Origin of the sequence: Streptomyces sp. NPDC047072 (assembly GCF_040643855.1) — a bacterium.
Lineage (GTDB): Bacteria > Actinomycetota > Actinomycetes > Streptomycetales > Streptomycetaceae > Streptomyces.
On the sequence record NZ_JBEYVC010000074.1, the window covers coordinates 1 to 45,912 of the forward strand.

At 68.4% G+C, this 45,912-nt stretch carries 42 protein-coding genes and 2 pseudogenes; 10 read left to right on the forward strand and 34 right to left on the reverse strand.

The genetic code is table 11. The features are described from left to right. Positions 1 to 46: 46 nt before the first annotated feature. The 7 genes from mobC to ABZ896_RS27905 form a co-directional block, all read right to left on the reverse strand. A complete protein-coding gene (gene mobC, locus ABZ896_RS27875; RefSeq protein ID WP_360934767.1) occupies positions 47 to 343 on the reverse strand; it encodes a plasmid mobilization relaxosome protein MobC in 297 nt (98 codons plus the stop codon). Between the two features lie 323 nt (positions 344 to 666). Next, the gene (locus ABZ896_RS27880) at positions 667 to 891 is read right to left on the reverse strand and encodes a hypothetical protein (protein WP_360934770.1); all 225 of its coding nucleotides are present in this window, start codon (positions 889 to 891) and stop codon (positions 667 to 669) included. Between the two features lie 92 nt (positions 892 to 983). Beyond that, positions 984 to 2,009, reverse strand: a complete 1,026-nt coding sequence (locus ABZ896_RS27885) for a DUF2637 domain-containing protein (protein ID WP_360934773.1) — start codon at positions 2,007 to 2,009, stop codon at positions 984 to 986. Further along, complete coding sequence (locus tag ABZ896_RS27890) at positions 2,006 to 2,611, reverse strand: WhiB family transcriptional regulator (RefSeq protein ID WP_360934775.1); 606 nt, start codon at positions 2,609 to 2,611, stop codon at positions 2,006 to 2,008. The genes ABZ896_RS27885 and ABZ896_RS27890 overlap by 4 nt, the downstream gene beginning before the upstream one ends. A gap of 85 nt (positions 2,612 to 2,696) precedes the next feature. Further along, on the reverse strand, positions 2,697 to 3,407 hold the full coding sequence (locus ABZ896_RS27895; RefSeq protein ID WP_360934778.1) for an ATP-binding protein: 711 nt from the start codon (positions 3,405 to 3,407) through the stop codon (positions 2,697 to 2,699). After that, a complete protein-coding gene (locus tag ABZ896_RS27900) occupies positions 3,407 to 4,348 on the reverse strand; it encodes a hypothetical protein (RefSeq protein WP_360934781.1) in 942 nt (313 codons plus the stop codon). Before ABZ896_RS27900 ends, ABZ896_RS27895 begins: the two co-directional genes overlap by 1 nt. 1 nt (position 4,349) lies before the next feature. After that, positions 4,350 to 4,709, reverse strand: a complete 360-nt coding sequence (locus tag ABZ896_RS27905; RefSeq protein ID WP_360934784.1) for a hypothetical protein — start codon at positions 4,707 to 4,709, stop codon at positions 4,350 to 4,352. Between the two features lie 950 nt (positions 4,710 to 5,659). On the opposite strand from ABZ896_RS27905, the gene ABZ896_RS27910 reads away from it, so the two are divergent. After that, positions 5,660 to 6,553: a helix-turn-helix transcriptional regulator gene (locus tag ABZ896_RS27910; protein WP_360934787.1), complete on the forward strand. Its 894-nt coding sequence runs from the start codon at positions 5,660 to 5,662 to the stop codon at positions 6,551 to 6,553. Positions 6,554 to 6,621: 68 nt separating this feature from the next. On the opposite strand, the gene ABZ896_RS27915 is transcribed toward ABZ896_RS27910, so the two are convergent. The 3 genes from ABZ896_RS27915 to ABZ896_RS27925 are packed head-to-tail and all read right to left on the reverse strand — an operon-like array spanning position 6,622 to position 9,488. Further along, positions 6,622 to 7,797: an amidohydrolase family protein gene (locus ABZ896_RS27915; protein ID WP_360934790.1), complete on the reverse strand. Its 1,176-nt coding sequence runs from the start codon at positions 7,795 to 7,797 to the stop codon at positions 6,622 to 6,624. A 29-nt stretch (positions 7,798 to 7,826) separates the two neighbouring features. Next, positions 7,827 to 8,942, reverse strand: a complete 1,116-nt coding sequence (locus tag ABZ896_RS27920; protein ID WP_360934793.1) for an MAB_1171c family putative transporter — start codon at positions 8,940 to 8,942, stop codon at positions 7,827 to 7,829. A 3-nt stretch (positions 8,943 to 8,945) separates the two neighbouring features. Further along, on the reverse strand, positions 8,946 to 9,488 hold the full coding sequence (locus tag ABZ896_RS27925) for a hypothetical protein (protein ID WP_360934796.1): 543 nt from the start codon (positions 9,486 to 9,488) through the stop codon (positions 8,946 to 8,948). A gap of 693 nt (positions 9,489 to 10,181) precedes the next feature. Here ABZ896_RS27925 and ABZ896_RS27930 point away from each other — a divergent pair. Continuing rightward, positions 10,182 to 10,622 carry a PPOX class F420-dependent oxidoreductase gene (locus tag ABZ896_RS27930; protein ID WP_360934799.1) on the forward strand — a complete coding sequence of 147 codons (441 nt, stop codon included), beginning with the start codon at positions 10,182 to 10,184 and terminating at the stop codon, positions 10,620 to 10,622. 165 nt (positions 10,623 to 10,787) lie between these two features. Beyond that, positions 10,788 to 11,423: a DUF6082 family protein gene (locus tag ABZ896_RS27935; RefSeq protein WP_360934802.1), complete on the forward strand. Its 636-nt coding sequence runs from the start codon at positions 10,788 to 10,790 to the stop codon at positions 11,421 to 11,423. A 28-nt stretch (positions 11,424 to 11,451) separates the two neighbouring features. Here ABZ896_RS27935 and ABZ896_RS27940 read toward each other — a convergent pair whose 3' ends face one another. Then, a complete protein-coding gene (locus ABZ896_RS27940) occupies positions 11,452 to 12,273 on the reverse strand; it encodes an NUDIX hydrolase (RefSeq protein WP_360934805.1) in 822 nt (273 codons plus the stop codon). Positions 12,274 to 12,483: 210 nt separating this feature from the next. Here ABZ896_RS27940 and ABZ896_RS27945 point away from each other — a divergent pair, with 210 nt between their 5' ends. The 3 genes from ABZ896_RS27945 (at position 12,484) to ABZ896_RS27955 (ending at position 15,695) form a co-directional block, all read left to right on the forward strand. After that, a complete protein-coding gene (locus tag ABZ896_RS27945) occupies positions 12,484 to 13,140 on the forward strand; it encodes a hypothetical protein (protein WP_360934808.1) in 657 nt (218 codons plus the stop codon). 174 nt (positions 13,141 to 13,314) lie between these two features. After that, complete coding sequence (locus ABZ896_RS27950) at positions 13,315 to 15,048, forward strand: hypothetical protein (protein ID WP_360934811.1); 1,734 nt, start codon at positions 13,315 to 13,317, stop codon at positions 15,046 to 15,048. Positions 15,049 to 15,182: 134 nt separating this feature from the next. Then, on the forward strand, positions 15,183 to 15,695 hold the full coding sequence (locus ABZ896_RS27955) for a hypothetical protein (RefSeq protein ID WP_360934814.1): 513 nt from the start codon (positions 15,183 to 15,185) through the stop codon (positions 15,693 to 15,695). 40 nt (positions 15,696 to 15,735) lie between these two features. On the opposite strand, the gene ABZ896_RS27960 is transcribed toward ABZ896_RS27955, so the two are convergent. The 5 genes from ABZ896_RS27960 to ABZ896_RS27980 all read right to left on the reverse strand — a co-directional run bounded on the left by ABZ896_RS27960 (position 15,736) and on the right by ABZ896_RS27980 (position 20,536). Continuing rightward, positions 15,736 to 16,392, reverse strand: coding sequence for a hypothetical protein (locus ABZ896_RS27960; protein WP_360934817.1), 657 nt, complete (start codon positions 16,390 to 16,392; stop codon positions 15,736 to 15,738). 242 nt (positions 16,393 to 16,634) lie between these two features. Then, positions 16,635 to 17,093: a 2'-5' RNA ligase family protein gene (locus tag ABZ896_RS27965; protein WP_360934820.1), complete on the reverse strand. Its 459-nt coding sequence runs from the start codon at positions 17,091 to 17,093 to the stop codon at positions 16,635 to 16,637. 411 nt (positions 17,094 to 17,504) lie between these two features. Continuing rightward, a complete protein-coding gene (locus tag ABZ896_RS27970) occupies positions 17,505 to 19,214 on the reverse strand; it encodes a M48 family metallopeptidase (protein WP_360934823.1) in 1,710 nt (569 codons plus the stop codon). An 80-nt stretch (positions 19,215 to 19,294) separates the two neighbouring features. Further along, the gene (locus ABZ896_RS27975) at positions 19,295 to 20,026 is read right to left on the reverse strand and encodes a sigma-70 family RNA polymerase sigma factor (RefSeq protein WP_360934826.1); all 732 of its coding nucleotides are present in this window, start codon (positions 20,024 to 20,026) and stop codon (positions 19,295 to 19,297) included. Positions 20,027 to 20,239: 213 nt separating this feature from the next. After that, complete coding sequence (locus tag ABZ896_RS27980; RefSeq protein WP_360934829.1) at positions 20,240 to 20,536, reverse strand: hypothetical protein; 297 nt, start codon at positions 20,534 to 20,536, stop codon at positions 20,240 to 20,242. 820 nt (positions 20,537 to 21,356) lie between these two features. Here ABZ896_RS27980 and ABZ896_RS27985 point away from each other — a divergent pair. After that, entirely contained in the window at positions 21,357 to 21,506 is a 150-nt protein-coding gene (locus tag ABZ896_RS27985) for a hypothetical protein (RefSeq protein ID WP_360934832.1), read from the forward strand. A 52-nt stretch (positions 21,507 to 21,558) separates the two neighbouring features. Here ABZ896_RS27985 and ABZ896_RS27990 read toward each other — a convergent pair. Beyond that, a pseudogene (locus ABZ896_RS27990) lies at positions 21,559 to 21,831 on the reverse strand (AraC family transcriptional regulator); the annotation flags it as partial. Positions 21,832 to 22,049: 218 nt separating this feature from the next. On the opposite strand from ABZ896_RS27990, the gene ABZ896_RS27995 reads away from it, so the two are divergent. Continuing rightward, positions 22,050 to 22,313 (forward strand): hypothetical protein, encoded by a 264-nt coding sequence (locus ABZ896_RS27995; RefSeq protein WP_360934835.1) that lies wholly within the window; start codon positions 22,050 to 22,052, stop codon positions 22,311 to 22,313. 35 nt (positions 22,314 to 22,348) lie between these two features. Further along, entirely contained in the window at positions 22,349 to 22,975 is a 627-nt protein-coding gene (locus tag ABZ896_RS28000; RefSeq protein ID WP_360934838.1) for a hypothetical protein, read from the forward strand. A 158-nt stretch (positions 22,976 to 23,133) separates the two neighbouring features. On the opposite strand, the gene ABZ896_RS28005 is transcribed toward ABZ896_RS28000, so the two are convergent. From ABZ896_RS28005 to ABZ896_RS28025, 5 genes are all read right to left on the reverse strand, one after another. Next, the gene (locus ABZ896_RS28005; protein WP_360934841.1) at positions 23,134 to 23,370 is read right to left on the reverse strand and encodes a hypothetical protein; all 237 of its coding nucleotides are present in this window, start codon (positions 23,368 to 23,370) and stop codon (positions 23,134 to 23,136) included. A 302-nt stretch (positions 23,371 to 23,672) separates the two neighbouring features. Further along, positions 23,673 to 25,661 carry a hypothetical protein gene (locus tag ABZ896_RS28010; RefSeq protein ID WP_360934844.1) on the reverse strand — a complete coding sequence of 663 codons (1,989 nt, stop codon included), beginning with the start codon at positions 25,659 to 25,661 and terminating at the stop codon, positions 23,673 to 23,675. 161 nt (positions 25,662 to 25,822) lie between these two features. Next, positions 25,823 to 26,140 carry a hypothetical protein gene (locus ABZ896_RS28015; protein ID WP_360934847.1) on the reverse strand — a complete coding sequence of 106 codons (318 nt, stop codon included), beginning with the start codon at positions 26,138 to 26,140 and terminating at the stop codon, positions 25,823 to 25,825. Further along, on the reverse strand, positions 26,137 to 27,627 hold the full coding sequence (locus tag ABZ896_RS28020) for a PrsW family glutamic-type intramembrane protease (protein ID WP_360934850.1): 1,491 nt from the start codon (positions 27,625 to 27,627) through the stop codon (positions 26,137 to 26,139). Before ABZ896_RS28020 ends, ABZ896_RS28015 begins: the two co-directional genes overlap by 4 nt. 441 nt (positions 27,628 to 28,068) lie before the next feature. After that, complete coding sequence (locus tag ABZ896_RS28025; RefSeq protein ID WP_360934853.1) at positions 28,069 to 28,620, reverse strand: DUF3558 family protein; 552 nt, start codon at positions 28,618 to 28,620, stop codon at positions 28,069 to 28,071. A 677-nt stretch (positions 28,621 to 29,297) separates the two neighbouring features. On the opposite strand from ABZ896_RS28025, the gene ABZ896_RS28030 reads away from it, so the two are divergent. Continuing rightward, a complete protein-coding gene (locus tag ABZ896_RS28030; RefSeq protein ID WP_360934856.1) occupies positions 29,298 to 30,227 on the forward strand; it encodes a helix-turn-helix domain-containing protein in 930 nt (309 codons plus the stop codon). A 198-nt stretch (positions 30,228 to 30,425) separates the two neighbouring features. On the opposite strand, the gene ABZ896_RS28035 is transcribed toward ABZ896_RS28030, so the two are convergent. The 12 genes and pseudogenes from ABZ896_RS28035 to ABZ896_RS28090 form a co-directional block, all read right to left on the reverse strand. Further along, positions 30,426 to 33,455 (reverse strand): LysR family transcriptional regulator, encoded by a 3,030-nt coding sequence (locus ABZ896_RS28035; RefSeq protein ID WP_360934859.1) that lies wholly within the window; start codon positions 33,453 to 33,455, stop codon positions 30,426 to 30,428. Next, positions 33,452 to 34,597 carry a TniB family NTP-binding protein gene (locus tag ABZ896_RS28040; RefSeq protein WP_360934862.1) on the reverse strand — a complete coding sequence of 382 codons (1,146 nt, stop codon included), beginning with the start codon at positions 34,595 to 34,597 and terminating at the stop codon, positions 33,452 to 33,454. The genes ABZ896_RS28035 and ABZ896_RS28040 overlap by 4 nt, the downstream gene beginning before the upstream one ends. Next, positions 34,597 to 37,629: a TnsA-like heteromeric transposase endonuclease subunit gene (locus ABZ896_RS28045; RefSeq protein WP_360934865.1), complete on the reverse strand. Its 3,033-nt coding sequence runs from the start codon at positions 37,627 to 37,629 to the stop codon at positions 34,597 to 34,599. The genes ABZ896_RS28040 and ABZ896_RS28045 overlap by 1 nt, the downstream gene beginning before the upstream one ends. Positions 37,630 to 38,106: 477 nt before the next feature. Continuing rightward, the gene (locus tag ABZ896_RS28050) at positions 38,107 to 38,757 is read right to left on the reverse strand and encodes a Sua5/YciO/YrdC/YwlC family protein (RefSeq protein WP_360934868.1); all 651 of its coding nucleotides are present in this window, start codon (positions 38,755 to 38,757) and stop codon (positions 38,107 to 38,109) included. A gap of 32 nt (positions 38,758 to 38,789) precedes the next feature. Further along, the gene (locus tag ABZ896_RS28055; RefSeq protein ID WP_360934871.1) at positions 38,790 to 39,557 is read right to left on the reverse strand and encodes a phytanoyl-CoA dioxygenase family protein; all 768 of its coding nucleotides are present in this window, start codon (positions 39,555 to 39,557) and stop codon (positions 38,790 to 38,792) included. Beyond that, a complete protein-coding gene (locus ABZ896_RS28060; protein ID WP_360934874.1) occupies positions 39,541 to 40,374 on the reverse strand; it encodes a creatininase family protein in 834 nt (277 codons plus the stop codon). The genes ABZ896_RS28055 and ABZ896_RS28060 overlap by 17 nt, the downstream gene beginning before the upstream one ends. After that, the gene (locus tag ABZ896_RS28065) at positions 40,371 to 41,165 is read right to left on the reverse strand and encodes a class I SAM-dependent methyltransferase (protein WP_360934877.1); all 795 of its coding nucleotides are present in this window, start codon (positions 41,163 to 41,165) and stop codon (positions 40,371 to 40,373) included. The genes ABZ896_RS28060 and ABZ896_RS28065 overlap by 4 nt, the downstream gene beginning before the upstream one ends. Continuing rightward, a complete protein-coding gene (locus ABZ896_RS28070; protein ID WP_360934880.1) occupies positions 41,162 to 41,830 on the reverse strand; it encodes an HAD family hydrolase in 669 nt (222 codons plus the stop codon). Before ABZ896_RS28070 ends, ABZ896_RS28065 begins: the two co-directional genes overlap by 4 nt. Further along, positions 41,827 to 42,231: a hypothetical protein gene (locus tag ABZ896_RS28075; protein ID WP_360934883.1), complete on the reverse strand. Its 405-nt coding sequence runs from the start codon at positions 42,229 to 42,231 to the stop codon at positions 41,827 to 41,829. Before ABZ896_RS28075 ends, ABZ896_RS28070 begins: the two co-directional genes overlap by 4 nt. Positions 42,232 to 42,251: 20 nt before the next feature. Continuing rightward, positions 42,252 to 43,322: an enolase C-terminal domain-like protein gene (locus tag ABZ896_RS28080; RefSeq protein ID WP_360934886.1), complete on the reverse strand. Its 1,071-nt coding sequence runs from the start codon at positions 43,320 to 43,322 to the stop codon at positions 42,252 to 42,254. Further along, on the reverse strand, positions 43,322 to 45,379 hold the full coding sequence (locus tag ABZ896_RS28085; protein WP_360934889.1) for a hypothetical protein: 2,058 nt from the start codon (positions 45,377 to 45,379) through the stop codon (positions 43,322 to 43,324). The genes ABZ896_RS28080 and ABZ896_RS28085 overlap by 1 nt, the downstream gene beginning before the upstream one ends. Continuing rightward, positions 45,376 to 45,912: pseudogene (locus ABZ896_RS28090) on the reverse strand (hypothetical protein); the annotation flags it as partial. The gene ABZ896_RS28085 and the pseudogene ABZ896_RS28090, both read right to left, overlap by 4 nt.

Below are 45,912 nucleotides of genomic sequence, written 5' to 3' on the forward strand. Positions count from 1 at the left end.
AGGAGTCCGTACGTGCGGCTGCCGGTGGAGATGTCGGGGACCACCGTCAGCGCCGCGCGATCTCGATCGCCGCGGCCTCGACCCGGTCAGCCACCCGCAGGACACGGGCGACCGCGGCGTCCACGTACTCCACCTGACCGCCGGAGTTGAGGATGCGGGCCACCTGGTTGAGGTTGCCGCCGACGCGGGCGAGTTGTGCGCTGGCGGCCATCAGTTCTTCGACCCGGCCACGTTGGTCCAACAGCCAGGGCTGGGGGCCTCCTTGGGCCTGGGCGACCGCTACCGCCGCGTCGGCGAGGAAGCCGGCGGTCTTCAGACCGACGGCTTCCGCCGCACGCTTCACCAGCGCGAGTTCGTCGGAGGTCAGGCGGACGCTGCGGACTTGGTCACGGTGGACACGCTGGCGCAGGCGAGGTCGCGTACGCGGTGCGGCGTGCGGGGTCGGTTCCCCTCCTGGCTGCGATCCGCCCTCGGTCGCAGCCTCCGGACCCGGCACCCCCTGGTGCCGGGCCTCCCTCGCCGCTCCCGGGGCGGGGGTAAGCCCTTCCGAAACTCCTCCGCAGCCCGTGGCGGCGGAGGAGTTTCGGAAGGTACAGCTTGCTCGGCTTCGTGCCGGGCAGTCACCTAGCCGCAGGTCAGAGGATGTTTCGGGCGACTCGGAGGGCGTCATCGGGGCGTCTGGGCCTTCGTACGGCGCATGTCGCGGAGGACCTCGGTGACGAAGTCGAGCGCGAGGACCGGGTGGTGCAGGGTGCGCGGCGTGCTGGCGGGGGTTCGCTGGACGGTCCAGGTGCCGTCCGGGCCGGGGTCGGCGCGGTGCAGGTGGCCGTATCGCAGGAGCACGGTGATCCAGGCGTCGGCTTCGGCGGGGGTGGCCGGGGTGGTGCGCATCGTGGTGTCTCCGGTGCGTGGAGGGAGTTGGTGGGGTGCGGGCGGGTGGCCCGGCCGTGGCCGTTGGCCGCCCGCCTGTCCGGGCCGGTCGGTCAGCCGGTCCTAGTGGCCGACTCTTGGCCGGTCTCGGCGCGGAGTTGTTGCATCAGGGCGGTCAGTCGGTCATTGGCCAGCGTTTTCCCCTGTCCGCGGATGGCGTCGGCGACGACCTCGCGGGTGACCTTGCCCGCGTCGGTGACCGCCTGGCGGGCGATCGGCAGGAGGGTGTCCGCCGAAGCGGCGGTGTCCGGGCCGCCGATGTCCGAGGTCTCCGTGGCGGTGTCCGAACCGGTCGCCGGCTCGGTGACCGAGGGGGTGGCGAGCCGCAGGCGGGTGACCGGGGCAGGTCTACTGACCGGCTGTCCGACCAGGTCAGCGGCCTCTCCGCCGTTCGCCGACTCCGTCTCCGAAGCGCTCGCCGGGTGTCCCGACGGCTCCTCCCGGTCAGCCGTTCGCGGCACGTCCGGGCCGGAGGTGACCGCCGGACGGCCACTCTCCGGCCGGGTGAGCGCGGCCGAGTGTCCGGAGGCGGCCGGGACCGGCCGGTGTCCGTCCGCCGCGAGCGGGGGCTCCGGCCGATCGGCGGTGATCCGGTCAGGGCGGACGGTAAAGGTGTCCGACTGTCCGTGGTGACCGGCTTCGGTGACCCGGCGGGCGATGAGGATGTACAGGTGGACGGCTCCGGCCAGAGCCAGCGGTGCGAGGGTGGACAGGATTCCGACGGTCAGGTCACCGAGTCGGAGGCCTCCGTCGGTCGACGGCTGCTGCTCGTTGAGGCGTACGGCGTGCAGGGCGTTGGCCCAGATGCTGGCGGCCGTCGCGGTGCCGAAGAGCATCCAGACGTAGCAGCGGGCGGCCAGCGGTGCGGTGCGCAGGACCAAGAGGGCGCGTACGCCGTAGGCGATGAAGCCGTCGATCACCAAGGGAAAGAGGAAGGTCAGGAATCCCCGGACGTGGATGGCGATGGCCATCTGCTGCAGGGCGTCGTACGACAGGGCGCATCCGGCACCGCCGAGGGCGACGATGGCCGCCCGGTCCCAGCCGGTGATCCGCGCCGGCTCCGGCGCATCGTGGTTCACGCGGCCGTCCCGAGGTCGTGGCGGTTGGGAGCACTCGCCGTGGGTTCCTTGAGCGGCTGGGTACCGCTCCCGGGTTCGGCCTCCTTCTTCGCGGTCTTCTTCTCCGCCCGCTTCTCCTGGTCGACCGCACGGTTGCGGATCTCCCGGCGGGTACGGCGGTAGAGCTTCTCGGCGTGCTCCTCGGTGACCTTGAGGAGCCAGGCGAGGCGTTCGGCGGGCACATCGGCCTGGTAGGCGGCTATGACGACGGCGTCGCGCTCGGCCTGGGTGAGGTGGATGTCGCGGCCGGCCAGCGCGGCGTTCACCCGGGCGTAGTCGAAGCGGCGGTGGAGGTCGCGGTGCAGGGGGTCGCGTTCCTCTTCGGTCATACCGCCCCGGATGCCGTCGCGGTCCCCGTTCTCCAGGGCGGCGTCGAGGCAGGTGGCTCGGACGGGGCACTGCGCGCACAGGGCCTTTGCCTCGCGGATGCGGTCCATCTCGTCCGGCTCGGGGAAGAAGATGTCCGGATCGACCTCGTGGTGGGTCGTCGATCGGCAGGCGGCGCTCTCGTGCCAGGTGAGGTCGCCGAGCGTGCGTGGCTGCTGGTTCTCGATGCGGTGCATAAGGGGGTCTCCGGTCACCCGGGGCGCGTTTTGGGCATACGCCGCCCAGGGGTTGGTGCGTGGTGGAGGCGGAAGCGGCGGGGAATCAGGCGGTTGCAGCGGCGCGTCGGCGCTCGGCTGCGAGGGCCCGTCTGCGGTCGGGGCCGTCGAGGATGACCTTGTCGCTCATCTCGGTCAGGCGGGAGGCGACGCGGTCGCCGATGTGGGCGCGCAGGTCGGCCATGCCGAGGTTGGTGGTGATCAGCGTCGGGAGCATCTCGTTGTAACGGCGGTTGATCAGCCGCATCGTGATCTCCTCGGTCCACTCGCTGTTCTTGGCGGCGCCGAGGTCGTCGATGATCAGCAGCGGGCAGCGGGCGAGGTCCATCAGTTCCCGCTCGCCGTCGTGTCCGGGGCGGGGTCGCAGCTCGGCGTACAGGTCGGCGGCCGTGGTCGCCTTCCAGCGCAGCCGGACTCCGGCGAGGAGCAGCGAGCGGATCGCGCCGTACGCCTGGTGTGTCTTGCCGGTGCCGGTGGTACCGACGATCAGCAGCGAGCGGCCCTGCGCGATGCCCGGCGCCCCCTCGGGTCCGGGGCGGCCGGCCTCGGCGATCGCGCGGACCCAGGCGGCGACCGCCGGGTGGTCGGCGACGGCGGCCTGGTAGCGGGCCGGGATGCGGGCCTGTGCCGCCTGGAGGGCGGGAATCGGCTCGACGGGGTCGGTGAGTTGGACGGCTGGGTCGATGCCCCGGGCGGTGAGGATGCCCGCCAGGCGGCGGGCGATGCCGCCGATGGGCTGGGCGTCACGGTCGCGCATCACAGCTCCTCGGCGTAGGCGGCGGCAGGGTCGGCGGGGTTGGCCCAGGCCCGGTGACCGGGCACGTTAGGCCGCGATTCCGTCCGCACCAAACCGGCGGGGGTGGCGTTCATGGCCTCGTGGACCAGGCTCGGCAGGGTGCTCGGGTGCAGCCCCTTCGCCCGGTGACGGGCCAGTCCGGCCCGGATGTGGTCCGGGTCGATGCCCTCCGCGAGGAGTTTGGCGGTCTCCCGTCCGAGGTGGCCGAGCACGCCGCTGGGCGGACGGTGAGCGCAGGCAGCCGCGTACTCGGCCATGAGCTGCTGGGTCGAGACGGTCTCCGGTGCGGGGGCGCCTGCGCTCCCCGAAGGAGAAGTAGTTCCTAGATCCAAGTTCCTAGGTCCTAGATCCGGACCGTGAGGGCTCGTCGAGGGCTCACTGAGTCCTCCTTGAGTGTTCCGTGAGGGCTCATGGGATGTGCTCTGAGCTGCGATTTTGCGAGGGTCGGGGACCTCGTGCGGGGTGCGTGAGCCCTCACTGAGTCCTCCGTGAGGGCTCACGGAGGACTCAGTGCCGTCTCCGTGAGTTCGTGGTGCGTCCGGCGCGGGCTGCTCGACGTCGTGGTGCGGGCAGGCGGGGAAGCGGACGCCGCTGGGCCGGTTGACCTTCTGATGCTGGCGCCAGGTGACGATGTGCAGGTACCGCTTGCCGTCATCGCCCGCGTAGCGGCAGATCAGGTGGGCGGCAGCGAGCTGGGTCAGGTCGTCCTCGACGTCCACGGGGCCGTGCTCCGGGCGCAGCGACCACAGCAGCCCGGTGATCACGGCGGGCTGGTCACGGAAGCGACCATGGTCGTCGGCCTGCGTGAGGAGGCCGAAGAAGGTCCGCTCCGCTGCGAGGGAGACCGCGGCGAGCGACTCGGACGCGAAGGCCTCGGGCTTGATCGTTCGGATCCGGGCCACGTCAGCGGCCCCCGTCCGAATGGGCACGGGCCCCGGCCGTGGGACGCAGGGTCCCAGTGGCGAGATCGAGGTCGTGCGCCTCGTCCCAGTTCGCCTCGGGGAAGGCTCGGATCACCCAGCGGGCGGCGGCCACGCGCTGGGTCCGGTTGAGAGGTACGGGCTGCCCCCGCTCGTCGTACGCGCGGGTGTAGGGGCTCGGCCAGGTCTGGCTGGGCTGATGCCGCGAGACGCGGACGATACGGGCATCGGGCACCATGTCCGCGAGGAGAACGGCAAGGCGGTGCTGGCGGGTGCCGGCGGTGGGGTCGTCGGTCTTGGCGGGCTGGGCGGCGAGCGCCCTTCCGGCCCAGGACTCGGTCATGCGACAATTCCTTACTCGTAGGTGGGGTGGGACGGCCGTTCTCGTCGAAAAGGTCAGCCGACTCGCCCCGGTTATGAATTCGCGCCCTCAGGGGTGGCGGGCCTGGCGCCCGGAAGCTGCTAACTTCTGGGCGCCGGTCTCATCTCCCGCTGAAGACCGCTTACTTGGCGTCTGATGTGGCTCTCTTTCCCCCTTGAGGAGATCCTGGTTCGGCGGTTTCGCCGAGGGACCAGCAACATATGCACACCGCTTCCAACACTCCAGTGGATTGCGGCCCGTGGTCTGATCCGACGCCAACTCGACATATATTGCTGAGGTGATGCGCCCCCGCCACTCCGGCAGGGAGCGTTCTACTTGGTGGCCGCGAAGCCGCTGCGAGGCCTTGAGGTGGAGACTCCTGGCGGCTTCCTCGCCGGCCGCCCTACCGAACTACGCTTCCGACTCCATGGCTCATCAGCTCCCGAGCATGGATGGGTTAGTTCGCGGCAGCCGCGTGAATCATGAACGCGCGATTCGATGCGCCTAACAGCACGGCGATACGGATTGAAGCTTCTCCATTGCCCACAAGCCCTGCCCGAACAGCCATACAGCCAGCCGCTGTTTGAAGCAGAGACATGCGAAACTCCTTGCCTATCAGCCACCTTGTAAGTACCGCGCGTGAACGCGAAGGAGCCGTGATGTGATCTCGGCGCCCTACCGAAAGGCAGGACCACGCCCGGCGATCGAGGTATAAGCCCCCTTCGCCGATTACACCTTGAGAGCGCTCCACACGCGGGACCGCACAGAGCCCTCCCGGGATCGATCCCCTCGGCTGCTGCACCGCTGGAGATCGACAGCGAAGACGGGCGGGCGTGCAGCGCCACCCGTTTTTCGCTAAGCTGAAGCTACATCCACTCGCACAAAAAATCAACGCACCGAAGTTACTTCGGATTGCAGAAAAAAGAGGTTCGATGCCCGCCCGCCACTTCGACAGAGGTCGAGTACGCGCCGTGCGACGCGCCGCCGAGGTCGCGCAGACCGACGTGGCGACGGCCGTCGGCGTAGCGGACTCGACGGTCGCCGGCTGGGAGACAGGGTTGGCAACGCCCGATCCGGAGAAGCTGCCCGCCCTGGCGAAGGCACTCCGGCGGGAACTGGACGATCTCTTCCCCCGCACGGGTCTCCCCGACCTGACCGATCTGCGTTGCGACGCCGGCTACTACCAGTACGAGACGGCGAAGCTGATCGGGACGAAGAGCGCGGGTCCCGTGGCAGGAGCCGAACGTGGCGAGCGGCGACTCAAGGACAAGTACGTCCCCGCCTTGGCAGCGGCCTACGGGGTGAGCGAGGAGGAGTTGCGGCGCGCGGAGGACCGCTCCATCGCCAAGGCGCAGGGTGGTAAAGCCGAATCGGAGGCCACCGGGACCGCACCCGTGACCGGGGGGCCGCCCGGCACGCTGGCGGAGAGAATCACCCTGATCCTGGAGCGCTCGTATCCGGGCGGGCAGGGTCCGCCGACGGACGAGGAGATCGCCGACGCGATCAACTCGCATGCCGGGGCGCGGGTCGTCTCCGCAGCGGGCGTTCTGGATCTGCGTACCGGCGCCGTGGAGACGGCAGCGCCTGTCGTCCTTGAGGGCCTGGCGGCGTTCCTCGGCGTCTCGCCGATGTACTTCCAGCCGGACGACGCCGTGGCCCGCCAGGTCTACGAGGGTCTCCAGCTCCTGTCGGCCTCACGGAAGGGGGCCGTGGGCCGGGTCAAGGGGCGCGGGATGGGCCCGCAGGGCCTGCCGACGAACGTCATGGAGTTCGTCAACGACCTGGTCACGGAGCTGGAAGAGAGAGAGCCGAACGACAGCGAGTAGCGCCTGCCCGAAGCCCGACCGGAGGCTTCGGACAGCGTGCGGGGCCGCTCCTGTTCTCGGGCCGCTCTCTACTGCTCGCGGTGTCGGCCGGCGGCGATCACGGCGCGGATCGTGCGCAGGGCGTCGAGGTCTTCGAGGGGGTCCCCCTCGATCACCAGCAGGTCGGCACGGAATCCCGGAGCGATCCGGCCCGTCGTCTCGCCCAGTCCCAGCGCGTCAGCCGCGTCCGCCGTGGCCATGTTGAGGATCTTGCTGTTCGGCAGGCCCAAGTGCGCGTAGAACGACAGAGCAGGCACCAGCCCGTCGAACCCGGCACGCTGGACTCCCGCGTCGGTTCCGGCGACGAGCTTGGCGCCTGCCTCCGCCATCTGACGGACCAGGTCGAACATGGCCGCCGCCCGTTCCTCGCCGAAGAAGCGCGGGAGCATCTGCCAGTGGGGGCTCACGGCCGGGCAGACGGCGATGCCTTCTTCGACGATCCGCTTCAGGACGTCCTGTCGGAGGTCGAAGCCGTCGGCTGTCATCCAGGTGCAGTGCTCGACCGTGTCCACGCCCGCTTCCACGGCGGCGGCGATGCCGTCCGCGCCGTGTGCGTGGGCGGCCACCGGGACGCCGGCCTTGTGCGCCTCGTCCACCAGGGCCCGCAACTCCTCCGGGGTGAACTGGCTCTGCCAGCTCTTCGGCCCGTCCTTGGTGAGGCCGCCGCCGGTCACCATGGCCTTGATCACGCCCGCTCCCGCGGCGAGGTTGCGCCGTACGAGATCGCGGACCTGGTCCACGCCGGAGACCTCGCCGCCCAGGAAGTGGCAGTGCCCGCCAGGAGGAGTGGCCGGTGTGCCCGAGGAGACGATGCGCGGGCCAGAGGTGCCGCCCCGGCTGATCTCCCCGTCCAAGCGGAGTGCCAGGCCGTTGCGGTCTCCCAGGTCCCGGACCGTCGTGACCCCGCTGGACAGGAGCTGCTCCGCACGTCGACGCATGTCCTCCAGCAGCTTCTCGTCGCTCGACTCGGCGAGGGTGGCCACCGGGTCGCCGCCGCCGTCGAACGCGAGATGCACGTGGGCGTCGATCAGTCCGGGCAGCACCGTCGCGTCGGGGAACGCCAGGTGCCTCTCGTCCGCACCGATGCGGTCGGCGAGCTGGGCGCGCGGCCCGACCGCGGCGATCGAGTCACCCTCGACGAGGACGGCACCGTCCTCCAGGTACGTCCCGGAGCCGGTCAGGACCCGGCTGGCGGTGATCAGCATCTCGTTAGGTCTCCCTCGTTCTTCCACGGTCACGCGGTCAGCCGGAGTGCTTCCGACACCGCGATCAACTGCCGGACGTCCGCCTCCCGGTCGTCCTCCTTCGGCACCGCGAGCGGCACTGCCTGTCCCGGCGCCGGCGAGCCCTGTCGGATCGTGTCGGCGGCACGCCGTAGTCGGCTCGCGAGTTCCGCCGGCTCCAGGCTGAGCAGGTCGGCGTCACCGTCCTCGTCGACCAGGTAGGGACTGATGTCGACCAGCCCGTCCCGGCATTCCACTATCCGCCGGTGGTAGCGACGGTGCACGCCACGCGCCCGCCACCGATCCCACAGGCGGCGGGAGGCAGGGCGAAGTTCGTTCTCCGGGTAGACGTCGGTCAGCAGCTGCCACAAGGGGCTCAGCCGACGGTGGTCGCGGCGCCGCCGCAGCCACAGCCGGATGGCGGTGATCCTGGAGCGACTCGCCGAATAGGTGATGCCCGCGACGAAGAGCAGGATCGACGCTACGAGCCAGAACGCCACGCCGGCCGTGAGCCGGTCCGGAACCGTTCCGCCGCTCCAGCGGACGGCGACGAAGACCGCGCGGACAGCGCAGGCCACCGCCATGGCGCCGAGGCCGATCGCCGTCATCCACAGCCCTGTGGCGTGCGGTCGGCTCGACATGCGGGCATAGCGTGCGGTCCACCGTCCGGCGGCGCCGAGCGCGTACATCAGGTACAGGCCCGCGCCGGCGTAGAAGAAGGCGATCTGCGGGATCGTCATGTCCGCCGTGCTGAACGAGCCGGCGAAGTCCTCGTGCGGCACGGTCACTGCCGCCAGGATGATCGCCACAGTGACCGCGGACACGACGGCGGCTTCCCACCGCGCGCGACGTCGCGCCGCCGGCGCGTCGGCCGAGTACAGGTAGAAGCACATCAGGAAGTAGACCGTCAGCAGCAACAGGACGTTCTGGATCAGCTTCGCCGTGCCGTGCCCGGCCACGGTGTCGATACCCGTGGTGCCGCCCGGCATGGCCACGGGGTACGAGAGGCCCGCGCTCAGCAGGCAGAGGGCGACCGACCTCGTGGGAGCGTCACGCGAGGCCCGGGACCAGAGGTAAAGCCTCCACACGACGGCAGCCGCGATGATCAGAAGGAGTATCCCGCTCACTGGTTACAGCCACCCTCGCCGGTCGCCCAGGGCCGACTGGACCCGACGTACCTCCGGGTCCTCCGACAGAGGGGGGAGCTCGTCGAGCACCGAGGACCACTCCAGGATGATCGTGGCCGCGAGCTCGACCGAGCACTCCTCCTTGTCCTCGTACGAACAGCGGCGGGCGACCCGCCGGATCAGCCTGGGATCGAGTACGGGAATGAGGGTCGCCCAACCCTCGACGAAGTCGTCCGGGGATTCCTCCGGCGCCCCCTCGGCCTGGTCCTCTTCCCACTCGGCGACGAGGATGTGGAGGATCTCGTGGAGGATGATCTGCCGCTGGTGCAGCCGGGTCGTCTCCTGCTGGTAGAGGATCACGTCCATCTGCGGCGTATCGACCCACAGCCCCGAGGGCCCCGGCTTCTCCAACGGGAAGGGCCGCAGGACGATCGGACGTCGGCGCCTCTCGCTGAGCGCCTTGACCAGCTCCTCCACGTCCAGAGGCGGGTGGATGCCGAGCTCGCGCAGCTCCTGCCGCAGTCGGCGGTGGAGGTCGCGCTCCACGGTCCGCCGCTCAGCCGTCCGCCAGCGCCCCAGCCTCCGGCGCCTCCCCCTCTCCTGCGCAGGCATCGGAGGTTGCGAAGCGTCGCGACGACTCTCTCCCAGAGACATTCGAGCTATCCCTTCGTACCGGCCGATCGGGCTCTTGCTCGGAGCCGGGCACCAGCCACCGCGGGTCAACGATGTTCGGGTCCCCGGACGGCGCACGGAGGCGATCACGAGCGCCGAGACCTGTGCCGACCAAAGGGCACATACGTATCTCAGCGATCGAGCCACGAGGACGCGCGAGAGTCTCTCCGAGCCCGCCAAGTCGCTAACGCGAATAGCCAAGCGATCCAGTGAAGCCTCTACGGGAACAGCTTCGGACCCTACGCGAGGTTCACGTGAGATCAAGGCCGGAAAGTGCCCCCCGAAGAGCTGTCGACCAGAGATCACCCGCCACAACAAAAGCCGACAAAACAGTCAATCCTTATTTCGATCATGGCCCTGAACTGCTGATTCATTTGTGTTCATATTGACCACTGGCGCGTCGCCGACGGGTGCATCCGTTACCCCTTTGAGATATTTAACGAGAGCACAAGCCGTATATTTAGTCGCAAAAGTATCGAATCGGCAGCAGTCAGGAGCGCAGAAAATTGTGTGCAAGGGGTCACTTCTGCGCCAATCTGTGCAGTCATCCGCGTTACGCTCCCGAGCATGCCTAGCGACATATTCAGCCAGACACCTGAGCACTCAGCGTTCTGGGGCGAATACCACCTGTGCACACTGACCACGCTTCGCGCGGACGGCACTCCCCACGTAGTGCCTGTAGGCGTGACGCTGGATGTCGAAACAGGAGTCGCCCGAGTTATCACACGCAAATCAAGCAGGAAGGTTGCCAATATTCAGGCATCCCGCCCCGGCGAAGCTCGCGCGGTTGTCTGCCAGGTCGACGGAGGCCGCTGGGCCACCCTGGAGGGCACGGCCGAAGTGCTGACCGACGTGGCGGCGGTCGACGACGCCGTGACCCGCTACGCCGACCGGTACGGCCGGACTCCGGCTCCGGACCCGGAGCGCGTGGTTATCGAGATCACGATCGACCGGGTCATGAGCCAGTTGAACGCCGCTCGGCCGAAGGCGGCGAGCACTGCGGCCTGACCGCGCGGGAGCCCCGGGAAGGGCAGAACCTGACATCTACGCCTATGCGCGGAGGCGTCGACATGACACCGCCCGCCTGTGGAACCCGTTCCCGGGACTGCCACCCGCGCAGCACTCGGCCTGCACGCACGGCCCTGGTACCGGTCGCGTGCAGCGACGCTGGCGTTGTCCGTACTCGCCGTTGTGTGCGCGATGGGTCTCGTCGTCGTTTCTCCCCTGGCGCTTCCCGCGCTGGACGGCAGCGGAGAGGACTGGGAGCGGATCGGCGACATCGCCCAGGCGTACGGCGCGGTGTCCGCGCTCCTGTCCGGTCTGGCCGTCGTCGGCGTGGCAGCCTCGCTGGTGCTCCAGGCACGGGAAGCGAAGGCTGCCCGGGTGCAGAACACCCGCTTGATGCACATGGAGTTCACCAGGCAGGCCATCGAGAACCCCGAGTACCTCGACTGCTGGGGTGGCCCCGACGCGTCCCGGACGGTTCTGCTCCGGCGACAGCACATGTACGTCAACCTGGTGGTTTCACACTGGGAGATGTGGTTCGAGCTCGGGGACCTCACGGAGCAGTGGCTGGCGTCCATGTGCGACGAGATCTTCGCCAGCGGGATCGGCCGCTCGTTCTGGGCACGGACCCGTGAAGCGCGTATCTCGACAGCGTCCACACGGCGGATGAAGCTCTTCAACCAGATCATCGACGCCCGGTACAAAGCGGCGCTCGGCACCCCACCGCGTACCGAGCCTGCGCTACCGGATCTCGGTGTGCCCGGAGTTGTGCCTCCGCGCGCGGCTGATCAAGACCGTCCCTGAACTCGCCGCGTGCACTTCGCTCTCCCGCTCAAGCAAGTGGTTGGGCAAGTGCGGAACACCGGTCTGCTGCCCGCGTCCACGCTGCCTCACCGTTCACGCCGTCGTACGACGCCTCCAACTCGGAGAGGATCGCCGCGCCTTCCGCATAGCGGCCGATCGCGAGGTCCAGCCACATCAGGCTCAGCCGCTCATCAGCGAGCGGGTCGCGCGCACCGGCCACGGTGTACGCCGCCCATGCGGCCCTCGGCAGATCGACGTCGACGGCCGGCACCTCTCCGCCGATCGCGCGCAAGAGGGCACCGGCACGATGTACTGCCGCGAGGGAGGCGGCGTCTCCGAGGGCGGTCGACATCGCGGCCTGTAGAGCCCCGATACTGGCTTCATCAACTTCCTGCCACAGTCGCCACTTCGTACGCACCGCCTCGCCGGCGTCCAGGGACGCAGCACCTGGAACGCAGCCGTGGGCGAGGAAGAGATGAACTCTTTCAGTGCTCACCGCACGGGCGGTGACGACCGTGCCCAATGAGTACAACCACGCCGCCTGCAGTCCGGTCTCTTCGGCGAGTTCGCGCCGGGCGGCGTCCGCCGGCTCCTCGTCCTCGTCAACCAGTCCTCCGGGCAGATCCGTGATCTCGACGTCATGGAGATAGTGGTGCTGCGTGACCATGGCCACCCGTCCGCGGTAGACGGCGAGAACGCGTACCGAATCCGGCGCGGCCACGTGGGGATAGGCGACGGCGGCGCCGTCGGGCCGTACAGCTTGGTCCACCATGAGGCGGATACGGTTGTGCGGTCCGCCGGTAAAGAGGATCTGGCTGTCCTGCTTGCGCCATCGGCCGTCGGTGTTCATGCACAGGAACCCTACTGTTCCTGATACACGTGCTGACGGGGCGGTGTGAGACTGCGGCAGGTTCGGCGAGGTCGCGCTGTGCTCGTCGGCGAAGGGACCGGATCTCCTCGTGCCGGTCGCCGGCTACGCCGCGTGGAGCGCGGCCGTGCTGGGCAGGCTCGAAGACGTCGGCCCGGACGTCGACGCGATTGGTTGGATGGAGTGCTTCGGATGCAGCAGTCAACATCACTGGCGGCCGACCGGGCGGGCCAGGTACTGGCACGGGTCGAGGCACGCCTCGTCGGCGGCGAGGACGGCGACGACGTGCTGGCGGTCGACCTGAGTCGCCATGACCCCGAGTCTCTGGCCGCGCCGGGCGCGCTGATGTTCAACAACTTCCAGGTCGCCTTCGAACCGGATCAGCACACGGATCAGCCGGGACTCCAGAAGACGTTCGTCCGCGGAGTGCAGACGTCAGTCGCGGTGGTGTCACGGGGGTGGACGGACGAGGCGCCCGACGCGGTCGTGGATCGCGTTTTCCGTACGCTGCCTGGGCTGAGCACGAATGTGGCGGCAGCGCTGGTGGATGATCACACATGCCGGGTGGGGTTGCGGCCCAGGAAGCAGCCGTTCGACCTGAACAACGAGGGGGTGCTGCTGACGATGACGTGCCAGGACCCCGACGCACCGGTGGAGCTCTTTCCTGCCCTGCTCTACAGCTGGGTCTCCTGGTGGTACCGCCGTGCCACTCGGTTGCACGGGCGGGAGATCGAAAACCGGGAGATCCCGTCGCCCCCCGAGCGTCTTGACCTGGTCGTACGCGGACGGCGCTTCCCCGTCCACCTACGGGACTTCACCCCCGCCTCGTGGTCGACATCGTCTTTCTGACCCGCTCAGCGGCAGGGGCTGATCGACCTCCCGCTGCTCCCTGCCGAAGCCGAGAGCTGCTGAGGCTGTCCGGCCGACGGGTACCCGTTGCCCTCGGGGTGCGCTCGCGGAAGGCTTCGGTGGCAGGATGCGGGGAGCGCCAAGCAGGCGTGTGACGGAGATCGAGGAGGAAGCGTGCCGAACCCCGGCCCGGCGGGGAGTACCGACGCGCGTACGCGGCTGGCGGCGATCACGCTGTCTCCGCCTGCTGTTCCGGTTCCCCGGCAGATCGGGCAGGACGGGGCGGCTCTCCCACCGGCTGAGGATCTGGCCCGGCTGGAGAAGGCTGCCGCAGGAGCCTCGGTCGTGGCGCTGGAGATGGCGGACCGGGAAGCTCGGCGCGCTCTGCTGGCCGACTGGGTGTCCCGCCACGCCCCTGAGTTCCCCGGCGGACAGCTGTACTTCGACATGGACGAGGTGCGCCGGGACTGGGCCGGGGACCCTTCCGTGATGCTGGCCCATTTCCTGCGCGCCCTGGGTGTGGTGGAGGAATTCATCCCGCCCCAGTTCGGCGACCGTTTCCGGGCATTGCAGCAGATCACCCAGGAACGCCGCGTCCTTATCGTTGTCGACGGTGCGGGCAGTGCGGCCGAAGCCATCGTTGCAAGATGCCCGCCGGGCTTGCTGCTCGTGTCCAGCCGCCGTCGGCTGGACACGCTGAACGCGCACGGTGAAACCGTCCATCTCAAGGTAGACAGCCCGCCGAGCACGGCTGACGACCCGGGCGCCCTCGTGGCGTCACTCCCTCGTCAGGCCCGCGCCGTGTATCGGCTACTGGGACACCTGCCCGCGCCGACCGTCAGCCCCGCCCTGCTCCACCACCTCGTCGGCGCCAGCTCTCAGACGGCAATCACCCAGCTCACGGCGGCCGGGCTCCTGGTATCGGCCAGCTCACCCGACCGGTTCCGCCTGCGCGACAGCGCCCGCGCCCCCGCTCAGGACCGGGCTCGCAACGAGTCGCCGGACGAACAACGGCGGGTTCGGCGGCAGCTCACTGATGCCATCCTGACGTTGGTCGAAGAGGCCGCCGCCATCTGCACCAGGTCCGATGCCGACGACACCGCGCGCCGGGCGGCCTTGGAGGTGCTGGACGCCGAGCAGCACACGGTGACCGGCATCATGCAGATGATCAACCGTGATCAGTGGCACCGCGAGGTGTGGCGGCTGGCCATGGCTCTGTGCCCCCTGTACGACGCCCGGGTCTACGAGTCCTACTGGCGCGACAGTCACACCCTCGGGGTCGAGGCGGCCATGTGGGACGGGGCGATCGACGTGCAAGCCGAACTCCGTACCCGGCTCGCCCGACTTGAGCTCCTGTGCGGCCAATGGGACCATCCCGAGCGGGCGGGCAAGGAGATCAACCGGGCCCAGGAGATGCTGTCCTTGGTCAGCAACGACCGGCTGCGCGGGTTGATCTGGCGAACTCGCGCCGAGGTTGAAGAGGACCAGGGCCGCGATCCGGTCCCCGCCTGGCGGGAGGCCCTGCGCTTCTACACCGAGGCCGGCGATCCGGTCGGCGCCGCGGCGTCCGTCGCCCGGCTCGGGCAAGCCCTGGTCGCGGCCGGTCATGCCGAGGAGGCGTTGTCCCTCTTGGCCGGCGGCGCCTCTCCGTCCGGCGCGGACGCCGACCTGGCGCGGGCGGCGGCCCACCGCGCGCTCGGGCAACACGAGTTGGCCCTGACCACGGCGGTGAACGCCGCACAACACGCTGCCGAACACGCCCAGTACCAGCTCTACGCCTCGGCGCTCACCCTCCTCGCCGACACCGCCGCAGACCTCCAGGACGAAGAGCTGCTCCAGATGTGCCGGTCCAAAGAGAGGCAGTTGGCGCAGGTAGCCGGGCTCACTCCTGTCCGTCCGGCCGACTGAGACAACGCCCACCAGCCCCTCACGTCCGCGACGTCCGCCCCACAGTTCCGGCAGGTCAGGCGGGTACGCCCGCCAACTGCGAGAGCTGCTGACCGGCCTGTTGAGGCGTCGGCCGAACCGATACCGTGTCAACCATGGATTCGAGTCTGCGTACGGCGGTGGAAGAGGTTTCAGCAGTCGGCGAGGACGAGCCCGGGTGGAACACGGCCGTTGCCCGGGCCGCGCGGCTTGTCGAGCCGCAGTGGCTGACGGTCAAGGGGTGGGAGTACCGGCGGATCCATGGTCTGCAAAGCCTGGCGCTGCTCCTGTACGCGCTCGACCGTGACGAACTGCTCGACGACCGGGCGGTGTTGACGGCGCTCGCACCGTACGTGCAGGTCCGCACCCCCGACGTCTGGGGATACACACGAGACGGCTGGCTTTTCGCCACAGGGAAAGCGACAGCGGCCACGCAGGCCCTGCTCGCCGAGCACCTCCCCACCGACAGCCAGCCACTCAACCTGCTGATGACCTCCCTGACGACGCCCGAGGAGGTCTGGACGACGATGGAACTGCCGTCGATGGACACCCCCGACTTCCGCGAGCCGCTGGCACCCGCGCTGGAGTGGCTCCACCGCGCTCTCCCGCCAACGCCCCAGGCGGCCTAGCAGAGAAGAGCCCTCAGGCACGGGTGCAGCGCCAGGGGCTTCAGCGGTACTCCGGGCCGTCCGGGTCAGGCGGCTCGACGGCCACGGGCGCGTCGGCCGGGGTGATGGTGAGACGGTAGGTGTCGGAGAGCACCGTGGCATCCATCCGGCCCGGCGGACGGGGCTGCATCAGGCCGAAGCGAAATCCCAGGGGAAAGGTGACTCCCTGGTCGGCGAAACGGGCCAGCTGCTGCTCACCCCACCATCTGATCCAGCCGTAGATCACCGACGGGTACAGGCCCACAGGTCCTGGCTCGTCGCTGCGGACCAGCACCGTATAGCCAGCCGGTTCCCAGACCGCAGGCGGCTGAACACGCTGCCACACCAGTACCGAACGGTCGCTCGTCACCGCTGCCACGATCAGGGCACCGGGCAGTGAGCGCACCCTCTTCCGCAGCACCTCCTGCGCAGCCTGCAAGCTGGAGTACTCGCGGGCGTCGGCAACGACGACGGACGCGCTCTGGACGACCGGCGCCGGCTGGATCAGTGACCGCCCAGCCGGCGCCAGCAGATGCCATGTCCCCTCCACCATCCGCGCCTCCGGCACCTCCGGCCCCCGCCAGTCCACGCGCACCCGCACGACCGAATCCGGCCCGGTGTCCGTACGCGTTTCCACATGCCCCGCAGCCACAGCCTCGTCCGTCGGCACATCGATCACGCCGGGCCCCTCTCCTCGCCGCTGATGGGTCACCCGCCTGGACCGACGGATGTACCTCTCCTATCCTCCCCGCACTGCGCAAGTCCAGCGGCCCTATGGCCATTTGCTCACCTCATACGCCCTACGCAACCTGGTCCGTGACCATCGGTCCAGCTGCGCTGACACGTCACGCTGCCCTTGTCGGAACTGACGCCATCCCCTCGTGAATCAAGCGATGTGATGTGCCCGCCACGGCAGTGCCGTCATCCGCCTAGCGGAATCTCGGCGAGCGGCTCCCAGGTCATGCGCCATCCGCCGGTGTCCGAGGCGATAGCGAAGCGGACGTTCAGCAGGTGCAGGGTGTCCACATGCATAGGTGCCCGGCGCGGGGTGATCGCCCGTAGTCGGCTGTTGAGGGAATCCGAGTTCGCGGAGTCGTAGCTGTACCCCAGGGACATGTGGAGTCGACCGCCGGCATGCTGTAGCGCGGTATCGCCGCGGTTCGTGCGGATCACGGCGCGTACCCGTTCCTGGAGGGCGACGGCCTGCGCGTCGGGCCAGACATCGAGAACCGCGCCGGCGATGTTTCCGATGGGCGGCCCCACCTCGGTGTCGAACGGTGCCGCGTCAGCCAACTCCTTGTGCAGGCCGTCGATCAGCGCTCGTTGTTCTGCCTGGCTTATCTCGGGGGTAGGAGCGTCAGCGACCATCTCGATCGTCACGTGTAGCTCCCCGGGATCACCCTCCTGGGACGGGTATGCCGGATCGATGGGGTAGTCCAGCAGTGTGGGGCGGATGGCCTGCGTGTAGGTCCGCACTTGGAATGTCCCGTTCCGCTGTCGCGACCTGGACCTTCTCAACTGTCTCAATTGAGGGCCACTGCTACTCCGTCTCACGATCTTGTCCCGTGTAGCCCGCACCCGCTAAATGCGCTGCGGATCAGCCGCGGGGCGGTACGGCAGACGATGACGCTCAAGTGGGCGTTTCCTCATCAGTGTTGGCCATGACAGCCCCCACGGACTCGCTGCGAACGGACGAGCCGTCGGCGCGGCCCCTGTGGACAGGGCCGGTGGCCCTGACATGACCGCTCCGACGGCGCTTGCCCGGCACGGCGCCCAGTCAGAGGGAGCAGGTCAGGCATGTGGCGACTGAGCTGGTGCGTCAAGGCGGAGATCCCGGGCGGAAGCACGCCGCCGTAGGTGCTTGCGCACTCGCGGCCAGAGCAAGACAACCACGGACGGGAGAAGGAAAAGGAGGAAGACGACAATGATCGAGTTGTCCCAGGGGATCAGGGGCTCAGTTATACCGGCCTCGTCCGTCCGCGCTTGGGGGGTATTGAAGGCGAAGCCCCCAGCGAAGAAGATCGCAAAGATGGTCCGCGCCACTCCTGCTCGCTGGCCAAGGTTCCACAATGGCCCGACGAACACGAGCGCGTTCACGAGGAACGCGAAACTTATTGCGGATGTGAACATATCGCCCAGAAATAGCGCCGTGCCGAATCGAAGTGAACCGACACACAGCAGCAGGGTCACCGAGATGAGGTTCATTGAGTTGAACCAGCGCCTCAGGCGCCGAGGGCCGGCTGCCGGGGCGAGCGTGGCCAAGACGAGGCCCAGTCCAGCCAGGGCAGGAGCGATCATAAACGCGAGCCTTAGGGGTAATCCGTCGAGGCTTGGCGAGAAGACCCCTGAGAGCCAGAATGTCAGGAACCCGATACTTCCCGCTGCTATGAACACGGTGTCCGTGAGCTGGCCTGGTAGAGTCCGGCGCGCTGTCGGCGCACTCTCGTTCTCTGGCCTGTAGCTCTGACGCAGACCGGCAGGACGGATGAGCGCGGCAACCTCCGCCAACAACTGCGGGTCGGGGTCCAGCAACCCCAGGGCGGAGTCCTGTTGGGCGCGTGACGGCGCGCTCTGGAGTGATGGTGCGAGGGCTTTCAGCCGGCGGTGCAGGGGCGGGTGGGAGTCGCGCAGTGTTCGGTGCCATGGAGCGGGGACCTGCGGCGTGGACGGCTGCGGATGGTCGAGTGTGAGGGCGAACAGGTGGAAGAGCTCACCGGTCGGCAAAGCGCCCTCGTGCTGGGCACGGGCGAATTGTCTGGAGAACCGGGCCCACGCGGCTGCGGTCGTATCGGCGCGGTGCAGAGCGGCCGCCATGGTTTCGGCACTCCATATCTGGGCTGCTGCACGGTCTGCGGCGTATTCGTGACGGCGCCTGATGAATAGCGTCATCAGGTCGTAGACCCAGGAATAGCCGGCGACGGTCTGCTTCTGCAGCCATGCCATGCCTTTGAGGAGACGGTCGACCGGGGCGACATCGCTGGTGGGCAGTTGCTCGCGGCTCAGGCCCATTCGTGCGACGCCGAGCAGCGCGGAGCCGCGGTAGACCGACGTGCTGAAGGTGGCGTGCCGCTGTGTGTAGTGCGCCAGTTCGTGGCAGAGCACAGCGCCGAGTTCCTGGCGGGACAGTCCCGCCAAGAGGGGCAGTCCGATGCAGATCTGGCGGATACGACGTGAGCGCCGGAGGAATCTGCGGACTTGGTGGACGGACGCGGTGGGACGGCAGGTGAGCCAGATCCTGTCCGGTGGCGACGATCCTATCGCCTCGGCGGCCTCACGCACCGCAGCATGAAGCCCCGCGTGGGTGGTTGAAGGCACCCACGTCGCGTCACGTGGCAGCCCGCCGGTCCGAAGGATCTCCCGCAGTACCCGAATGTCGAGGACCAGCAGAGGAAAGACGGCGGCCGAGACGAGGACCGTCAAACCGGGCAGCAGTAGGAACACTGTCAGCGAGGCCACCATCACCGCGAGCCAGGCGGCAGAGAAGGCCAAGGTGAGCGCCATCCCTCCGATGACGAGCGTCCCCGCCACTACCTGGAGCGCGATCTCCTCCGCATACCGCCGAGCCGCTGCACTCGGGGACCTCACGTTGCCTCCGTGTTCGGGCTTTGAGCGGCTTTCGAGCGGATCACCGCGAGCCGGCGCTGCTGGTCGGCCTCAGCATGGGCGTAGCTTGCGGCCATTACCGTGTACGTCCTACGCAGCAGGCCAACGAGCGGGTCTGCCCCCGGCGGCGCAACAAGCGGCCGCCCAAACACGACCGGTGCGGGCTGCAGTTCGTTTCCCGCGCCTTCCTCGCTACCCAACCCGAGGATCTCGCATAGCCGGGAGCGCGCATTGCGTACAGTCACACGAACCGTCGAGTGGCTAATGTCCAGCGTCTCGGCGATTTCCTGTCGGCTCCACCCGAGGACGTACTCGAGCACCATGATTTCACGTTGACGGTCGGGCAGTTCGGCGAGGGCGTCCAGTACCTCCCGAACCTCTGCGTTGGTATGGGGATCAACTTCCGGAGCGGTCATGGGAGTTCCCTCCTTGATGTTGTTCGCCCGCTGCCACCACTTTCGCCGTGCCTTGACCAACCGCTGTTTCATGACTTTGCGCACCCATCCCTCGGGGCTGTCGTAGCCCTGATGGGTCTCCCAGCGGATCAACAGCTCAACGTAGGCGTCCTGGATCACGTCGTCGATCTCGCTGCCGCCCTCGGGCCACAGCATCCACGCTGCGGCCCGCAGGTGTGGGTACGTGTGCTGGAAGAACGCATTGAACGACGCGCCCCTCCAATCGTTTCCGTCCGGCCTCTCTACCCCCGTCACGCCTTCGGCCCTTCCTCCCGGCATCGCGGGCACCTCTGCCCGGTGCTGTCGGTGCGGTAGACAACTTCGACTCTGTGCCCGTACGTACGACTGGTACGACCCGGCCGCCGTATCCGCGCAAGCCGGAGCACCTCCCCTGCCAACGTCAGCACTGCTGTAGCTGTCTCCAACGCCATTGCCACGACCACCAACTGTCCTTCCCTCGATGAGCCTTCACCACAAGACAGCCGCGACACGCCCAAGGCGTTTACTGCCGTTGTCGAACTCATCGGAGGTGGCGTCGCAGCGGTCGCGGCAGAGGTGGCCGCGCGGGCCCAGAAGTGGAGGCTGCCCGAGCCCACCAGGATCAGCCTCAAAGAGATGCATGGCGGGTCCGCATCGGCAGCCTGTCAGCGGCACAAGTTCACGCTGCTGCATCATCGGCTCCCCGCCGGACACCACGATGATGGTCGGCCGGTGCTCGACGTCCAGCAGGCTCCGCAGGCGGGCCAAGACCTCGGACGGCTCCATCAGTATGAACCGTGCGCACACGGGATCATCTCGCCCGCATTGATGTCTGCTGCGAGACTTTGCTGCACGAACTGGGGAGTCGCAGTGCGCGTATTGGTGTTTTGGGGGCACTGAATTCTTCTACGATCGTCAATGAGTGAGGCGCAACCTGAATCTGCAATTCAGGGGCTGGCACGCGTCACTGCAATGGCAGCCAAAGCCACGGCCCATCCTAATCGCGCTCTCGGTGACGGGGAGAATTCCTGTGGGTAAACCATCACGTGCTGTTCTTAAGCGTGCAGCCGCAGTAGGCATCCTGACCATCCCGGCCCTCATCGGGATCGGCGGAACAGCCAACGCCACCGGCTCGAACTGCAATACGGCACCTGGACCCGGTACATGGAACAACGTTTGTGTGACCGTCCACGGGACTGGCGTGTATGTGCAAAGCGTTGAGGTGCACTACGACTCGACGACGGCCCCGTACTTCCCGACCTCGTTCTGCGGAGTGGTCCCACACGTTTGGGCCACAGACAACCTCGGACAGCCGATTGACCAGTACGGCCCGGCGGCGTGTGCCGAAGGGGCCGTCGTCTGGTCTTTCCCTCTTCGCACGGAAACGCTGTACGCCGGCTCCTGGGTGTGTGGGGCGGTGAGCTACGGCGGAGCTTCAAGCGACCCGACGTGCGTCTGGGTCCATTTGTAGAGGAGTCGGATCCTGTTGGAGGCCGTAGGACCGACGTAACGGAGGGACACGAGCATGTGCAGGAATAGGACGCGGCGCGGGCGGACGGCGGCGCTGGTAACTGGAGCACTCCTGTCGGGGGTGGCCGCGGTGACCGTGACCACGATCGGATACTCACTCGCCGGGAACTGGGAACCGAACAGCACCGAAGCGGCCCTGGCGGGCAACTGGGACCCCAACACCGCCCTCGTCGTGTCGCCCGGTGACCGTGACTACGTCGTGCCTTCCGGCTTCCAGGTGAGCTGACTGTGTCGACGACGTCAAGGTTCAGCTCGTCGCTGGCGCCGACGATCCGGTACGGCTGTGTGTTGTCAGAGGCGAACAGCTCACCGGGTTTCAGCTCCGGCTCCCGGGCGTCCTGGCAGACCACTATCCGGCCCCGGTGATGCAGGGTCAGGTGCATCCACTCCTGATCAGTGGAGCTGATGCTGGGCCTGTCCCTGGTCACCGTTGCGGGGTTGGCCCGGATCCGGGTGATCATCGCCGCTCCGACGGCGGTGTGGCCGATCAGGGCGCGGAAGGCCGACAGGCCGGGGTCCGACGCGCAGCGGGGCGAACAGCGACGAGACAGCCGTCTCGAACCCCTCCGTTCCGCACAGCCCGAGGCCCTTGCCGTCTGTTATGCCGATACCCCCGCCGGCGATCGCCCAGCACTCTACTGCGGTGATGTGCAGGGAATGGAGAGTCACCGTGCACGTAGTGGTGCCCGCGCCTCAGCCCTCCGCCCTACGCTCGGCCCTCTGAGTGCCACCGGCGCCGCCGGGCGTGGCCCGTACACGGAGAATGACGATGTATCACCCTTCCTCACGCCGCTCCTCCTCGGACATGGACCCGGCCTTCGCCCGGGGCTGCGTGATCGCCCTGCTGGTGATCCTTGTGCTGGCGTGCGTGGGCCTCTACACGGTGGGGCCGAAGGACACGCTGGGCATCGGGCTCGTCTCCTTCGTGGCGCTGTGTGTCCTCGTGCCGGTCATGGGGTTCCTCTTGAGCGTCCTGAAGCCGCTGGGCAACGGAATCCTGCGCTTCACCCTGTGGCTCATGCGGATTAAGTGACCACCGCGTCGTCGTACGGACAGAGGACAACGGACATGCACGGACGCGAAATCGGCCGGTGGGAGGCCGTCGCCGCGGGCGGTGTGCTGCTCGTCGTGGGCTGGCTGGTCATCGCATGGGCGCTGCGCAACGGCTACCACGCACCGGGCGTCGAGTACACGGGTATCCCGTCCTGCGCGGGCCGCGCGATGAGCCCGGGCGAAACCTGCGTCACCAGCGGCCGGACCTGGAGCGACTGGAAGACGTATGAGGAAATCCTCACTCACGACACGGCGTACGCGAAGTCCGACGCCTGGCGGAACAGCGAGCTGGTCGGCGCGTTCGGCGCGGTCCTGGTCTTCGCAGGCGCGGCCATCGCAGGCTTCCGAGGCGAGTTCGAGCGCCGCGCCAACACGGGGATCTTCCTGACGACCGCCCTGGTCCCCATGCTGGGCGTCACCGCCACGGTGGCTTGGCTCCAACTCCGCGTCCAGGACGCCTCGTCGGCGCCGGTCGGACTGCTGGGCGCCTACTGGCACCGGGGCGTTCCCTATTCTGCGATCGTCACGGGTGCGGTGGTCGTAGTGGCTGGGCTGGTTCACCTCGGCGCCAGCGCCGAGGGTCAGGGCCGCGCACCGGTGCCACAGCGGCGGCCGGAGGCGACCGGGGCGGCGGAGCGGTAGAAGGAGTGGCGGCCGACCAAGGCCAAGGCCAGCGTTCCAGACACCGCGACACGGTGCCCACGGGTCAGGGGCAGCGGCTGTCGTCGTCCTCGCCGCCTGGGTCATGTACGTCCGGACGCGAAGGTGCCGGTCGCGGTGTTCTCCCGCGGGCCGCCTGCTCATTGCGCGGCTGCGGCTTCGAGGGCCTGGCGGAGATGGCCACTCTCGGGTTGCCCCGGCCGGCCCGGCGGGGTGCCGTAGATCCGGCAGACCAGCGACGGCGGGGAGCCGGTGAAGCCGGGCCGCTCGGTGTCGGCCTGGCCGTCGATGACCCGGGTGGTGGGGGCCAGCCCGGCGTCGTCCAGGGCCTGGCGCAGCCGTTCCTCGGCGAGCTGCTGGTGGGGGCAGCCGGGCACGATGAGGACGACTTCGATCTCTACGTCTCCAGGGTCGCGCTTGCCTCCGCCATGCGGGCCCGGTGATCCGGGTGGCGACTGGCCGCCGAAGCCGAGGATCTCCGCCTCGTTCCGCGGGTCCCCCTCTTCGGCTTCGGCGAGGGCCCGGTAGACCGAGGCGACCGACGGGGACTAACTGGCGTTCTTGCCGATCTTGATGGTCAGTTTGCCCGCGATCTCCGGGACTTCGGACGGTCGTGTCGTTCTACCGGGTCTGCGACACACCGAGGGGCACAGACCCATACTGCAGGATGAGAGCCACCTCATCGCTTCCGTCCGTTCCGGGCCGTGCTCATTACTGTGCGGCGCAGGGGGCTTACCGCAACGGTGTTCAAGCGCCGTCGTCGGCGCCAAAGGAGTAGGGCCAAGGGGAGGATGAGCGCCGGGAGGAGACGGGTCCCCCAGGTGGCTGCGGACACGGACTTCTCCGTCGGTCCGAGGTCGGCGGCTACTTCACGGGGGGTGGGAGCCCCGAGCCAGACCGTGTCTTCAGCGCCAGTGGCGACGGGGGTGCGGAGGGAGTGGTCCACGCTCCCGGGGAGACTGCTGAAGTCTGTGCCGAACGTGTCGTCGGAGACCTTTCGGATGGGAACAGTGGTGAGGTCGACTCCGCCGTAGACGAACCTGTGGACATAGGTCGTGCCTCCACTGGTGGTCTTGTCCGTGACCTTGTACTCGCCCTTGGTGTACGACTCGACGTACTTGTCGAAGGTGTCCCGCGGCTTCCAGTTCTGTGTGGTCCGCCAATCGTCGATGTCGTCCGAATCGATGAGATCACTGTATGTGGTGTGCTGTGTGAAGCTCAGTTCGCGGTACCACTCGGCGGCCACCCGGGCGAGATAGACGCGGCGCAGGGCCGCGTACTCGGGGGCCGTGTTGATGGCCTTCTTGAGCTTGGGCAGGATCAGTGTGCGGAATGCGCGCTCGTTGTGGTTCTCGGTGGCCCGGTCTTGGCGGGGACAGGTGGGAACATTGGCGGACTTTCCGGAGGCCGCCAGGTAGTCGGTCTCCATCTTCACATCGAGGGGAGCATCGAGGATGTACAGCTTGTCGCCGTCCTGATGGACCGTCGCGGTGGCGGGGACGATCCAGTTGCGGAAAGACAGGCAGTCACCCTGGACAGCATTCCAGAATTGCTTGCCGAGCGCGGTGTGCGGGTGGACGAGCTTGCCTACGGTCTTCTTCATCCGCAGGTCGGCTTCCAGCAGGACCCGTCCGGCGTTCGTGCGGCCCAGCTGGTCGTCGACGATGCGGTCCGGCTCGGTGGGGTTGAGGTTGACCCAGAAGTCCTGTGGGTTGAGGGACAGCCAGACGAAGAAGGCGTCGGAGGTTTCTCGGGCGGTGTCCAGGCCGGTCGACGGCTGCAGGTCGCCGTTCGTGGGGTCGAGGCGGGCAGTGAAGGAGTACTGCAGTCCGCTGCCGTCGCCGGGGTCGGACAGGTAGCGGAGTTGCATGCTGGAGAAGTCGATGCCGCCGGACTTTGAGGGGTCTTCCGCTAGGGCCTTGAGGAGGCCGCTGTCGGCTGCCGCAGAGGTCGCCTCGCAGGTGGATCCCGCTGCGACGGACTGCGATACGAGTGTCAGTCGGGCAGCGAGGTTCTGGTGACTGCAGGCGCCCCCCTGGCCGGTGCTGAAAAGCCGCCGAGCCTCCTTGGCCGCCTCGTTCTTGCGTCGGACTTCCTCGTACTTCCGCTTCTTGTTCTCCTCCTTGAGGTCGGCCATGCGCGCCTTGGCCACGGCCACCTCTTGATGGAAGACCGGGTCGCCGTCCGTGGCGTGCGATGCCTCACTGAGGAGATTCCGCAGCTTCATCGAGTAGCCGGGGTCTCGGTAGACCGCCCCGTAGAACAAGTCCGCATCGGGTGGCAGTTGGGGAGTGCATATGCTGATGCAGGGTGAGAAGTCGGCGTAGATGACGAAGAGACGACTGGTCGGCACATGCAAGCCCAGCGTGTCGGCCAGGACGCGTTGCTCGGCGTGCTTGCCTTTCAAGACGATCTCGTTGTTCTGCCAGACCGAGCGATCGTTGGTCCTCGTGATGGTCATGAAACGTTTGATCTGCGGCCGTTCGTCAAGTCGGAGCTCGTGGTACAGGGCCGGATTGGTCGTCTTGAGCTTCGCGACGTTGAAGACCTCATGGCCTCGGGTCGGGACGTCATCGAACCTTGTGATGTCCACGAACCCGATGGCCAGCACTCTTCCCGTGTTACTCGGGCTGGAGAGGTTTCTTGCCGCACGTTCGACGTACGCCATGCGCCCGATGGGGTCTTGGTGCATGTCCGGTACTTCCGTCCCGCGCGCGGGTTTCGAGCCGTGTGCCTGTGCCACGGCGACGGGGGCCGGCGCGGTCAGGGCCGCCGTGAGCGTCAGTATGAGGGCCGTCAGGGTGCGGAGCAGAGCGGTGCCTGGCCGGTTCACCGCTCGTCCTCGGTATTAGGCGGCTCCTCTTGATCGAATACTCGGTCGATTAGCTGCAGATCGGTTGTGCCGCCCGAGTCCGACCGGGCCAGCGCACGGGCTGCCCAGAGCCCTGCAGTGAGGACGATCAAGACCCACACCGCGGCGGACGCGCCGCCGGCGACTGTCTCGGGGCAGGTGCCGATCCACAGGGGGAGGCCACCGTGGTAGGTGGGGGCGGCGCACTGTGCTGAGGCGGACGAGGGCGTGCCGAGAACGAGAGTGGCTGCTGCGGCGACCAGTGTGGAAAGCCGCACGATACGAGAACCGGTCATGACAGCGTCTCCTGGGTGGGCAGCGAGGTTGATTGCGCAGACGCGGGTACGCCCTTCAACTCCAGGACCCGCTCCCTGAGCTTTGCCTCCTCTGGGATGTAGGAGTCGGCGCCGGGGCGTTCGCGGTGCCAGTGCTGCGTGGCGAGATCGAGCTGCGCCTGTTGGAACCGCAGGAGGTGGCGCAGCCCCGCCGTGCCGTCGCGGCGCCACACGCGCAGTTCCAGCAAGAGGCGGCGGCGCGGGGAGAGCAGCAGGCCGATTTCCGGCTCGGTGACCGCGCCGAGGCCGCAGACCGCCTCGGCGTGCAGGGCACGGGTCAGCCCCACCGCTTGAGCCCTGAGCCCGCAGCGCAGAATCAGCGCGTACAGCGCCACGAACACCCCTGAGGTGATGGCCGTCATCACGGGGATGCCGACGAGCAGTCCGAGGGTCTCGTTGGGGTACCAGTCCGCCCTACGTCCGTCGAGGTGCATCAGCACCACGTCTGCCTCGAAGTGCCCGCCTGTCGCGGCGAGCAGCCCGCCGCCGATGGCCAGCATCCGGTCCCGGCGCGAGAGCAGCCAGCGGGTCGCGCCGATTCCGGCGCCTGCGAGCGCGGTGAACGCTACGTGTGCCGTCAGCAGCCCGACCACCTGCCGGTCCCAGAGTTGGGTGAAGCGGTGCGCCGGGCTGACCAGGCTCAGGTAGTGGACCGTCTCCGTGAGGTTGAAGCCCAGGCCGACGGCTGCTCCGAGGACCACTCCGGAGACCACCCCATCTACGTGGCGACGGAAAAGCACGAAGAGGACGGCCACGCCGGCAGCCTTGCCGAGTTCCGTCACGACCGCCGTACCCAGGGGGAACAGGGTGTAGAGCTCACGGACGCCGTCCAGGGGGCGCTCCCAGGGACCGGACATGAAGTAGCCCGGCACGGACCGCTGCATCCAAGTGATCATGACGAGGCCGAAGCCGCCGCCGATCAGCACACCCCACCCGAAACCGGCGGCCAGCAGCCATCCGGGCATGCGCCGATAGAGCTGCGCCCGGTGGACGAGGAGCAGCGCCGCCAGCGTGGGGGGCAGGCAGAGCAGCAGTTGCGGCAGGTGACCGCCCAGTCCGGCCAGTGGCATGACTGCGAACGGCAGCAGCAGGGCACCGAGGATGCCGTACTGGCAGGCCAGGACGGTCTGTTCGGTCGGAACCGGGCGCTCCGGCACGCCGCCACGCCGGGTGAGCAGCAGGCCAAGGCCGAGCAGGGCGGCGACGCCCCAGCCGATCAGGAGCACGACCCGCGTCACCCGGAAGGGCACCGGCTCCGGCAACAGGAAGAACTTGATCCAGGTCGTACGCGAGGTGAGCTCGGGCGCCGACCAGAACAGGATCTGGCCGGCCGCGTAGACCGCGGACAGCACCAGCGCCACGGTGATCGCGCCCGCCAGCCCGTACCGGGGCAGGCGCGCGGGTGCCTTGCCGGGCAGGGTGGAGGCGGCTCCGGGTGCCGCGCTCATGACGCACCGCCGACCTGCGGAAGTTCCGGCAGATCTGGAAAAGCGGTGGGCAGGCTCGGCACACTGGTCGGCAGATCCGGCGGCAGCGATGCCCCCGGATCGGCGGTTGATCCACCGGTTGGGTACCCGGTGGGCATGGTGCTCGGCAGACCCGTCAGCCCCGGCAGGCTCGGTAGGTCTGTCGGAAACGGCAACGCCGGAGTGCTGGAGAGCCCCAGACCCAAGGCGACAGCGGCGGCCACGATCCCGATCCCCCCAAGAGCGGTCATGAGGCGTACGTAGGGCCGAGGACCGAACTCGGGCGCGCTCTGCGGTCGTTGTGCTGGGGTTGCCCGGTCGTCGGTGGCCGGGTCACCTGGCGGATCGGCTCTCTTTGCGGCGGATTCCATGGTTACCTCCCCGAGGCGGTGCAGGATGCGCCGATTCCTGAGTGCAAACTATTCAGCCGGATGTTTCGTTAGTCAGGATCTTCTCTGCTGTGCTGCGCCCCAGAGCACATGCACCGCCGGGGAATTTGTGGGATTGAACTTGGAGGTATAGGTAGTAAGTGTCCGACACTCCCACCTGCACATTGCATGAGGTATTGGAGATTTTCAGGGCGCTTGCCGGGTATCCCTTGATGGTTTCGGGTTTACCTCCCTGGCGGAGGCTGAGCCATGCGACGGTTTCAGGGCCGTCCGTATCTTCATGGATTTGCACGTCGACCGTGCCTCCGGAATCGGTCCAGTAGCAGTTGGCCGCAGTCTGCTGCATCGGGATCCCCATCATCTTTGACTTATCTGAATAGAGGCCGAGTGTTCTGGCCTGTTCGGTGGTGAGGAGTTTGCACGGCTTGACGTCGGCCAGGTTAAGGGGCTGCACGTCAAAATCCTTGATTGATTTCTTGTTCATGAGGGAAGATGTGGGCGCATCTGACGCATTCTTTCCTCCCGAACTCTCCTTCGCCCTGTCACCACATCCTGTAAGGATTGCCGCCGCAGTCAGCAGTGCCACGCAGCGAAGCCTGTGCCGCATATCCGTCCTCATCTCACCTGTCTCATCGCTCGCGCAGTCAGTCTTCAATTGGAGGTGTGGGTGCGGGGCTTGTGTTCGTCCGGGGAAAGGGAGAAGCCTCAAGCTCATGCCTGCTGGCAAGGGGCAGAGGGGCGACCGTGACGTTCTCCGGTACGGCTGCACGGTTCAGGAGGTCGGGAACGTTGCCTCCCGAGATGGTCGCCCTGGGCTGCGGGGCGCCATGACCGTCACGGAAAGCGCAGGTGCTGCCAGCTTCAGCATGCGAGGAAGGGTTCCCGTTGCGTTCTCGTCCTCCGGTGGCGATGCGGGCTGCCGCAGATGACCGGGACGGGAGCCGATTCGAGGCGTTCCCCCACGACGCTCCGGACTCGGCTGGCGGTAGAGCAGGAACCGCCGTTGTGTGCGAAACGATCGAATATGTGATGGCCTGCACGGCGAAGACAGCCGTGGGCGGGACCGCGTGTCGCATGCTGCCCCCGTTGTCGCAGGCTCCGGGTTTACGAAGCCGTCGTTCTTCCCTCACTGGTGCTTTGACCGCAGATCATAGGAACGGGCGGAGACACACAAGCACCAATACGTGCACCGTGACTCCCCAGTTCGTGCACAACGCGACAGTAGGATCCCAGCGCAGGCAGGTATCGCAGGAGTGCACCAGCATGACGGACAGCAAGAGTTCCCTTTTAAGGGGAATCGAGTCGTTCGAGGCGGCGGCCTCGTCCTTGTTCGCCCCGCTGCGGGTGACCGATCCCGGCCCACCGGTCTTCCGGGCCACGGTCGACCACACGGCCATCGGCCCGGTGACGGTCACCCGCATCTACGCCACCGCCGCGACGGTCACACGGGGCGGCGACAGCATCACCTCCACGGACCAGGAGTTGATGCACCTCACCTTGCACCACCGCGGCCGGCTCATAGCGACCCAGGACGACCGGACCACCGTGCTGAAACCTGGTGAAATGTTCGCCTGCGACAACACCCGGCCCTACCGGCTCATCGGTGCCGCTCCCAGCGACATGACCGTGCTCTGCGTGCCCCGGACAAGCCTCGGCCGGCACGCGGACTCCATAGGCCGGCGCACAGCACTTCCCGTCTCCCCCCAGTCCGGGGTCGGCAGACTCCTCAGCTGCACACTGTCCGGACTCCACGAGACCCGCCCCAGCCAGGCACCGGCACGCATGCACCTGGCGGACGCGGTCACCTCGCTGCTGCTCGCCGCTTTCACCGACACCACCCCCGAGGTGGCCTCCGTCGCCAGTTCCCTCGCCGACCGCATCCGCGCCTATGTGCTGGCAAACCTCGACGACGACCAGCTCAGCGCCGAAGGGGTTGCCCGCCTGCACCAGATCTCCGTCCGACACCTGCACAAGCTTTTCCAGGGTGGTGACCTGACCTTCGCCGCCTGGGTCCGGCATGAGCGGTTGCTGCGTATCCGCCGCGACCTTCTCACCCCGGCCTTCGCCGACCGGTCCACCGCCGCGATCGCGGCACGGTGGGGAGTGCTCGACACCAAACACCTGGGCAGGGCGCTGAAACGTGAGTTCGGTGAAAACGTCAACGACTTGCGCCGGAGACATAGGGAGAGCTGAGGGCGACGTACGGACCACTACTGACGAACTCCGGCGCCCGCACTCGATCCCGAACCACCACCGCGTCGGTGATCACCGGGACGTTGGACCCGGCACCCCCGGGCCAAGGGTGGTGGGCGGTGCTGATGTTGAACGAGCTCTGTCGCACCCGCGACCGCTGACCGACGTCCGCAACGCCTTCCGCGTCCTCGCCTTCAGCTACTGCCGGTCGTGGGTGGCGAGCTGGTCGGCGTACGGCTGGGCGGCGGCGAGGACCTTCCTCCCGAAGTCGGTCAGGCGCATCCGGTGTCCGCACTGGCCGCGGATCAGCAGTTGACCTTGGAGGTCTTGCTCCAGGTGCTGGAGCTGAGGGGTCAGGGCGGAGGGGCTGATGCCGATGTCGCGGCAGAACGCCGCCAGCGTGGGGTAGGCGGCGGCCTGGAGGAACCGGTGCAGCCGCCGCTGCCCGGCGTAGGTGCGCACCGAGGGCTGCAGGAGGGCGGGAAAGCAGTCCACATTCGGGGCGTCGTCCGGGCTCCTCGCCCGCACCCTTCGCTTGGTGCCCACGGTGGGTGAGCGCCGAGGCGCCGATCGCTGCCAGGTCTCGCGCGGCTGGTCTACGAGGGTGTGAGCCCAGCCTTCGATGGCCCGCACAACTTCTCTGCCGAGACGGGTGAGTTCGAGTTGCCGGCCTCGGCCCGCGCGGATCAGCAGGGGGCCGCCGAGGTCGGACTCCAGCCGCTGCAACTGCTGGGTGACGGTTCCCTGGGAGAGACCGTGAGTGCGGCACGCCTCGCCGAGGGTGGGGTACCGGACGACCTGGAGGAAGATGCGCAGTCGTCGGATGGCGTAGGTGTTGTTCAGGCTGGGGCGGATCACTGCGGGTGCCGACGCGAAGTCGTACCGCGCCTGCTGGGGTTGCCTGTTGTTCTGCACCGGGATCCCATGGCCGCGTGCACGGGCTGCCACGGCTGCTCCGCTCATGCCGGTCTCGCGCCCGACGTCGGCCAGCGTGCGGCCCTGGACGATGTACTGCTCATGGAGCCACTGCTTGTCCAGCTTCTTGCGCTGAGTGGTGGAGCGTCGGGGGATGCCGTACTCGTCCGAGAGCGCGGCCAGGGTCTTGCGGCTGACGCCCGTCTCGCGCTCGATCTCTGTGAACGGGCGGTCCTCGTCCACGTACAGTTGCTCAAGCCGGTCCGTGGGAAGGAGTTCCCGGGCCAGGGGCACGCTCGTGATCACGCGGCCGGAAGCACGTGCCCGGATCGCCTCGATGGACAGGTCGGGCGTGGGCAGCGGGTGTTGGGTCGCGACGTAGCGAAGGCTCCTCAGGTCGGTGCCGAGCGCCTGTGCGATGGCCAGAGGGGGTTGCCCGGCGTTGACGAGCGTGCGCAACTGCTCGATGTCGAGGCGGGCGGGGTCGGGACGGGGCAGATCGAGGCCGTCCAGCAGACTGGCCGGCGGCTGCCAGAACACCGGTTCGTCCTGGATGCCGTTCCGATCGAGGAACGCGCGGCCGATCTGGTCGAGCCCGTCGATCAGACCGCGGGTGAGCAGAAGCGGGAATCGCCCCCACCGGGTCCTGAACGACAGAGAGTTGTTCGGAGGATCAGGCATCTGCGGGTAGGGCAGACCACTGATGCGCTCGAACAGGAAGCACCGCGCGGGCTCGAAGCGTTGACTGGCGCGGGGCGGCAGCAACGAGCGGTCCCACACCTCACGCCACTCCTCCAGCCGGAGCAGACCGGTGTAGTCGAGGCGCCGACGCCGCGCGTAGTCGATGGGTACATCGTGGCTGTCGAGGTAGGCTACCAGACTGATCAGGGCGAGCTGGATCCCTTCGTAGCGGGCGTCGTCGCGCAGCGCCTGCAGCGTGTGCGTCAGGATGGGCTGGTCGATGAGGTCTCCGAGTTCCTTGACGGCCGCGGCGAGTTCGATCCGGCTGTTCACCAGCAGCAAGCTTGCCGCGAGCGAGGCGGCAAGGTGGTCGCGCACCTGAGGGACGGGGTTGAGGCGAACAGCCCACAGCGGCCAAATGACGCCGGGGATCTTACGGGCCCGGGCGGCGACCTGGGAGGGCGTGGCGGTCGGCATCGACGGGGTGGGCAAGGCGGTGCGGTAGCGCAGAGCCGCGTTGGGCCACAGGGTCGGCGCGACCGCCGCCAGGTGGACGGATTCCAGCACCGGACTGGTGTGGCGGCCCCAGGCACGGGTCACGGTCGGGCTGGCCCAGTAGCCGCGGTCCACGATGGCATCGTGGAGCTCCCGCATCCGGGGAGCTGCCTGGCGGCAGTCGGCTTGCCCGAGGATGCTCCAGGCGGCGGTGGCGCCCGCGGCGGCCGTCGCCACGTACGCCGGGGCCGCCCGTCCGGGGTCGACCGGCGCGCGCCGCTTGGCGTTGCTGAGGCTGCTGTTGTGCTCCCGGGCGTGAAGGTGCGCCTGGACCAGCTCTTCCGGGACGAGCCGGGACATCCGGTACGACGGCATGTGGAACAGGACGCGGCGGGCGATGCCCTTCATGTCGGCGAGCACCGACAGGGAAGGTTGCGGATCATGGCTGTAGACGCCGAAGGAACCAATGCCCTGGATGACGGCGTCGAGCAGGTCCTGCTGGGCCAGTAGCGCGGGGTGTCCGGCGTCGACGACCGGGCTCTCGGCCTCGGAGAGCGGGTGCAGGCAATGGAACCGAGGGGCCCCGTCGGCCTGCGGCGAGCCCACATAGTCGCACCGGCCAGGCCGTGGAATGAGCTGGGAGGGGTACGGGCGCATCCGTTGGCGTGATCCGCACCGGGGGCAGAAATCCACCAGAAGCCGCCGGTGGGTGAGGCAGGCGAAAGACCAGCCGAGGCGCCAGCGCAGCGGCCAGCGTCCCTCGTTCTCCCCAAGGCAGTCCGGACAGAAGCGTGAACCGCTGCCGGCGCTGCGTCCCCACGCGAGAGACCGGTTGACGCGGCGGCGGGCGTGATCCACGATCAGGGCTCGCTCGTCGAAGTGCGCGAGCGTCATCGCGTGCAGGCGCTCGCGCGCGATGCCGGTGGCGTGGGCCAGGTGGTCGGCCTCGCTTGGTAGCAGCAGCGTCATCCACGGTGCCCAGCCCAGGGGCTGGGCACCCTCCTGGCGCAGCCCGAGGGCGACCAGCACCTCACCCATGGGGACCCGCAGTTGGGCCGCGACCACTTCAAGCCACGAGTCCAGGGCCTCACCGTCGTACGGGACGCACCGCAGCGGCAGGGTACGCGATTCTCTCACTCGCCCGTCTTCTTGGGCTTCGCCCTGCGGGGACGGGGCTTGGTCGTCATCGTCCCGCGGGCGAACTTCTCCGCGAGGGCCTTGCGCGCCTTCTCCGCCGCCGCGTCCAGCTTCACGTGATCGAGGAGGTCCTGATCGAGGACTTCGGTGCCCAGGCGGGCGGCGCGCTGGCAGCCACGGTTGATGAGCGTCATCAGGGAGCCGATGTGCCCGCTGCTGCGGATGTAGAGGTAGTCGGACAGGTCGTCGGCGAGCATGCCGGGGTATGCCTGGCACAGCACGATCCGCTGTTCCAGCCCCAGCAGCAGCTTGCGCCACTCGACGCGGTGCTTGTTGTTGCTGACGGTGAAGGGTTCCATCGTCAGGGGCGTCGTGCGGCGTGCCGTCTGGGCGAGGGTGATGTTGCCGCGGGCGTGGGCCTCGGAGTACAGGCCGCGGTTGGCCAGATCGACGCCGATGAAGATCAGGGTGACCGGGAACTCGTTCGCGATGTACTTGAAGTGGTTGCTGACCTCGGTGCCCGTTTTGTCCTGCCATTTGAGGAAGTGCAGGTCGTCGATGATCAAGACCCTCGTCTCACATTCCAAAACGCAGTCCAGGGCGCGCTGCGCGAAGAGCGCGGCGGTGCCGGTCCTACGGCCGGGGTGCGCGTAGTACTCGAGCAAGGACCGGTTGAATTCCTTCATGCCGATGTTGCTGGTCAGCCCGACCCGGCAGACCGGCCACCGCTCGTGCCCGGCGGCGGTGAACTCTCCCTGTCGCGCGATCACCTGCCGGTGGTACTTCAGCGCGAAGTTCAGGACCGCGGTGGTCTTGCCGAGGCCGGGATGGGCGTCCACGGCGACGGCACCCTTGGCCTTGTCGCCGTCCTGCTGATTACTCGTGATGATGTCCCACAAGTCCTCCTGCAACGCCTTGAGTTGAGGCGTGGCGAGCGGTCCGATGTTGGCGTGCCACACGGACCGCTCGTGTTCGTACTCCAGCAGCGCCGCCTCGCCCAGGTCCGCCTTCTGCTTGAGGGTGAGCAGCTCCGGCCGCTTGCGGGGCGGCGCCGTGGCCATCGCCCCCAAGCCTTCCTTGCGCGAGAGCGTCAGGTTGTCCAAGTGCGCGATCTCGGGCTTCTCGGGTTCCGCGGGCGGCATTATGCGTCCTCCATGGCGTCGTCGTAGAAGTCCTCAGCGGTATCCGGGCTATCGAGCTCGTCGTCCTCGTCGTCATCTCCGGCCACCAGGCCCTCGTACGGCTCGACCTCGTCCGTCGTCGGCTCCGCCGTCCCGTCCTCATCCGGGTCGTCGGTGGCGGTGAGGATCCGGGCGACAGTCGGCAGCGCGCGCATGTCGTCCTCGGCGGTGTCCGGCAGGTCGAAGGCGGACTGTTCACGGGCCCGGCGAAGGGCCAGGCGCCGCTCGGCCATGGTCAGCCCGAGGCCCAGGTGCCAGCGTTCGAGGAGTTCCGCGACCGCAGTCTCGTCATCGGGATAGGGGTACTTCTCGCCCGCGACCTTCCGGGCGATCTCGATGGCACCCTCGCTGATCGGGAACTTCTGCGCCGGGGCGTGTTCCCACTCCAGGGTGTGCCAGCTACGGGTGTCCGGACGGCGGAAGTAGACGTAGTTGATGTTGTCCGGGTCAACCTGGACGGGCCACAGTCCCTTGGCCTTGGGGCCGGTGTACGGGCTGGTCTCGCCCCGGTAGCCGTCCAGGCCCGGGCCGTTGTAACGGCACTTGCGGATCTCAACGCCGTAATGGTGGGTCGGCTTCCACTCGGTCTTCAGGAACTCGAAGCCGAGCGCCGGATCCCGGGGCACCTCGATATAGCCAGCCCGAGCGACGCCGTGCTCGAACATCTTCGCCGGAGACAGACGCACCCCCGGCGCGTACGCGTCCACGAGCCCCCTGTGCGGCCTCAAGTGATACACGCAGGCCACCCATTCCCGGATAATTGCCTCCAACTCGTGGAGGAAGAAGAACGCCTGGTCCTCCGGCCGCTCGCCCCGCGAGAACAGATCCGGGCCCTTGTAGCCGGGCAGCACCTCAAGCGGTCCCTCGCGCAGGGTCTTAAAAAATCTTTCGATCGGTCCCTTGTCCCGGCCCGTTCGAAGCCGGGCCGGTTGGATCGACACGCCGAGCCGCTGGCAGACGGACGTGATGTGCTCGGAGATGTAGGGCTTGCCGTGGTCGACCACGATGGTCTCCGGCACCAGCGCCGGGCTCGCGACACCGCGCTTCTTGACCTTCTTCGCCTTCCCTTCTTTCTCCTCTTCGGGTTCGAGAGCCTCGCGCTCGACGAACACGGTGCGGGGGATACCGTGGTCGGGCCACACCGCGTACGCGGGCCAGTCCTTGCCGGCCGGACGGGGCCGGTAGGTCTGGAACATCACCGCCGCGACGTCGATCGACGACGTGGACACCGGCGTCACCCTGATCCCCGTCACACACCTGTCGTACCAGTCCATCGCGACCGTAAGTTCGGCCTGGACCCACTTCATCGTGATCGGGTCCATCGCGAAGACGTCCAGGCGCGTGGTGTCCATCAGCAGGTACTCGCCCGGCCTCGTGGGCCGCAGCTTCCCGTACGCACCCGGCGGCCGGCCGGCGATGTCCCGGTTGCGCTTCGAACTCAGACGGAACGTCGGCAACCTGCGTTCCAGTTCCTCGAGCCACCGGTACGCCGTCGCCCTCGACGGCAGCTTCACCTCGCCCTTGCCGTGCCGGGCCACCAGGCGGGGGCCGACACTGCGGATCACCTTCCCGCGGGTGGGCTTGGAGTCCTCGCCGTGCTCAGCCATGATCTCCAAGGCCATCTCCACCCACCGCGGATCGGCCCGGCCCAGCCCGCCCATGTCCCCACTTCCGCGGTCCGGGCCGCCGTACACAAGCCCGGCCTCCCGGTCGGTGTGGAAGGCACTGACCCACCGCTTGATCGTGCGTACGCTCACGCCCAGCTCCGTGGCCTTCGCCTCGTACCGCTGCAGCTTGGGCACGGTGGACCCGTACTGTGGCCGGGGCTCGCCCGCTTCCGGGAATTCGGCATTGCCTGAACGGAAGCCGCAGAGCACCTCGTTGATGTGGGCCGCACGCTCCCTGACCTCGGCAAGCGCCTCATCGCCGAGCTGAGCGAACAACACCGATGCCGTCTCGCCGTCGTCGTCCGCCTCCGGGCCCGGCCCGGTCGCGATGACCGAGGCCCGGCCGGAGGCGAGAACTTCACGCAGCGACAGCCGGAAGCGCCGGTCCAACCGGTCACGGACCAAGACCTCGTTGCCGGCCGCCGAGCCGAACATCTCCTCCACCACGACGGCTTCCCCGTCATACATCAGCCGCGTGCCCACTCCGACACGCACAGCGGCTCCGCTCACACGCCCTCCCCTCCGTGCCCTCTGGATCAGATGGACCTGCTCGTCCTCTTCGTCGTCGGGCTCGCCCGCTTCCACCGGGCGGGGAAGGTCGCGTCGCCCGGCCCCGAGCACCGAAGCTGGCCCCTGGCGCAGCACGTGGCGCTCGGACAGCACTTCCGTCAGGTCCGTGACGAAGTGCTGACACCACAACAGCCGCAGCACAGCGACCCGCACCCGCCATTCCGGATGGTGCGGAAAGGCGCGAAAGGCATCGCCGAGTGACGCCCCGTACAGGTCCGCCTCCCGGATCTCGGCGAGCAGTTCCTCGTCGAAGAGCCAGTCGCGGCGATAGCCCGCAAGGAAACGCAGGTTCGCCAACTCCGCTTCCGGCGGCTCGGACCACACCTCGAAGTCCCAGCCACGCGACAGAACGACCTCGCGGGCCCAGCCAAGTGCGAAGTTCACCCTCGGCCGGGTGAGCAGGTGGCGCGGCTTGACGTCGACGACCAGCGGCACGCCCTTCTCGCGCAGCACCAAGAAGTCGGGGACATGACGGCGCCGACGGCCATCCACGGTGGTGGACAACAGGAATGGCTGCGCATAGACGGCCGTCACGGCCTGGTCGAAGTCGGCGTAGAGCAGGCGCGTCAGTTCAAGCCGCGACTCGTACACGACATGGTCGCGCATGGTGGAAGACCAATACGTTCCCGAGTAGTGCTTCTGGCCGTCCCGCCACCGAAACGTACGCCACGGCAGCGACGGTTCGAAGACGTCAACACCTGTCGTCGACCAGACCAGGTCCTCGTCGATCTCCCCGTCCAGGAGACGGAGACTCATCGTGACTTCGCCGACCACACGCGACATGACCCACCCCCGAGCAGCGAGAGCGGGAAGCAGAAATCCCGGCCTCGATCAGCTGCGACGTCTCCACGATCAGGTTGGAGAAGGCCGCTGCATAGATCGAGACCAGGATCAGCACTACGACGAGTGAACGATCAGACAGGAGTTCGTCTCACTGCGACGTCCTTTGGGCCGGACAAGGGCCACGGTCAATGAGAAAGGGACATCCGAAATGCGAACCTACACTGCGCGAGTGCCAGCAGTTCGTCGTCGACACCTGCCCGCGGCAACAGATATGCGTGGATCACCTCCATTCCGTCGCCCCATGGCTCCCCTTGGAAGCGCGGTGTGAAGCGTTCCATCGTCTTCTCCTCGTCTCGATTCGTACGGCGTTCGAGGGCCGCCGGTCCAGGCCGTTGGCCAGGGCTCAGCAGGGTAAGCGGATGTTGGTGGTGGTTGGACGTTCGACGCGTCTCAGGTGCCTCGGACGTCGCGCCCCAAGGCGGCCGAGACGGCGCGCTGATGGACGAGACCGGTGCGCACGAGCCGGGCCTCCGGCGTGAAGCAGTCCACGATCGTCATGTGGTTGGCGGCCGGGCAGATGCCGCCGTCCACGATCACCGATGCGGCCACGCCTGTTGCCTCCAGGAAGTGGTTGACCTCGTCGAGGGTGACGGCCGGGCCGGGGTCGTCGGGGCCGGCGTCGCCGGAGATGTTGACCGTGGTCGCGGCGACGGCCGCAGTGGAGAGGGACGCCAGCCGGCCGAGGAGGCCGGAGTCGTAGGTGGTCAACGCGGGGGAACCGACGGCTGTATGCCGAGCGGCTTCGGCGGGATCGCGCCACGGCAACAGGAGCGCGAGATCTCCGGGCCAGAACTCGTCGGCGAGCCGCCTGGCCTCCGCCGTGAGCTGGAAGCGTTCCTCGCATGCCTCCAGGGAGGGCAGGACGAACGCCAGGGACTTGCCGGCAGGGCGCCTCTTGCCGTCGAAGATGCGCTTGCAGGCATCCGGGTTTCCGGCGTCGGCACAGATCATGTACCAGCGCTTGGTCGGTACGATCACCAGCTCGCCGGCCTCGATCGCGCGGGCGGCGATGTCGAGGTCGGTGGGGTGGATCAGGCGCATGGAGATGCTCCTCACGAGGTCGCGGTCGGTGTTCATCGGGTTGTCGGGGCGGTAGCCGTGCCGGTGGTGAGGGGCGGGTAGTCGAGCCACGGGTCGCGGAGTGCGTCGAGTCGGCGTTGGGCGTGGTGGGGATGTGACACGCGGAAGTACGCCATGACCCTGGGCGTCGAGGTGTGGTTCCGGCCCACCGAGTGCGGGACGAGGTGGTGCATGAGCAGGACGTCGCCCGGCTTGCCGAGAAAGGGTGCTCCGCTTTCGGTGTCGATCTGCGGGGGAACCTGATCGGTGACGCCGAGGGACCACTCGGTGGCGAACCACCGGGCCATGGTGTAGTGCCCGCCGGGCAGGTAGCGCAGTGCTCCGCCGTCCGGATCGCCGATGTCGGAGAGCACCACGCCGACGAGCAGTGAGAAGGTGCGCAGTTCGTCGGGATCGAGATGCGGGCAGGCGACTCCGTCGACATGCATCGCCTTCTCGGGCTGCGACGTCGGGAGCGCGTCCTCCGGTATCCGGATCTGGATCTGCGTGGTGGTGACCGGCTGGATGTCACCGAGCAGCTCCGTCGCCAGTTCCTCCGCTCCAGAGTTCGAGAACAGGCCGAGCAGGTCCGGGTGTTGGCCGAGTTCGGGTGCGAAGGTGCGTTGTGTGTACGCGGAGATCTGCGAGGAGTCCATCTCCTCGCGGACCCAGCCGCCGATGAGGGACGAGGCTCGGGCGATCAGGTCCGCGGGGACGAGGCCGCGGCGGACGGCGAGGCCGTCCCGTACGAAGCTGGTCTTCTCTTCACGGGTGAGGGACATGGCTCCTCCGCAGGGTGTCCGGGATGTGGGTGGTGGGGTCCGCGAGGCGGGCGAGTACCTCCGCGCCCGCCTCCAGGGCGCTCTCGATGATCGAGTGGCCGGCGGCGGCGCTGGCTCTTCGGGGGTCGCCGCCGATGACGCCGAGTGAGGAGATGGCCGGGTCCCCGGATGACCAGGGCCATGTGGTGCCACGTCGGAGTACGAGCCGCTCGATCTCCTCGCGTCGTCGGCCCGGATCAAGGGCGTAGTCGGCGGGGATGCGGTCGAGATGCACCGTGTCCGGGGCGAGGGCGAGCATCATCGAGGTCTCGCGAACACCCGCGTGGATCTCGGGCAGTTCGCTGTCGGTGGCCTCGGGCGCGAGCGAGACGGGGTGGATGACGCAGACCACGATGGCATGGGTCTGCTGGAGTTCGTGGGCCAGCGTTTCGAGGACGCCTCGGTTTCCGCCGTGCCCGTTGACGATGAGCAGCCGACGCGCGGCGGTGGCGCTGACGTACTGGCCGACGACGGTGTCGACCAGGCTGCTGAACGTGGCGATGTTCAGCGAGACGGCGCCGGCCGCCCAGGCGTGCTCGGGGGAGAGCCCGTACGGCAGGGCGGGCAGGGCCCACAGGTCGTGGTGGTCGCCGTAGCGTCCGACCAGCATCTGGGCGAATCGGTCGGCGATGACGGTGTCGGTGTTGAGCGGCAGGTGGGGACCGTGCTGCTCCGTCGAGCCGATCGGCAGGACCAGGACCGAGTGGCGGCTGAGCCGCGCCGGGATGTCCGGCGCGGTCAGCAGGTCGTACCTGCGGGATGTCCCGGTTGCGCTCATGTACGGTTCCGGCGGCCGATCCTGATGAGGAACTCGTTCTCCTCGCCGAAGGTGTCGTTGTCGCTGAACTCGGCCAGCGTCGTCTTCACCTTCGCCTCGAACTCGCCCAGTCGGGCGCCGAACAGGTGCGGGGCCGCGAAGGAGGTCGAGTACAGGTATCCGAGGATGCTGTCGGTCGTCCAGGTCCGCTGGACCGGAACCCGTACCTCCTCGACCTGGTTGAAGGGCGACTCCTCCATGATCTCGCTGTACGGGCGGTTGTGGTGCTGGAAGGTCCCCTGGCCGGCCCGCCGTTCCTCGCCGAGGAACTCCTTGATGACGCCGCGCACGGCTTCCTTCCAGGGGCTTCCCGCCGCCCAGAAGCTGTTGTCGCCGAAGATGGCGACGGCTCCGTCGGGGGCGACCTGTGTGTCAAGGCCGGCTAGGACGGCTGCCTGGTCGAGCCAGTGGAAGGCCCGGCAGATCGTCACGAGATCCGCGCTCCAACCGGACGGCGGGGTGAACTCCTCGGCCGTGCATTCGACGAGCGACAGATTCGTGCCGTCCGGAAGAGCCGGGCGGAGCGCCGATTCGGCCGCGGCGAGCATGTCGGCGTCGTTGTCGATGGCGATGACGTCGTCGAAGCGTTCCAGGAGCGCTTCCACGACAAGGCCAGTCCCGGTACCGACGTCCAGCAGGCGGCGCGGGCGGTTGGTGGACGTCGCCCGGTCCAGGACGTCGGCCACCTCGGCCGGGATGCCCGGACGGTACTGCCGGTAGTAGCCGACGGTGCCGGTGAACAGGCTGCTCATGGGATTTCCTCCGTGCGTGAGAGTGCTTGGACGTGCCGGGCCGCGGCCGGGAGGTCGTCGACGACGAGCACGCCGTGATCAACGATTAGATCCGGCTGGGGAGTTGGACGGCCACGCGATATCCAGACGGCCCCGACTCCGGCGTTGACGGCGCCGACCACGTCGCAGGCCCAGTCGTCACCGATGTGGAGGATGCGCGCCGGATCCACCGCGCAGAGTTCGGCGACCGCGTGGAACGCCCTCCGGTCCGGCTTGGCGTAGCCGATACGGCAGGAGGGGAAGAAGTCGCTCACCCAGGGTGCCGTACGGCGCCGGAGCCCGTCCGTGTCCGCGTCCGCGCAGGTCACGTTGGACAGGGTCACGACCGTCGCCACCTCGCTCAGCACGCGCAGGGCGTCCGTCGTTCCGGGGAACAGCGTGAGGGGCGCAGGTGGTAGGTCCCGGGGGAAGTCGGCGGGTGCGACCTGCAGGGCCTCGCACACGTCGGCCACGACGGCGTCGCCGAGCGACGGCTGCGTGTGCAGGCGGTCGCGCATGATCGCGCGCGCCTGCTGCGCCGGCAGCGGGGATGCCGCAGCCAGCCGCATGGTGAGACCGGGGCCCTCCGCGGTCCCCAGCGTTCCTCCGACGTCGACGCTGATGAGGTGGGGGCGTCGGTGGTTCATGCGGCGCTCCTCGCGGGAGGCAGTGCGGAGACGATGACGGCGATGCGGGCTGCACGGATCTCCCGCGTGGTGGCCTCGGACAGGAAGGTGAGGGCATAGCGCAGTTCCGCGTCGTCCAGGGCCGCGAGGACCCGTCCCTGGGCCTCGGCGGCCGACTCCAGGTCCCCCGGCGCTTTTTGCGGACGCAGGCCGTGCGCCAGGTGCAGGGTCCCGGACCAGTGTGCTTCGAGCGCGGGCAGAGTGCCGGAGTCCGCGGGGTGCAGGACGGTGACGTCGTCCAGGGTCAGGATGCGGACGGAGGTGTTCGTACCGTCCAGGTCGAGACGTCCGGACAGGAAGGTGTCGTGCCCGCCGAGGCGCTCGGTCAGCACCAGGAGCGGCCCGTCGGGCGTGAGCCTCACTGATCCCTCCACTGGGAGGCTTACGGATGTTCGCGGCACGGGGTCCTCCTCGGGATGGTGCCGAGACCGGGAGATTCCGGCAGGCGTAGGTGTCCGTGTTCGGGCCGCCAGGCGTGGTCGTAGAGGTGTTGTCGACCCGGCTCCCACTGGAGGCGGTACTCGATCGCGGGGACGGCCTCGGGGAACGCCGCGGCAAGGTGGGCGCCGGGGACGAGCGAGCGGCCGTGCGGATAGACGGGCACTTCGTGGGCGCGGGCAGCGGCGAGAACTTCGAGGGCCCTGGTGAGACCGCCGCATCCGACGACATCGAACGTCAGGGCCACGGGGCGGGCCGTGTCGAGCACGGTGGTGGTGTCTTCGCGGAGCGAGAGGCGCTCGCCGATGGCCAAGGGCACAGGCGTCGCTGCCAGTTGGCCGTATACCCGGAGATCGTGGCGTGGCAGGGGATCCTCCAGCCAGATCAACGCGGACGGATCGACCAGTTCGGCGAATGCCAGGGCCAAGGAGGGCGACCACGTGCCCACAGCGTCGACGGCGATCCAGGCCCCCGTTTCCTCGGCCGCGTGTTCCACGGCCCGGGCGAGTACCCGTGCCTCCTCCGTCACGTCGTACGGTGACCGACTGCGGAGCCCCCACTTGGTGAAGGCCCAACCGCCTGCCAGAACTTCGCGCAGGACGTCCGACGAGACGGGGCCGGTGAGCTCCCGTGTCAGCCACGACGCGTACGCCGGTACGGATCGGCGCACGGTCTTCGCAGTCAGGAGATCCGCCACCGGACGACCGTCAAGGCGTCCGTGCAGGTCCCACGCCGCGCAGTCGATGGCGCCCATGGCCCACGGGGCATGCGGGTCCGAGCTCACGACCGCCGGCCCCGACAGGCGCTGGCGGAGCGCCTGATGGTCTGTGGCATCGGCTCCGATCACGGCCGGGGCGAGGACCTTGTCCGCGTAGGAGGCGATGGCAGCGCTGACGGGGCCGTACCAGCCCGTCTCCCCGGCCGCGTGGAGGGCGATGAACGCCGTGTCATCCCCTGGGGGTTCGGCATCGCGTATGTCGACGACGTCGATCCGGTCGATGCGGGCCGCGCTCATCAGACCGTCTCCCGAGCCGCGAGAAGGCGATTCGCCGCCCGCACCAGGCCGACGGGGGTCAGGCCCAGCATCTCGGCGAGTTGGGCCTGGGGCATCGGGCCCGTCGGCTCCTGCCAGCCGATGACCTCGGTCGGACGGCGGAGTCTTCCCGCCAACAGCCCCCACACAGCGGCCGGATGGCCGAGGGTGACCACGAGAACAGCGGCATGCCGACCGAAGCACTGATCGATGTCCGCGTCGGACAACCCTCGCGGCCACGTCGTGGGATCACCGAGCACGGTCAGGTCCAGGAGATTCACCACCCGGACGCGGCATCCACGGTCTCCGCGAAGCAGCGGGACCGCCTCGGTAACGACGGCGGCCGGGAGGTCGCCTGCGGTGACGACGGTGATGTCCGGTTCGCCGTCATCGCTCAGATGCGGCCAGATGGCGAGGCCGCACGCCTGCTCCTCGTGCACGGTGTCAGTGGGGTGGGCGGTCGCGGTGTGCTTGCCCGCCACGACGACGTTGACGCCCCCGTCCGAATGGAGCGCCTCCTCCAGAGCGACCGCGGTGCGGGTCGGATCGGCAGGTGTGAGCACGCGGACAGCGGGGTCGCCCATGGCCAGGAGCGCTGTGGCGAAGGACGGATCGCCGTGCGTGAAGACGTTGTTCCAGCCGTACGACGTCAGGAGCAGGTTCAGGCTCGGCAGGACCGGCGCCCCCGCGAGGCGGCGCTGTTTGAGGTGAGCGGCAACCCCGCTCAGCAGCAGCGGAGCGAAGGCTTCGTAGGAGACCAGCACTCCGCGACGGCCGCTGGCTGTCCAGCCGGCGAGCCACTCCAGCAGGACCTCCTCGGCCAGCAGCTCCTTCGCCCACGGTTCTCCGGCCAGGCCCCCGAGACGGTTGGAGGCCAGCTCGTCCGGGCTGAACACCTGGAACCCGCCGTCCGCGACCTGGTCGCGGATCACGGTGGTCACGGCGCCGGCGAACGTGCCAAAGCCCTCGTAGCCGAGCGGCGTTCGGCGCTCGGCCGACTGCTGTGCGGCGTGCGTCGGGCGTAGGCGACACCACCGGGCCGCCGCCATCGCAGCAGCCAGTGCGCCCAGCGGGCGCCCGTCGGGATCGAACAACTCGTGGGGGGTGTACCGGGCGAGCCACCGCTCCAGGAGTTCCAGCTGGTCGGCAACGCGTCCGGGGGCTGACAGCGGGGTCTTGTGGGCGCGCGGGGTGCCGAGAATGCGGCGGCCCTCCACCGTCTCGGGTCCACCCCAGCCCTTCGTGCACCGCAGGAAGACGGCGACACGGCAGCCACGACTGGTCGCGTCCAGGGCCTCCTGGAACACCTCGTGAAAGGCCGCGTGCTCCTCCTCGGAGCCCTCGACGACATGCACCACTCGGCCGTCCCAGCCCTGGCCGCTGGCGTACGCGCGCAGCTGCTCGTCGGTCATTCCTCCGAGCAGGCTTCGACCGCCCATCCGGAATCCGTTGACATGGATGACGGGAAGCACCCGTGCACCCGGCACGATGTCCGCCGCCAGCCACGAGGCCGCCGTCGTGGGCGTCTCGCATTCACCGTCCCCGACGATGGGGACCAGGACGCGGTGGGGCGCGTCGAGCGCGGCGCCCTGGGCGAACGCGAGTGCACCGCCGAGCCGTCCTCCGAGGTAGTCCCCGGCCCACAGGGCGGGATGGACCTCGGCACCGAGCCCGTCGACGTGAGGGAACGCCCGTGAAAGCCGGACCAGGCCGTCCGCGTCGGGCGTGAACTGGGGGCGTATCGCCTGGAGTTCTCCGCTGAGCCAGGCCATCGACAGCTGGACGATCCCCGCGTGGCCGGCGCCGAGGATCGGCACCACGTCCCGGTCCGGGGACGTCCGGCCCGCGGCCAGCGCGACATGGGCCAGTGCCCAGGCCGTTCCCGGAACGGTGCCCCAGTGACCGGAGGGATCGGGCTTCACGTGCTCGTGGCACAGGGACTCGGAGAGCAGCACGTTCCCACGCAGGTGCAGCTGACACACCGAGGCGTACGTCGCGGCTCTCCAGAGGGCATCGGCCAGGACCGCGACGTCGGTCATCGCCCACCGACCAGGCTCTCGCCAGCGAACGTGAAGTACCACAGGGGCCGGTAGCACTCCCACGCCACGGGACGCAGACCGCTGGAGCCCATGATCTCCTCGATGGCTCTACGAGCCTGGAGGTAGAACTCCAGCTCCTCGGCGCCGTCGAACCGCAGCCCGGCCATGATCGAGTTGTGGGCCTGGTACACCTGGAAGTTCGGGAACTCGGTGACGTACGGCGTGAGGGCCTCGACACCCTCGCGGAGTGCTTCGAGGCCGTCCAGGCCGACGATGTACGTGAACGAGGTGTCGTGGCCGACGCGTAGCGCGCGCTGGAGTACCTGCGCCATCTCGGAGGTCGCGAGGGTGGCCTTGCTGGCCTTGAGCAGCAGGTCGCGCCGGGTGAAGCACTCGGCGGTCAGGCGCAGCACGAAGGGGGACGTGTGTGCGGCGATCTCCTCGAACGCCTCCTCGGTACGCAGCACCGAGGTGAGGAAGCCGATCCGTGCGTTGATGCCGTGCTCGGTGAGTACGCTCCGCAGCGATCGGAG

Bases quoted from the DNA above. Each gene is read 5' to 3' on its own strand.
- ABZ896_RS27915 (WP_360934790.1), bottom strand. From the start codon at position 7,797: ATGCTGATCACCGCCAGCCGGGTCCTGACCGGCTCCGGGACGTACCTG.
- ABZ896_RS27895 (WP_360934778.1), bottom strand. From the start codon at position 3,407: ATGCGCGACCGTGACGCCCAGCCCATCGGCGGCATCGCCCGCCGCCTG.
- ABZ896_RS28030 (WP_360934856.1), top strand. From the start codon at position 29,298: ATGACGGACAGCAAGAGTTCCCTTTTAAGGGGAATCGAGTCGTTCGAG.
- ABZ896_RS28020 (WP_360934850.1), bottom strand. From the start codon at position 27,627: ATGAGCGCGGCACCCGGAGCCGCCTCCACCCTGCCCGGCAAGGCACCC.
- ABZ896_RS27905 (WP_360934784.1), bottom strand. From the start codon at position 4,709: ATGACCGAGTCCTGGGCCGGAAGGGCGCTCGCCGCCCAGCCCGCCAAG.
- ABZ896_RS27945 (WP_360934808.1), top strand. From the start codon at position 12,484: ATGCAGCAGTCAACATCACTGGCGGCCGACCGGGCGGGCCAGGTACTG.
- ABZ896_RS27940 (WP_360934805.1), bottom strand. From the start codon at position 12,273: ATGAACACCGACGGCCGATGGCGCAAGCAGGACAGCCAGATCCTCTTT.
- ABZ896_RS27970 (WP_360934823.1), bottom strand. From the start codon at position 19,214: ATGGCGCTCACCTTGGCCTTCTCTGCCGCCTGGCTCGCGGTGATGGTG.
- ABZ896_RS27890 (WP_360934775.1), bottom strand. From the start codon at position 2,611: ATGCACCGCATCGAGAACCAGCAGCCACGCACGCTCGGCGACCTCACC.
- ABZ896_RS27955 (WP_360934814.1), top strand. From the start codon at position 15,183: ATGGATTCGAGTCTGCGTACGGCGGTGGAAGAGGTTTCAGCAGTCGGC.
- ABZ896_RS27980 (WP_360934829.1), bottom strand. From the start codon at position 20,536: ATGGAGCCGTCCGAGGTCTTGGCCCGCCTGCGGAGCCTGCTGGACGTC.
- ABZ896_RS28060 (WP_360934874.1), bottom strand. From the start codon at position 40,374: ATGAGCGCAACCGGGACATCCCGCAGGTACGACCTGCTGACCGCGCCG.
- ABZ896_RS28085 (WP_360934889.1), bottom strand. From the start codon at position 45,379: ATGACCGACGTCGCGGTCCTGGCCGATGCCCTCTGGAGAGCCGCGACG.
- ABZ896_RS27910 (WP_360934787.1), top strand. From the start codon at position 5,660: ATGCCCGCCCGCCACTTCGACAGAGGTCGAGTACGCGCCGTGCGACGC.
- ABZ896_RS28055 (WP_360934871.1), bottom strand. From the start codon at position 39,557: ATGTCCCTCACCCGTGAAGAGAAGACCAGCTTCGTACGGGACGGCCTC.
- ABZ896_RS28065 (WP_360934877.1), bottom strand. From the start codon at position 41,165: ATGAGCAGCCTGTTCACCGGCACCGTCGGCTACTACCGGCAGTACCGT.
- ABZ896_RS27880 (WP_360934770.1), bottom strand. From the start codon at position 891: ATGCGCACCACCCCGGCCACCCCCGCCGAAGCCGACGCCTGGATCACC.
- ABZ896_RS28010 (WP_360934844.1), bottom strand. From the start codon at position 25,661: ATGGCGTACGTCGAACGTGCGGCAAGAAACCTCTCCAGCCCGAGTAAC.
- ABZ896_RS28000 (WP_360934838.1), top strand. From the start codon at position 22,349: ATGCACGGACGCGAAATCGGCCGGTGGGAGGCCGTCGCCGCGGGCGGT.
- ABZ896_RS28050 (WP_360934868.1), bottom strand. From the start codon at position 38,757: ATGCGCCTGATCCACCCCACCGACCTCGACATCGCCGCCCGCGCGATC.
- ABZ896_RS28070 (WP_360934880.1), bottom strand. From the start codon at position 41,830: ATGAACCACCGACGCCCCCACCTCATCAGCGTCGACGTCGGAGGAACG.
- ABZ896_RS28045 (WP_360934865.1), bottom strand. From the start codon at position 37,629: ATGAGTCTCCGTCTCCTGGACGGGGAGATCGACGAGGACCTGGTCTGG.
- ABZ896_RS28080 (WP_360934886.1), bottom strand. From the start codon at position 43,322: ATGAGCGCGGCCCGCATCGACCGGATCGACGTCGTCGACATACGCGAT.
- ABZ896_RS28015 (WP_360934847.1), bottom strand. From the start codon at position 26,140: ATGACCGGTTCTCGTATCGTGCGGCTTTCCACACTGGTCGCCGCAGCA.
- ABZ896_RS27995 (WP_360934835.1), top strand. From the start codon at position 22,050: ATGTATCACCCTTCCTCACGCCGCTCCTCCTCGGACATGGACCCGGCC.
- ABZ896_RS27930 (WP_360934799.1), top strand. From the start codon at position 10,182: ATGCCTAGCGACATATTCAGCCAGACACCTGAGCACTCAGCGTTCTGG.
- ABZ896_RS28040 (WP_360934862.1), bottom strand. From the start codon at position 34,597: ATGCCGCCCGCGGAACCCGAGAAGCCCGAGATCGCGCACTTGGACAAC.